Below are 44369 nucleotides of genomic sequence, written 5' to 3'. Positions count from 1 at the left end.
CCAAGGGGGCGCGGCACCCCGGGTGGCGCTTCTGCCGCGCGCCGGCCGGGGGGGTGTGCGTGTTTATGGTTCAAACCCCACACACTCGCTGTCATCGCCCGGCTTGACCGGGCGATCCAGTACTCCGAGACGGTCGTGGTTCTATCGAGAGGCTCCGGCGTATTGGATTCCCCGCCTTCGCGGGGAATGACAGCTGCGGCTCACGCCGTCTTCGCGGCTTTCAGTCCAAGCCGTTGCTCCACGTCGTCGCGCATCAGGAATTTCTGGACCTTTCCGGTCACGGTCATCGGAAACTCGTCGACGAATTCCACGTACCGCGGAATCTTGTTGTGGGCGATCTGGCCGTCGCAGAAGGTGCGCACCTCTTCCTTCGTCAGCGTCTCGCCGGGCCTGACGCGGATCCAGGCGCAGAGCTCCTCGCCGTAGCGGGTATCCGCAACGCCAAAGATCTGCACGTCCTGAATCTTGGGATGGCGGTAGAGAAATTCCTCGATCTCGCGGGGATAGAGGTTCTCGCCGCCGCGGATCACCATGTCCTTGATGCGGCCGACGATGTTGCAATAACCCTGGTCGTCGATGATGGCGATGTCGCCGGTATGCATCCAGCCGTTGGCGTCGAGCACATCCGCGGTCTTCTCCGGCTCCTCCCAGTAGCCCAGCATCACGCTGTAGCCGCGGGTGCAGAGCTCGCCCCGTTCGCCGCGCTTGACGATCTTGCCCTCGAGATCGACGACCTTGACCTCGACATGCGGATGGATTCGCCCGACCGTCGAGACGCGGCGATCGAGCGGGTCGTCGACGGCGCTTTGGAAGCTGACCGGGCTCGTCTCGGTCATGCCATAGGCGATCGTGACCTCGCCCATGTTCATCTCGCTGTTGACGCGCTTCATCACCTCGATCGGGCAGGGTGCACCGGCCATGATGCCGGTGCGCAGCGATGTCAGATCGAAGTTTGAGAATTCGCCGTGGTCGAGTTCGGCGATGAACATGGTCGGCACACCGTACAGCGCGGTGCATTTTTCCTGCTCGATCGTCCGCAGCGTTGCGAGCGGATCAAACCCCTCGCCGGGATAGACCATCGTTGCGCCGAGCGTGACGGAGGCGAGGTTGCCCATCACCATGCCGAAGCAATGATAGAGCGGCACCGGAATGCAGATGCGGTCCTGTTCGGTCAGGCGCATGGCGCGGCCGACGAAATAGCCGTTGTTGAGAATGTTGTGATGGGTCAGCGTCACGCCCTTGGGCGATCCCGTCGTTCCGCTGGTGAACTGGATGTTGACGGCATCGTCGAATTGCAGCGAGGCACTGAGCGCGGCGAGCTGTTCGCGATGCAGGGTACCGCCCATGCCGGCGACCTCGTCGAACGGGATCGTGCCCGGGCAGGCGGGGCCGCCGATCTGGATCACGATGCGCAAGGCCGGCAGCCGCGCCGCGCGCAATTGCCCGGGCTTGGCGCTCGCGAGCTCCGGCAACAGCGTGTTGAGCATGTCCATGTAGTTGCTGGTCTTGAATGCCGTCGCGGTGACGATGGCGCTGCATCCGACCTTGTGAAACGCGAATTCCAGCTCGCTCAGCCGGTAGGCCGGATTGATCGTCACCAGGATGAGGCCGGCCTTGGCGGCGGCAAACTGGGTCAGTGTCCATTCCGGCCGGTTCAGCGACCAGATGCCGATCCGCCCGCCGCGTTCGAGGCCGAGCGCGACAAAGCCGGCGGCGAGCGCGTCGACCCGCTGGGCAAACTCTCCCCATTTCCATCTCACGCCGTGGCTGGGCGAGACCAGCGCCTCACGATCGCTCCAGCGCCGCGCGGCCTGATCGAGGCTGCGCCCGATGGTGTCGCCGAGCAGCGGCGTGTCGGAGGTGCCGCAAACGTAACTGTCGGCTTTGTCTGCCAAGATCGTGTCCTCCAGTCAGGTGCGTGCACGGCCGGGACAACAAGCCCGGCCGTGACGCGTCGTGAGAGTCAGGCGCGCCTCACGCCGCCTTCTGCCCGCTTCCCGCATCGAGCCCGGCATAGACGCCGCGCTCGAAGCCGGCAAAAGCCTCGAGACACTTTGCGTCGGCGAATGGCAGCAGCTGCATCAGGATCACGCCGGTGACGTCGCGCGCCGGGTCGATCCAGTAATAGGTGTTGGCGAGGCCCGCCCAGGCGAGGCTGCCCGCGCTGCGGCCCTCGGCGGTCTTGGCGGTGTTGATCATGAAGCTGAGGCCCCACTTCTTCACCTGCTCCGGATAGAGATCGACGTCATTGGTGTACATCGGCGCCGCCGTGGTCATCTTGCCCATGGCGAGGTCGCCGATGTGGTTCTGCCCCATCGTCGCGATGGTCTCGGCCTTCAGCACCTGATTGCCGTTGCCGCGGCCCTTGTTCAAGATCATCTGGGTAAACCTGATATAGTCGGCCGCGGTCGAATAAAGGCCGCCGCCGCCCATGTGGAATTCCGGCTCCTGCTCGAGCTCGAACGGGATCGCGGCGAGCTGGCCATCCTCGCCGCGCGCATGCATGCCGACCAGACGCTTGCGCATGTCGTCGGTGATCTTGAAAGCGGTATCGCTCATGCCGAGCGGTGCGAACAGATTGTCGCGCAGATAGGCATCGAGGCGCTTGCCGCTGACGGCTTCCACCGCCTTGCCGACGAAATCGATATTGGTGCCGTATTCCCAGCGCGTGCCGGGGTCGGTCATAACCGGCGTCTTCAACGCCGCGTTCTGGCAGGTGGTGATGGCGGGGATGCCGGATTTCTCGAGATGGATCGCGAGATCGCCGTTCCACATGTTGTAGGCAAAGCCGGCGGTGTGGGTCATGAGTTGGCGCAGCGTGATCGGCCCCTTGGCCGGCCGCAGCTTGGCTTCGCCCTTGGCATCGAAACCTTCGAGCACCTGCGGCTTGGCGAGATCGGGCAACACCTCGCCGATCGGCGCATCCAGCGACAGCTTGCCTTGCTCGACGAGCTGCATCGCGCCCGCTGATGTCACCGCCTTCGTCATCGATGCGATCCAGAACACGCTGTCGGCGGTCATCGCATCCGGCTTGGACAGGTCGCGTTTGCCGAACGCGCCCTGATACAGCACCTCGGTACCGCTGGCGGCGATGGCGACGACGCCGGGAATCTCCCTGGCCTCGCTCTTCTGGCGCAGAATCTGGTCGATCTCAGCTTTGCCTTGCATCCGCGTTTCCTCCGGTTTGATTATTGTTGGAAGCGATCGATTGTCCTCCCGCGTGCGCCGCGCGGCAAGCACATCCGCGTACCTGCCGCGGTCGCGATGTCGTGACTTGACGGTCGGCTCCCCTCGCACGACGACAAGGCGGTTGACCTGCAACACTCCGTCACAATCTGTGGTGGATGGCCGCAACCAGCCGTGACCGTGGATGGGTGCTGGCGAGATGTTTCGACTGTTTGAAGCACTTGAAACATTTTGTGAGCTGCGGCGTTCAGCTCTCGGCCGATCGACGGTCAACGTTAAGACTTGATGCAAATTGGCGGCCGCCCACCGGCCGCGAGGGGGGACCTCAGATGATTTCGACCTGGAGCGAATGGAAGCGCTATCCCCGTCCCGGACGGGGCGAGAATCTCGAAGCGCCGATCGCGCCCGGCATCTACGAGGTCCGCATCGCCGGCACCGGCGCACTTTATTCCTTCGGCGCTGTCGACAATCTGGCACAGGCGCTGGCGCTGCTGCCGGTCGGTTCAAAGTCCTGGTTCGGCCGCCGCAACGCGTCCGACGTTCCTGATCTCGAATACCGGACCTGCGCAACCTCCTCGAAGGCCGACGCCAAGGCCGCCGCCGAGCGCATGATCGGGCGGCGCGAGACCTATCTGAGCGGCGCGGCGTAACTCCGCCGCTCCGAGCCTGGCTCCCAGCAGATGTGCGTTGCGGGACGGTGCATTGCGCGCCGCGTCTCCCTATATTCCGGCCGAACCGGAACAGCCCGCAAAAGCCCCGCAGGAGCAACGCCATGACCCCGACCGCCGCCGCACGTGCCCAGCACGCCACGTCCAATCTGCGCGACCGGTTGAAGGACCCGTCGCTGCTGAAGGAGGCCTGCTACATCGACGGCACCTGGGTCGGCTCGCCGGTCTTCGCCGTCAACAATCCCGCAACCGGCATCGAGCTTGCAAAGGTTCCGCAGCTTTCGGCCGATGACGCCACCAGGGCGGTCGAGGCCGCCGAGCGCGCGTTCCCGGGCTGGGCCAAGCACACCGCCAAGCAGCGCTCCAATATTTTGCGCAAATGGTTCGAGCTGATCATCGCCAATCGCGAGGACCTCGCGCTGATCCTCACCTCCGAGCAGGGCAAGCCGCTCGCCGAAGCGCTCGGCGAGGTCGACATCGGCGGCGCCTATGTCGAATTTTTCGCCGAGGAGGCCCGCCGCGTCTATGGCGAGACGATTCCGACGCAGCGGCCGGATGCGCGCTTGCTCGCGATCAAGCAGCCGATCGGCGTCTGCGGCGCGATCACGCCGTGGAATTTCCCGAACTCGATGATCACACGAAAGGTTTCGCCGGCGCTTGCGGCCGGGTGCACCGTGGTGCTGAAGCCCGCCAATGAAACGCCGCTGTCGGCGCTGGCGCTTGCCGCGCTCGCGGAGAGAGCCGGCGTGCCCAAGGGTGTGTTCAACATCGTCACGGGCGATGCAGCGCCGATCGGCAAGGTGTTGTGCGAGCATCCGGCCGTGCGTTTCGTCGGCTTCACCGGCTCGACCGCGGTCGGCAAGATTCTCTACCGGCAGGCCTCCGTCGGCGTGAAGCGGCTCGGCCTCGAGCTCGGCGGCAACGCGCCGTTCGTGGTGTTCGACGACGCCGACATCGATGCGGCGGTCGACGGCGCGATCGTCTCGAAATACCGCAACATGGGCCAGACCTGCGTCTGCGCCAACCGCATCTACGCCCAGGACAAGATCTACGACGAGTTCGTGCAGAAGCTGTCGAAGAAAGTCGCGGCGATGAAGATCGGTGACGGTACCGAGAACGGCGTCACGCAGGGCCCACTGATCAATTTGAAAGCGGTCGACAAGGTCGAGCGCCATATCGCGGACGCCGTCAAGCGCGGCGCCAGGATCGTCACCGGCGGCAAGCGCAGCGAGCTCGGGCGTTCGTTCTTCGAGCCGACGGTGCTTGCCGACGTCGAGCCGGACTCGCTGGTGGCGCAGGAGGAAACCTTCGGCCCGCTCGCACCTGTGATCCGCTTCAAGGACGAGGCCGACGTCATCGCGATGTGCAACGCCTCGCCGTTCGGGCTCGCCTCCTACTTCTACTCCCGCGATCTCGGCCGCGTCTGGCGCGTCGCCGAGGCGCTGGAATCCGGCATGGTCGGCGTCAACACCGGCCTGATCACCACCGAAGTGGCGCCCTTCGGCGGCGTCAAGGAAAGCGGCCTCGGCCGCGAAGGCTCGCATCACGGCATGGAAGAATATGTCGAGATCAAATATGTGATGATGGCGGGGGTTTAGCTGCTGGTCGCCGTGGCCTGAAACGCGGCATCTACGGCGTTCGCCGTCCTCCCGTGAGGGCCTAACGTTCTCTGCAGCAGGGCTCAATGCAACGGCCCCTACGCAGGAGAACGTGATGACCAAACTAAGTGAGCTGGCGATCGAAGCCCATGGTGGGCTTCAGCGCTGGAACCAGTTCGAGCAGGTCGCGGCCGACCTTCAGCAGGGGGGCGTGTTGTGGTCCTTGAAAGGGCAGCCCGAGACGCTTCAGCAGACCACCGTGACGGCTGGTCTGCGCCAGGAATGGGCGTCCCACTCGCCCTTCGGCGCCGAGCGCCGCCGTTCGCGGTTCGAGCCGGGGCGGGTCGCCCTCGAAGCGGCCGACGGCACGGTGCTCGACGAGCTTCGTGACCCGCGCAGCAGCTTTGCAGGTCATACTCTGCAAACGCCGTGGACCGATCTCCAGCTCGCCTATTTCGCCGGCTGCGCCATGTGGACTTACCTCAACACCCCGTTCGTGCTCGCCTGGCCCGGAGTCGAGGCAGAAGAGCTGGAGCCGGTGCGTACGAATGACGGGCTGTGGCGCCGTCTTGCGGTCCGTTTTCCAAATGACATCGCAACGCACAGTGCGGTGCAGACGCTCTATTTCGATGCGGACGGACTCTTGAAGCGGCACGATTACGACGTGGAGATCGCCGGCAATACGCCCGGCGCGCATCTGATCGATGGCTATGTCGAGGTCTCGGGCATCCGGTTTCCGACCAAGCGTCGCATTTATGCACGGCAACCCGACGGCAGCTTCAGCACCGAGCCGCTGGTCGTCTCGATCGATCTGTCCAATATCCGGCTGAGCTGATTTGAGGCACGTCAGAGCATGGCGAGTGGCCCAGCCTCCTTGCGGAAGGTCCGCGGCGCCTCGCCATGCACGCGGACAAAAGCCTGTCGCATGCGCTCACGGGTCGCAAAGCCGGTCTCGCGCGCCACGACCTCGATCGGCAAACGAGTCTGCTCCAGCATCAGCTTCGCGGATTCGAGGCGCAAGGCTTCGACGGCCTTGGCCGGCGTCGTGCCGGTCGCCGAGCGGAAGAGTCGCGTGAATTGCCGCGGGCTGAGACAGGCGGCGCGGGCCAAATCCTCGATCGTGAGGCTCTCGCGCAGGTTTTGCCGGGCGTAGTTCAGGGCCTTCTGGATCCTGTCTTCGCTCGTTCCGACCTCCAGCAAAACCGAATGCTGCGATTGTCCGCCGGGGCGGCTGTGGTACATGACCATGCCTTTGGCCACGGAGCGAGCCCTCTCGGCACCGAGGTCTCGTTCGATCATGCCGACGACCATGTCGGTGCCGGCGCTCATGCCGGCAGACGTCCAGATCTGGCCGTCGGCAATGAAGATCTTGTCGGCGTCCACATTGCAACCCGGGAATCTGGCCTGCATCTCCTGTGCGTAGCGCCAATGCGTGGTCGCTCGCCGCCCGTTCAACAGCCCGGCGTCACCGAGCACGAACGAGCCGAGACAGATCGACGAAACCCGCCGCGCATTCCGGGCCGCTGCGCGAAGCAGCCGGACGAGGCCGGGTGATGAGGTTGGAATGTCGAGGCCCGCCGCGACGATGAGGGTGTCGAAAGCGGCCTGATCGAAAGGCTCCGTCATGACTTGCATCCCAGCAGACGAGGTGACCAGCCCGCCGTCTTCCGAGAACGCACGAACATCGTAGATTTTTTCTCCAGCCTGCTTGTTCGCCACGTCGAAAGCGGCGACGGCGCCGAAACAGACGGCCTGGAAGCTCGGAGACAGAACCAAGCCGATTCTCATGATGACTCCTGGATGCGACGGACCACCTGTTTGTGCGCCTGCTCCCCTCGCCAATTGGATGGCCGAAATGATGGCATCTACGTCCTGTCGATGCCGTAAGCCGGCTGATACGTCTCCACCCTCGAGCGCGGGAAGACGACATACATATGGCGAGCGTCATATATGGAGTGCTCGCCGTCGTGCCAGCAGCCATCCGTGCACTTCAAGAAAAAGGAAAAGGCATGTCCCTTGAAACGGCGCGAACGGAATTGATCGAGGCCGGCGGTATGCGCTTTGCCTTCAGGCGCCTCGACCCGGCAAAGGGTATGCCACTGGTCCTGCTTCAGCATTTCACAGGCAACATGGATTCCTGGGATCCGGCCGTGGTGAACCGGCTCGCGGAAACCAGGCCGGTCATCGTTTTTAACAATGCGGGCGTCGGCACGAGCTCCGGCGCGACGCCGGACAACGTCGAGCAGATGGCGGCGGATGCCGAAACTTTCATCAGGGCGCTCGATCTCGGTGAGGTCGATCTTCTCGGCTTCTCGCTCGGTGGCATGATCGCTCAGGTGCTCGCTGCCCGGGGGACGGGGCTCGTCCGCAAGATGATCGTGGCGGGAGCGGCGCCGCGCGGCGGCGAGGAGCATCTGATGGCCGTCGTCAACGACGCCTTTGCCCGTGGGGCTGCCGATGTCAGGCTGCCGCTGTTCTTTACGCCCTCCGAGGCCAGCCAGCGCGCCGGTAGGGGCTTTATCGCGCGAGCGACTGCGCGCGCACAGGACCGGGATCCCGAAAGCGGAGACAGTGTGAGCGAACCTCAGGCGAAGGCGATCATCACCTGGTGTGCCCGCAAGGACGAGGCGTCCATCCTCCGCGCAATCGCGCAGCCCACCTTGATTGTTCACGGCAGCGACGATTCAATGTTCCCGAGCATCAACGCCTACAACATGTTCAAGGCGATGAGTGATGCGCAGCTCATCCTGTATCCCGACTCCGGACACGGCGCACCTTTCCAATACCCGGATTTGTTCGTAGCACATTGCAGAACGTTTCTGGATGCGAGGGCTACCGCCTGAGCACCGCGATCGTGCGGTTCGCAAAGGTCAGCCGCTCCGCCATGACCGACACGAAATAGGTCAGCAGCTTGTGGCTGAGCGCTGGATCCTCGGTCTTGATGGCGTCGAACTGGTGCGTATTCAGCACGTAGAGCACGCTGTCGACCTCGGCCTGGATGGTCGCGCTGCGCGGTGTCTGTGACACCAGCCCCATCTCGCCGATCGTGGTGTAACGGCCGAGGCTGCGCACGCGTGTGGTGCGGTCGTGATCGGCCGGGATCATGATGCCGACGCGGCCGTCGAGGATGAAATGCATGGAATCGGCGGGGGCGCCGGCCTGCACGATGACCTCGCCGGCTTCGACCTCGATGCGCTGGCAGCGGCGGATCAGCTCGTCGGCGCCGTCTTCGCTGCCGAGCATTCGCGTGAACCAGTCACGCAGGCTGGCTTCTTCCTGCGCCAGCTCCTGATGCTGCGAGATGAGCTCGTTCTCGCACCATTCCAGCGCGCGATCGAGCTTGGGGATGATGGTGACGCCCTCGCCGACGAAGTCGCTGGAGCGCAGCACCTTCTCGGCCGCAGCCGACAGATGCACCAGGATCAGCTCGACTCCGAGATCGCCGGCGCTGCGCTTGATCTGGGCGAAACTATAGGCAGCCGATGAATCCACGCCGGTGACGAGCTTGAAGTCAAACAGCAGATAGCGGCACTCGGGGCGTTCCTGCAGCAGCTGCTTGACGTGCTGGTAGAGCCGGTTGGCGGAGCCGAAGAAGAGATAGCTCTGGAGATTGAGGCCCTGGATCTTGCCCCCGTGGGCAAGCAGCACGTCCTGGTCGTCGCGCGAGCGGTCGAGCGAGGAGCGGTACTCCGAGCCGTCGAAACTGTATTTGATCGACTCGACCCGCGCGGCGCTGAACGCAAACGTCGCGCAGCCGATGATGACGCCGATCAGGATGCCCGGAACGAAACCCCAGGCCACGATGATCGCGATGATGGCGATCAGCGAGAGATATTCGAGCTTCGACAGCCGCTTGCGCGACTCGATGATCCATTTGTGCAACTGGTCGGCGCCGAGATAGAGCAACAGGCCGCCGAGCACGCATTTGGGGATGAAGCCGAGCAGCTCGGGTGCGACGGCAAGCACCAGCAGCGACAGCGCTGCGGCGGTGAGGCCGGACAGTCGCCCGCGGCCGCCGCTGCCGAAATTGAGCATCGAGCGGCTGGTCGAGCTGCAACCGGGGTAGCCGCCCAGCATGCCGGTCAGGATGTTGGCGGCGCCGGTGACGTTCAGCTCACACTCCAGATTGGCTTCGCGACGCGTGGCCACCTCGATGCCGGTGGTGTTGAACAGCGTGCTGGAGGCCGTGACGAAGATGACGGCGACGACATTGCCAAGCAGGTCCGGTATGGCAAACCAGGGATAGCGGGCGAGATCGTCGGTATGCCAGGGCAGCATGAAGACCGCTTGCGGCGGTGGCTGAAAGGTCCAGCCCAATGTGCGCGCCTCATCGAAGGAAACGCCGGTGATCCAGAACGCCAGATGCGCGGTGAGCACGCCGCCGACCAGGATGATCGGCAGTCCGAACGGGCTGCGCGAGCGGTGCCAGGTGAGATACAGCACCAGCGCCATCGCGCAGGCGGCACCGAGCTCCAGCAGGATGGTGCGGTCGGCGAAGTGCGACAGCGTCGTGAACTGCAGCGGATGGTCGGTGATCACCCGGACCGCACCCATGACGATGAGAAGTCCGGTGGCGCCGAGGAAGCCGCCGACCACCGGATAAGGCACGTAACGGATGGCGCGGCCAAGCCGCGTCAGGCCCAGTCCACACAGCACCAATCCTGTCAGCATCGTCGACAGGCCGAGCGTGATCAGGATCGGGGACAGCAACGGCGTCGACAGGTTCGCCGTCTCGATGCGTTCGACCACCGAGGCCGCCAGGATACCCGTCACCGCGGCGGTCGAGCTGTCGGGGGCTGCAATCGCGAAGGGCAGCGAGCTGCCGAGCTCGACGACGGCCGCAAGCACCGCGGAGCTGACGAAAGTGGCCGTGATGCCGTAGGACAGGTAGGGCGACAACGGCCCCGCGAAGATCAGCAGCGCGTAGGACAGTCCGAACGTGACGGTCAGGACGCTGGCGGCGCTCCCGCCCAATATATCGTTCAGCGCGCGCTTGAGGGCCGGATTGAGCCCGGTCGACGGAGTGAAGCCAATCGCTGGATCTGTCACGCCGTGCCACTCGCTGAGTATTCCCCTCCGAGAGGTAGACGACTGGAGACTTAGCGCAACAAGATTCTTGCAAGCCGGATGGAAGAAACCGAAGCGCCCGCCATTCGGTGTCGTCCTGGCGAAAGCCAGGACCCATTATCCCAGGGAGGAGTCGTGGCGCGAGGTGACGGCCACAGTCTTCGCCAAACCGCGCCCGGTGTAATGGGTCCTGGATCGGCGCTCACTTCGTTCGCTGGTCCAGGACGACGCTAAGGCCTGCACTAGATCTTGAGTTCGCTTCCCGTCACGCGGCGATATGCTTCCAGATACCGCTTGCTGGTCGCGTCCACCACGCTTGCGGGCAAAGGCGGCGGCGGGGCGTCGCCGTTCCAGCGGCCGGCGCGGCGCTCGACATCGAGATAGTCGCGCAAGGGCTGCTTGTCGAAGCTCGCCTGCGGCTGGCCGGGTTTGTAGGCATCGACGGCCCAGAAGCGCGAACTATCCGGCGTCATGACTTCGTCGATCAGGATGATGCGGCCGTCCTTGTCGCGGCCGAATTCGAACTTGGTGTCGGCGATGATAATGCCCTGTTCGCGGGCGAGCTCCTCGCCGAGCGTGTAGATCGCGCGCGTCATGCTCTCGAGCGTGTAGGCCGTCTCGTCGCCGACGACCTCGCGCATTTTTGCGATGGTAATGTTCTCGTCATGGCCGGTCTCGGCCTTGGTCGCCGGGCTGAAGATCGAGGGCTCCAGCTTCTCGCTCTCGACCAGGCCCGCCTTCAGCTTCTCGCCGGCCAGCGTTCCGCTTGCTGCATATTCCTTCCAGGCCGAGCCCGAGAGATAACCGCGGATCACGCATTCGATCGGAAACACCGTGGTCCGGCGGCACAGCATGGCGCGGCCGAGAATCTCGGCGCGATGCGGCTTCAAGGCCGGCACGGCGGCGATGATCTCGTCGGTGTCGGCGCTGATCATGTGATGCGGCACCACGCCTTCGAGCTCGTTGAACCAGAAGGCGCTGATTTGCGTCAGTACCGCGCCCTTCATCGGGATGGTCTCGCCCATCACGACATCGAAGGCGCTGATGCGGTCCGTGGTGACGAGCAGCAGGCGGTCGTCGTCGACGGCGTAGATATCGCGCACCTTGCCGCGCCCGATCTTGGGCAGGGGCAGGTCGCTGGAGAGCATGGTGGTCATCGGCAGAACTTTCGGGGCAAGGTCTTGCGACGGGACATCCGGCCGCGCCTGATCGCGCGACCGGAAGCCGGATTAGCCTATTCCGGCAGCGGAATGAACTCATGTTCCTGCGGAACTGCGGCGAAGCGGCCGGTTTTCCAGTCCCGCTTGGCCTGCTCGATCCGCTCCTTGCTGGAGGAGACGAAATTCCACCAGATGTGGCGCGGGCCCTCCAGGGCGTCGCCGCCCAGAAACATCATCCGCGTGGCCTTGAGCGCCTTCACCGTGATGCGGTCGCCCGGGCGGAAGATCAGCAGTCGCGGCCCTTCGTAGCGCTCGTTCGCGATCTCGACCTCGCCGTCGACCACGTAAATGGCGCGCTCCTCATGATCAGGGTCGAGCGGCACGACCGCGCCCGCGGCCGCCGTGACCTCGGTATAGAACCACGGCGACACCATCGAAACAGGTGAGGTGATGCCGAAGGACGAGCCCGCGATCACCTTTGCGGTGAAGTCGCGCTCGGTGACCATCGGCAGGTCACCCGCGCCGTAGTGCTGGAACGACGGGGCGATCTCTTCCGATCCGGCCGGCAGCGCGATCCAGCTTTGCAGGCCCAGCATCTTCTGCCCCGAGGCGCGCTGCACATCCGGCGTGCGCTCGGAATGCGCGATGCCGCGGCCGGCCGTCATCAAATTCATCGCGCCAGGCTGGATCTCCTGGATGTTGCCCTCACTGTCGCGATGCATGATCGCGCCGTCGAACAGATAGGTGACCGTGGCAAGCCCGATATGCGGGTGCGGCCGCACGTCCATGCCCTTGCCGGAGACGAACTGCACCGGCCCGAAATGGTCGAAGAAGATGAAGGGCCCGACCATCTGCCGCTTGCCGTGCGGCAACGCGCGCCGCACCGCGAAGCCGTCGCCGAGATCGCGCGTGCGCGGCACGATGACGAGATCGAGCGCATCGCAGGACATGGGATCGCCGAGCACGGGATCGTTCGAGGGTTGCCAGCTCATGGTAAAACTCCGTCTAAATTGCTTGGGCTCGATACTAGCAGGATTCCGCGCCAGCGTCGCGGCTAAGCCCGCTGTTATGCCCCGCGAAGGCGGGGCATCCAGTACGCGGCGGCCTATCCGTTCAATCATGGCCGTCTCGGAGTACTGGATCGTCCGGTCAAGCCGGACGATGACAGCTGTGGTGCGGATGGTGCTTGAAAACATACGCCTGACGAAGGATGTTCGGCTGATGTCAACCGCGACCCATCGCAACACCCGATGACCCCAGCCGCAGCCGAGCTCGCCTTTCGCGCCGCCGCCGTGGCGCTGCTGCTGGTGTTGGCAGCGTCATTACTCTCGGATTTCCGCAATGTGCTGGCAGCCCGGCTCGGTGCGGCCTTTGCGCTCGGCTCGGCCGCGCATGCTGTGAGCTATTCTGTCGGAACATCATCGCTGGTACCGGCATGGCATGCGCCGCTGATCGCGTTGTCGACCGGCAATATCGTGGTGTTCTGGCTGTTCACGCGCGCGCTGTTCGACGATGAGTTTCGCCTGCGCCGGTGGCACGGATTGACCTGGGCGTTGGTGGCAGCCTTCAGCTTCGTCAGCTGTCTCTGGATCGCACCCGGCGGACATGTCCGGGTCGCCGTCACCGCGGTGAACCTGATCGTGCTCGGCTTCATTGCGCTCGCGATCGTGCAGACGATCGCCTCATGGTCAGCCGATCTGGTCGAGCGCCGCCGCCGCGTCCGTATCTTCATTGTCTGTGCTGCCGCGCTCTATGGCGGATTGAACGCGCTGCTCCAGATCCTCGCCGGCAGCGACGTCGGCGACGTCGCCAATACCGTCAATACCGGCGTGCTTGCCAGCATCGTCACGGCCATCGCCTATGCGATGATGCGCGTCGATGGCGCCGACCTGTTTCCAGCTGCTGCGGAGGCTGCGCCCGCGATCGCGGCGAGCCAGCCTGTCGGCGAGGATGCCGCCGACCAAAAGCTCATCGACGCCCTGATGCGGCTAATGGCGGACGAGCGGATCTATCGGCAGGAGAACATCAGCATCGGCGTGCTGGCGGGCCGGCTGAAAATTCCCGAATACCGGCTGCGCCGGCTGATCAACCAGGGGCTCGGCTACCGCAATTTCAATGTGTTCCTGAACAGCCACCGGATCGAGGAGGCCAAGGCCGCGCTGGCCGATCCCGCCCAGGCCGAGGTCCCGGTCATCACCATCGCGATGGACTCCGGCTTCCAGTCGCTCGGTCCCTTCAACCGCGCCTTCAAGGCCGTGACCGGCGTGACGCCGACGGAATATCGTCGGCTCAAGGTGAATGCTGTCTAACCTTTAGTGCACTGAAACATCTAGGTTATTTTGGAATCGGCGAGCGTCTCGCTGCTTTCGGCTCTGCCGTTTTCCAAATCCGGCGAGCGGGCATCGCGTGAATGCCGCTTCGTCTCCGGCACGCGCCTCAAGCCGGAGCAAGCCCGTGACCCGCCGCCGCAAGATCGTCCTTCTCATCACCACCGTCGCCTTTGCCGGCCTCGCGCTCGGCGCGGTTCGCGCCCATGACCTGCCCAAGGTCGCCACCGGCTTCATCGCCGACGTGCTCTGCTCGGAGACGTTTGTCTCGGGCCTCGATATCAGGCGCAACCTGACCGAGACCGCCGATGCGATGCCGGGCGCCGGTCTGCTCACCTGGGCGATGGACTATCAGGTCGATCGCGCGCGCAAGGACGTCACGGTGACGCTGTTCGGCATCGGTCGCAGCCATGCCGTCTATCGCGAGGGCCTCGGCTGCACACTCGAGCACGGTGCTGAGATCGCCGACGTCAGGCTGCCGCCTGATGACAGGCAGCCGGCGTTGCTGCCCGAGATCGCCGGGCCCGCGGTCGTATCGCCGCAAAGCCCGGAACTGTCAGCCGCGCTCGATCGCGCCTTCGCCGAGCCGCCATCGCCGCCATTCCGCCGCACCCGCGCAATCGTCGTCATGAAGTCGGGCCGCATCATCGCGGAGCGCTATGCGGACGGCATCGGACCGGAGACGCCGCTGCTCGGCTTCTCCATGACCAAGTCCGTGATCTCGGCTCTCACCGGGATCCTCGTGCGCCAGGGCCGACTGAAGCTCGACGGGCCCGCACCGGTCGCCGCCTGGACAAATCCGGACGATCCGCGTCACGCCATCACCGTCGATCAATTGCTGCGCCACACCGCGGGCCTGGCGCTCGGCAGCTCGCTTCAGGCCTCGCTTGGCTCCGCGTTCGAGCCGGTCAATCGCATGAAATTCGTGGAGGCCGACATGGCCGCCTATGCAGCGAGCATGCCGCTTGCGACCGCGCCGGGCACCGTGTGGAATTATCACGATGGCAACACCATCATGCTCGCGCATCTGATCCGCAACGCCGCCGGCGGCAATCCCGCCGATGCGCTTGCCTTCGCGCGCCGCGAATTGTTCGCGCCGCTCGGCATGCGACACGTCACGCTCCAGCTCGACGGCGCCGGCACGATCGAGGGGTCGAGCGAGATGCTCGCATCCGCGCGCGACTGGGCGCGTTTCGGCCAGCTCTATCTCGACGACGGCGTCGCCGGCGGCCGGCGCATCCTGCCCGAGGGCTGGGTGAATTACTCGGCGTCGGCGACGCCCAATGCCTGGGTCGGTATCGGCGCCGGATTCTGGACCAACCAGGGCGACAGCTTTGGCGCGACCTTTCGCGTCGATCACGGCTGGCCGCGCGATGCCTTCTTCGCCAAGGGCACGATCGGGCAGTATACAATCGTGATTCCGTCGGAACGACTCGTGATCGTGCGGCTCGGCCGTTCGCCGAACTCACCGCCAGAAGCGGACGGTGTGTTTGATCTGGTGCGGGATGTGATTGCGGCAACGCGCGCTAAAGGGAAGGTGGCGGGGATGGATTGAGGTGCTTTACCTTCCCAGCTCCGTCGCCTTTGCCACGCGATCGAACCGCTCCAGCGTCATGATCGCGTCCGCGAATTTCTCCGCGCGCGCATTCAGCACCGGGCGTGCCAGCGTCAAGAATTTTTGCTGCATCGCCTGTGCATCCGGGAACGAGGTCGGCTCTCCCGAGGGATCGGCGTAGAGCCGCTCATGCACGCCGTCGTCCGTCGTGATACTCACGCGCGCGCCAAAGGGGTGGGTGCGGCCGATTTCGAGGCGATCGTCCTGCACTACGTCGAACTTGTCGGCGAGTGCGTCGATGGCGGCGTCGCCAAGACGATTGTAGTCGTCCCAGCCAAATGAGCCCTGGTCGAGCGCGAGCGCGCCGGTGAAGAACATCGAGAACTGGCCGCCGACGATCGAGGTCGGGTGGCGCTTGGTCGCGGCGTCGCCGGTGAGCGTGATGCCGTTGCGATGCAGGCCGATTTCGACCCGCTTGACCTGATCGGGCGTCAGATTGTGCTCGCGCCGCATTGCGATCAGCGCGTCGATCGCGGCGTGAGTGTAGCGGCAGCTCGGATACGGTTTGACGCCGATCTTCATGGTCTCGTAGGTCTTGCCGAGCTCGGCGACCGCCTTGTCGGGATGCGCATCGTCGGTGTAGCCGGCGAGCAGGCCATGTTTGCCCTCCACGGATTCCGTCGCCCCGACGAAGTCGTTGCGCGCCAGCGTCGCGGCGATCACGCCATTCATCGCGGCGGCTCCGACCTGGTAGCGCTTGTTCCAGGCGCCATTGACCAGGAATTGCAGCGAGCCCGCGGCCTGGCTGCCGGCGACGCCGAAGGCGGCGATGAGCTGTTGCTCGGACAGGCCGAACAGTTTTCCGGCGGCCGCTGCTGCGCCATAGGTGCCAGCGGTGGCGGTCGGATGGAAGCCGCGCGCATAATGCGAGGTCGGGTCGAGCGCGTTGCCGAGCCGGCAGCAGACCTCATAGCCCGCAACGATCGCGGTCAGCACGTCGCGGCCCGACGCGCCGACCATCTCGCCGATGGCGAAGGCGGCCGGAACGACCGGCGCGCTCGGGTGCAGCGAGGAGTCCGCATGGGTGTCGTCGAAGTCGAGGGAATGGCCGAGCGCGCCGTTGAGCAGCGCCGCGACCGCCGGCGTCCAGGTCTTGCTGTCGCCGAACACGGTGGATTCGCCCCTGGTGTCGAGCGCGAGCGCCTCCAGCATCTTCAGGATCGAGGGGGTCGATTCCGCTTCGCTGCGGGCGCGGATGGCGCTGCCGAGGAAGTCCAGCGTCAGCACCTTTGCGCGATCCAGCACTTCCGCCGGAATATCCCCGTATTTCAGATTGAAGACATAGGCAGCGAGCGTTGCGGTTTCGTGGGCCATCGTGTTTCCTCGTTTTGGCGCGCAAGTTAGGCGGGCTGATTTGGCCTTTCAAGCGGCCATGGGCTGCGGGCATCAGCTATGCTTTTGGCAGGCTCCAAGAGGATCGGGATATTCCACGATGGGACTTCCAAAAGATGTGTTCGACCGGGTCCGGGCGCGGCGAACGCAACTGGGCCTGGCGATCCGGGTCACGGTCGCGGCCACCGCGGCCTACGCGATCGCCACCGCGCTGCATCTGCTGCTGCCGCTCTGGGCGGTGCTGACCTCGCTGATCGTGACCCAGTTGAGCGTCGGGCGCTCGCTGAAGGCGACGCGCGATTACGTGCTCGGCACCATCGGCGGCGCCATCTATGGGGGCGCCATCGCGATCCTGATCCCTTATTCGACCGAGGCCGGCCTGTTGGGGCTGCTGGTGCTGGCGGTCGCGCCACTCGCCTTCGTCGCCGCGATCAACCCGAGCCTCAATGCAGCGACGGTCACCGCCATCATCGTGCTGCTGGTTCCGACGATGCATCATTCCGATCCCATGACATCGGCAATCGATCGGGTCAGCGAGGTCGGGGTCGGCGCAATCACGGGATTGCTGGTCTCGTTCCTGGTGCTGCCCTCGCGCGCGGTGCGCCAGATCCGCGCCAGCGCGGCAAGGCTGCTCGAGCTGATCGCGGACGCCTTCACCGAGCTGCTCGCGGGTCTCACGCGCGGCCGCGACAACGATGCGCTGCACCGGATCCAGGACGGCATCGGCACCGCGATGGTGGGCATGAATGCGATCGGTGCCGAAGCCGAGCGCGAGCGGGCCGCGCGCCTGTCAAGCGGGCCCGACACCGGTCCCTTGCTGCGAACGATCCTACGGCTGCGCCACGACGTCGTGATGATCGGCCGCTCGACCGTGGTGCCGTTGCCGGCCGAGGTGCAGCTGCGGCTCGCCGCGCCGCTGGCGGAGGTCAGTGCGGCGATCGTGCGCTTTCTGCGCTCGGCGGCCGAAGCGTTGCGGGCTGGTGCCGGCGCGCCGCCGATTCATCCCGTGCACGTCGCGCTCCAGCATTACGCCGAGGCGGTTGCCGCCGTTCGCCAGGACGGCCTGATCCGCGGCCAGCCGAGCGACACCGCCGAGCGCTTCTTCGCGATCGGCTTCTCGCTGGAGCAGATGCACCAGAATCTCTGCGATCTCGATCGCGTCGTCGGCGAGTGGTCGGAAGCCTCGTCGGACAAGTCAGCGCGCTTGGCCGAGTGAGCTAGCGCCGCATCAGGCCCTTGCCTTGCATGCGCCAGACCAGCAAATCGATGCGGTCCTGGCCGAAGAACGGCTCGTTGTCGAACACGAAGGTCGGCACGCCCCAATGGCCGGAGGCGGCGTGGTCCTTCTCGTTCTCCGTGATCACCTGCTCGTAGCGATCAGGGTCCGCGGTGATTGCGGCATCCATCGCGGCGAGATCGAAGCCGGCCTTTTCGGCGCCGCGCCAGAGATGATCGCCTTCGTTCCAGCCCGACACCGAGCCGTCCCACAGCACGCGGGCAATTGCATCGGTGAATGTGAGCGAGCGTCCCTCGAGCTGCGCCATGGCACCAAGCCGGGTCAGGCGGTGGATGTAGGGCTGCTCGGCCGCGACGTCGAACGTCACCTTGTCCTGCACGATCGGATCGGGCCTGGGAAAGCGGAACGGAATGCCTTCGTGCTGCGCCACGCGCGTGCTGTCGAGCACCACATAGCGAATGAAGTTCGGGCTGGCCTTCTTGAAAATACCCGGGCACACGGACTGCGAGCGGATAGACCGGCCGCAAATTCACCGCCAGATCGTAGGTTTCGACGAGCTTGAGCGTTTTTGGCAGCGCCAGATAGCTGAACGGGCTGCGAAAGGAGTAGTAGAGGTCGACGGAGAGCGTCATCGGGCCGGCTCCGCGAGCCGCCCCATCATGCTGCGGGCGACGAGCTTGTGGAAGGGCGTGATGAACGCGAGATAGGCGCGGCCCAGCCGATTGTTGGTCCGCACCAGCGTGGTCAGGGTGACGTGGCGCAGCACCGCTTCGCCGGCGACATCGACCACGATGCGGAAGTCGAGATGATAATCATTGAAGCCGGCGACCAGCTGCTCCGGCGTTTCGCTCAGCACCGGAAACAAGCCGATCAGGCCGCCCGGCGCTGGTGCGCCTTCACCCGATGTCTTCAATCCAAAGGGCCTCACGAGGATGTTGCGCAGGCGTGTCAGTGCACCGATCCAGCGCGGTCCGTGCAACACCATCCTGGTGCAGGCCTCGCGGGCATTCACCGGTGCTGTGCCGATCTCCACGCGAAAGGCGTCGATGAATTGCGCACCGGCCAGCAGCGTGCCGGCGTCGACATCGGGGATGACTTCGCGGACGGTCCCGTTCATCCCGCCAGTTTGCGCGTCAGCATCCGGAAGCGCAAGATCAGAAGTCCGGCATAGACGAACGATCCGATCGACAGTCCGATCCAGACACCGACCGCGCCGAAATCAGCGTGAAAAGCGAGCAACCAGGCGATGGGAAAGCCCACGCACCAGTAGCCGATCGCGGCGAATACCAACGTCATTCTGGTGTCATTGATGCCGCGCAGTGCGCCGCCCATGATGGTCTGGATGGCATCGGCGATGAAGAAGGTCGCGCCGACCAGCAGCAGCGTTGCAGTCAGCTCGACGGTCGCCATGCTCGCCTCGCCGCTGCCGAAGAACAGCCGTCCGAGCTCATAGCGGCCGAGAATGATTGCGACGGTGAGGGCCGAGACGAACGCGATCCCGATCACGGCTGCGACGAGACCTGCGCGCCTCACCGCAGCCGGGTCGCCGCGGCCGAAGGCGTGGCCGACCCGCACCGTGGCCGCCATGCCGATGCCGAGCGGGACCATGAACAGCACGGCGGTGACCTGGAGGGCGATCTGATGCGCCGCAAGCGCCGTGGTCGAGATCAACCCCATCAGCAGCGCCGCCGAAGAGAACAGGCCATATTCCAGCAGCAGCGAGAACGAGATCGGGGCGCCGATCGCGATGAGCTTGCGCATCAGGGGCCAGTCGATCCGCCAGAGATTGGCAAGCGGACGATAATCCGCGAACGGCTTGCGCAGTCCCGCAATGGCGAGCGTGGCGCCGAACGTGCCGAGATTGACGATGGTGGTCGCAAGCCCTGCGCCGAACAGACCGAGCTCCGGCAGGCCGAACAGGCCGTGGATCAGGGCGTAGACCAGCGCGGCATTGACGGGGATCGCCGCGAGCGTGATCCATAGCGGGGCCTGCGGCCGGTTCACCGCGCTCATCATGCTGCGCAGCGCGATGAACCCGAGCGCCGGCGCGATGCCCCAGGCCAGCCCATTCAGATAGCGCTGGGCGAGCGCGGCCGAGTGCGGCGCCTGACCGAGTGCGACCAGGATGTGCTCGCCATAGAGCGGCGAGGCCATCATCGGCAGCGAGATCAGCAACGCGACCCACAAGCCGACGCGCAGAGAGCGGCGGATGCGCCTGACATCGCCGGCGCCGAAGGCTTGCGCGACCAGCGGCGACACCGCCGCCATCAATCCGAGCCCGAAGGTGAAGCTGACGAAATAGACCGTGTGCGCCAGCGCTGCTGCTGCGACCGCGCTCTCGCCGAGCCGCCCGATCAGCGCGAGATCGGTCGTGATCATCGCGATCTGCCCGAGCTGTGTCAGCATCATCGGCACGGCCAGCCGCAGCGTCGCGACGAATTCGTCGGCGAGAGGATTTGGCGGCACGCCGGCTTGCGGCTGCGAACGAGGCTGGACGGTGTCGAGCATGGCCGGGTCAATAGCACAGCCGGGCGACGAAAACATGGCTTGGTCTTCTCCCTCTCCCCTTGCGGGAGAGGGTGGCTCGCCGCAGCAGCGGCGAGACGGGTGAGGGGGATCTCTCCGCGTACGGCCCTCAAGACTCGCTGAAGCAACCCCTCATCCGGCGCTATAGCCGATGCGAAGCTTCGGCGTTCTCAAAAACGGCGGCCGAAGGCCGCCTACGCCACCTTCTCCCACAAGGGGAGAAGGAAGAAACTCTCAGCCCTTCCGTTCAGGCACGCGCCTGATCTTCGCGCCGAGCGCGTTGAGGCGCTCGTCGATGCGCTCGTAGCCGCGCTCGATCTGGTCGGCGTTGTTGATCGTGGAGGTGCCCTCGGCGCAGACGGCCGCGAGCAGCATGGCCATGCCGGCGCGAATGTCGGGCGAGATCATCGATGCACCGCGCAGGCGGCTGGGGCCGGCGATGATGGCGCGATGGGGGTCACAGAGCACGATACGCGCGCCCATCGCGATCAGCTTGTCGACGAAGAACATCCGCGATTCGAACATCTTCTCGAACATCAGGATCACGCCCTCGCATTGCGTGGCGGTGACGATCGCGATCGACATCAGATCGGCCGGGAAGGCCGGCCAGGGCTGGTCTTCCAGCTTCGGCACATGGCCGCCAAAATCGTCCTGGATCTTCAGCGTCTGGTTTGAGGGCACGATGAGATCGTCGCCCTCGATGCGGCAGACGATGCCGAGCCGTTCGAATCCCATGCGGATCGAGCGCAGATGCTCGACGCCCGCGCGCACGATGCGAAGCGGCGACCGCGTCACGGCCGCGAGTCCGATCAGCGAGCCGACCTCGATATGGTCGGGCTGGATCCGGTAGGTCGCGCCGCCCAGCGTCGCCGGACCGTGCACGATCATGGTGTTGGTGCCGATGCCCTCGATCCCTGCGCCGAGCGCGACCAGGAAGTTGGCGAGGTCCTGCACATGCGGCTCGGACGCGGCGTTGCGCAAATAGGTGGTGCCTTGGGCGGCGACGGCTGCGACCAGCGCGTTCTCGGTCGCGGTCACGCTGGGCTCGTCCAGGAACACGTCGGCGCCGGTCAGTTTCGAAGCGCGGAATTCGAGCCGGTCGGTCGCGGTGACCTTGGCTCCCAACTGCTCGAGTGCGAGCACATGCGTGTCGAGCCTTCGGCGCCCGATGACGTCGCCGCCGGGCGGCGGCAGCATCACTTCGCCGCAGCGGGCGAGCAGGGGGCCGGCGAGCAGGATCGAGGCGCGGATGCGAACGCACAAGTCCGGATCGAGATCGGCGGCGCGGATGCTCTTGGCGTGAATATGAAGCGTGTTGCGGGCGGTCCATTCCGCCGCCGCGCCGACCGAGCGGATCAGCTCGACCAGCGTCTCGGTGTCGCGGATCCGCGGCACGTTCTCCAGCGTCACCGGATGCTCGGTGAGCAGGGCTGCCGCGATGATCGGCAGGGCCGCATTCTTGTTGCCGGAAGGCTCGATCGAGCCCGAGAGCCGGTGACCGCCCTCGACAATGTACTGGATGGGCGCCACGGGGTCTCTCGCTGTCGTGTTGAGTGGGGGGCGGGTTTTCGAGGCGGAAACTACCGAGAATTGAGCGCGGGAGCAATTCTGCACTTGTCGCGAGGGCGGGGGAGGTTCAGCCGTGTCTCTACGTCATGGCCGGGCTTGTCCCGGCCATCCACGCCTTTGCCAGATGCACGGAGAACGTAGATGCCCGGGACAAGTCCGGGCATGACGACCGTCCAAGCCATCCGATCTCAGATATCGATCGTCGCGCTCAGCGAATGTTCCTGGATGAAGTCGCGGCGCGGCTCGACCACGTCGCCCATCAGCTTGGTGAAGATGTCGTCGGCCTCGTCGACCTCCTTGACCTTCACCTGGAGCAGTGATCGCGCATTGACGTCCAGCGTGGTCTGCCAGAGCTGCTCCGGATTCATCTCGCCCAGCCCTTTGTAGCGCTGCAGCGAGACGCCCTTGCGGCCGGCGTCGGTGACGGCTTCGAACAGATCGACCGGGCCGTAGACCATGTGCTCGGTGTCCTTGCGCCGCAGCTTGCCGGGGCGGGCGTAAACGTCCTGAAGCTTGACCGTGTACTCGTCGAGCTTGCGGGCTTCGACCGAGCCCAGGAACGCGTCATCGATGAGGGCGACGTCCTTGACGCCGCGCACGGTGCGCTCGAACTGGAAACCATGGCCTTCAACGTATTGACCGATCCAGCCGCGCTCGACCTCGTCGGCGAGCGTGTCGAGGCGGGCGGCGATGTATTGGGCTGCCGCGGCGGCTTTCTCCGGATCGCCGTAGATCGCCTTGTTGAGCACGCCGGTGATGGCGGCCTGCTCGATCACCTTGCGATTGTAGCGGGTGTGCAGGCTGCGCAGGACGCCGCGGACCGCGCGGGCGTCATCGACCAGCGAGCGCAGGTCGCGGCCGGTGCGATCGCCGCCGGTGCCGGGAATATAGACGCAATCGTCCAGCCCGGTATCGATCAAATAATCTTCCAGCGCCCGCTCGTCCTTCAGATATTGCTCGGACTTGCCACGGTTGACCTTATAGAGCGGCGGCTGGGCGATATAGAGATAGCCGCCGTCGATGATCTCGCGCATCTGCCGGTAGAAGAAAGTGAGCAGCAGCGTGCGGATGTGGGCGCCGTCGACGTCGGCGTCCGTCATCACGATGATCTTGTGATAGCGCAGCTTCTCGATCGAGAATTCGTCGCTGATGCCGGTGCCGAGCGCGGTGATCAGCGTGCCGATCTGCTCGCTGTGCAGCATCTTGTCGGGACGCACGCGTTCGACATTGAGGATCTTGCCACGCAGCGGCAGTACAGCCTGGAATTCGCGGTTGCGGCCCTGCTTGGCGCTGCCGCCTGCCGAGTCACCCTCGACGATGAAGAGCTCGGATTTCGCCGGGTCCTTCTCCTGGCAGTCGGCGAGCTTGCCGGGCAGCGAAGAGACCGAGAGCGGGCTCTTGCGCGTCAGCTCGCGCGCCTTTCGCGCCGCTTCGCGGGCAGCCGCCGCCTGGATCACCTTGCCGACGATCATCTTGGCTTCGGAAGGGTGCTCCTCGAACCAGGCCTGCAGCGCCTCGTTGAGCACGTTCTCGACCACGGGGCGCACTTCCGAGGACACCAGCTTGTCCTTGGTCTGCGACGAGAATTTGGGGTCCGGCACCTTCACCGACAGCACCGCAGTGAGGCCTTCGCGGCAGTCGTCGCCGGTGAGCGCGATCTTTTCCTTTTTCGCGTTGGCCTCGGCATAGCCGTTGACCTGGCGCGTCAGCGCGCCGCGGAAGCCGGCGAGATGGGTGCCGCCGTCGCGCTGCGGGATGTTGTTGGTGAAGCACAGCACGTTCTCGTGGTAGCTGTCGTTCCACCACAACGCGGCCTCGACACCGATGCCGTTGGATTCCGCGCGCACCATGATCGGCGCCGGCACGATCGCCTTCTTGTTGCGGTCGAGATATTTGACGAATTCCTCGACGCCGCCGGAATAGTGCATCTCCTCGCGCTTCTCGACCGCGTGACGCATGTCGGAGAGGGCGATGTTGACGCCGGAATTGAGGAAGGCGAGCTCGCGCAGCCGGTGCTCCAGCGTGGCGAAATCATACTCGATGTTCTTGAAGGTTTCCGTCGAAGCCTGGAACGTCACCTCAGTGCCGCGCCTGCCGGGCGCGTCGCCGACCACCTTGAGCGGCGCGACCGCATCGCCATGGGCGAATTCGATGTAGTGTTCCTTGTTGTCGCGCCAGATGCGCAAGCCGAGCTTGCTCGACAGCGCGTTGACCACGGAGACGCCGACGCCGTGCAGACCGCCGGAAACCTTGTAGGAATTCTGGTCGAACTTACCGCCGGCATGGAGCTGGGTCATGATGACCTCGGCTGCCGAGATGCCTTCGCCCTTGTGGATGTCGACGGGAATGCCGCGGCCGTCGTCGCGCACGGTGACGGAATTGTCGGCGTTGAGGATCACGTCCACGCGCGTGGCGTGGCCCGCGAGCGCCTCGTCGATCGCGTTATCCACGACCTCGTACACCATGTGATGCAGGCCCGAGCCGTCATCGGTGTCGCCGATATACATGCCGGGACGCTTGCGGACGGCGTCGAGACCCTTGAGCACGCGGATCGATTCCGCCCCGTAATCGCTCGGATTTGAGGGTTCGTTTTCGGCAGGCGTCTGCCGAGCAGGTTCTGTCATGAGAGGCCTTCGAGATGTCGCCCGAATCAGCGGCGCAAAAGGCGCTGATATGCGGGCTATTTGTGCCACGAAAGACGGATTGCGCCTAGCGCAAAGTATCCCCCGGCAAGTCTTTGATTAAATAGAATTTTTTGGCCGATTTTCAAGGCCTTCGAAGCCCGATTCGGCGGCTTGGAAAAAGCGCGATTCGGGAAGCCGTTTCGGGCCGTGGAAGGCGTGGATTTTGCGGGGACGAGGGCGTTCCGAGGCGCCTGGAACGCCCCGGAACGGCCTTGCAGCTCAATACATCTGAAGCGGCAGCACATCTCCGTTTGGCCCCACCAGGAGGCCCCAGGCATCGCCGGCGGCCACTGTGAGAATCTCGGTGCGAGTGGGGCGTCCCGGCAGACGCAGCGCGTACTGGTACTTGCCTGGCGGCAGATCGAGCATCGGGCCTTTCGGCGATTGCGGACCGCCGGCGCCGGCCGCGATCTTTACGGTCTGATTGTTGATCGTCAGCGATGCTTCTTTCGGCCCCATATTGCCGAGCATCAGCCTGGCCTGTCCGGCCTTCGGCATGATGTCGGCCTTGGCCGCGGCCTGCGGATTTCGCTGCATCAGGCTGACCGTGGTCTCGTCTCGGGCGCGGCCAAGCTTCAGCACGGCCGGCCCCTGCGGCGAGGTGAACGCGAGCTCCGCCCGCTCGGCCGTCACGATCGCGCCGTCGGCCTTCTCTTGCCAGCCCCGATTGGTCAGCTCCGCGCGATAGAAGGCGAGGACCTCGCCAAGGTCGGCGGGGATGCTGGCTTCGAGCTCGGTCCGGAACGACTGGTCGCTGCCGGGAAATTTCGTGGAGCTGATGCCGGTCGAGCTGTGCTGCGTCGGCACCGGCAGGGCCGAATCGGGATCGGGCGTGAGCGGCTCCTTCGATTTGGTCTGGACCGCCTTGGCTTGGGTCGATTTGGCCTCGACGGGCTTCGCCGCGGCGACGACCAGACCGGAGCCGTTGGCGCTAACGTTCACCTTCGGTCCCATCTGCATCACGGTCATCGAGATCGACTTGCCGCTCTTTGCGAACTCCATCACCGCCATGTTGGGCTGATTGATGACGGAGGGCTGCTCTTTCCAGCCCGCTGGCTTGAGCGATGCGCGATAGAACGCAGTGAGCGCCTTCACGCTCGAGGTCGAGGAGAACTCGAGCCTGCCCTCGTCGCTCTCGAACTTCACACCCTCGGCGTTTTCAGGCAGCGGCACCGGAATCTTGCTGTCGGCCTGCGCGTTGAGCGGCGCGTCGGACAATGCGGCCGCCTGCACCTTGCGCCTGGCTTCGTCGGCGGTGATGAGCTGCTTGGCCGCACCTAACGCATCCCCAAGGAACTTGTCGTCCGCCTCTTTCTTCGCCTTGGCACGGGCGGCAAGCGCGGAGTCCTTCACCTGCGCGGTCAGGCTGACCATGGTGAAATCATATTTGCGGCCAAGCCGCAGCACGCCGGTTTCCTCCGCCGAAGAGATCTTGATCGCGACCTCGTCACCGGGTGCGAGCTGCGCGCTGCCGTCCTCCTGCCAGCCGCGCGCGGCGAACTCGCGGTGATAGAAGGCGAGCACGGCCGGCAGCTCGGCCATCGCGGCGGCCGACATTTCGCGCTTGTTGTCGCTCGCGCCGCCGAGCCCCCTGGCCGTCTTGGTCGGGCTCGGCCGCGGCAGGCCGGCCAGATCGCTATCGGCTTTGAGCTCGCTCGGCAGCGCGAAGGGGGCGACCCGGATATCGACATTGGTGCGGCCATCGTCGCGGCGCGTCAGCGTCAGCATCACGGGCTTCTGCTGATAGAAGCCGGTCTCCTTGCTATCGGCATGCGCGTAGAACGCGCGCAGGCCGTTGGGAACGGTTTCATTCAGGCTGGTGGTCCAGCGTGCGGCGGTTTCCGGCGTGAGCTTCTGCCAGCCGATCGCAGCCATCTGGCTGCTGTAGAAATCCGACGTTGCATCGAGCGGCGTCGGCGCGATGCAGCCGAGATAGGGCCGGGTCCCGTCGAACACGATGTCACTTGCGCCTTCCGGAAATGGCACGTTCCCGTAGATCCGGTCGGTGGTGTAGTAAACCACGGACTGGTCTGGCCGGCCGAGCGCCTGCGTGAAATGAACGGAAAGGCCCTGTCGTCCCTTCCTGAACTTCAGCAGGCTGCTTTTCTCCTCAAGCGGCATCACATAGGGCACCCATCCGTTGTCGCGCAGGAGCTTTTGGACCGCGGGCAGCGTCACGGCCTGCCGCATCGGTACGCGATATTCGACGCTATAGGGATCGGGGCGCGAAATGTCTTCCACCGCACCTTCGAGCTGGGGCAGCGCGTGGACGTCGACGATGCCCTCGTCGGCGCCGGCCGCGATCGAGCAGCTCGCCATCAGGAAGAGACCGCATGCAAGCAGCTGCCATCGTGCCGGGACTTGCACCCCGCGCGGGATCATCGCCATCGTTACGTCTCCAGGATGCCGCGCGGCGCTTGGGCGCGCGCGATTGCAACGGCTGCGACACCGTCGGCGGGGCCTCAGACCAGAAGTCGCGGCAGGAACCGGGCAGGTTCAAAGATTCGGACGGCTCAATACAGCTGGAGCGGCGACCATGCCTCGCCGTCGCGCCCGACGGTGAGCTCCCAGGCGTCGCCGGCCGCGACGGTGAGGATGTTGCTGTGGGCCGGACGGCCGGGCACGCCCAGTTCGTAGGAATATCTGCCGGGCGCCAGATCCAGCGAGACGGCGTTAGCGCCGGCGGAGCGCTTGATGATCTGCGCGTTGATCCCGAGCACGGCTTCCGTCTCGCCGATGTTGCTGAACACCAGCTTCGCCTGGCCCGGCTCGGGCATGACGTTCGCCCGGGTTGCAGTATCCGAGTTCTTCTGCACGAGATGAACCAAGGTGCTGCTGCCCTTGCGGCCGAGCTCCAGCATCGCCGGACCGAGCGGAGATGCGAACGCGAGCTGGACGTGATCGGCGGAGACGACGGCGCCATCGTGCTGCTCCTGCCACCCGAGCTTTCCGAGCTCCCTGCGGTAGAAGGCTAGGACGTCGCCGAGTTCGGCGGGCACGGTGGCTTCGAGCTTGACCCGAAGCGGCGCTTCGACGCCCCGCATCAGGGTGGTGTGGATTCCTCGAAAGCTGTAGCGGGTCGGTGCGAGCAGCCTGGCATCGGGATCCGGCGTGAGATCGGCGGAAAACAGCGCCGCGAGATGCGGCATCCCGGCGCCGGCGCTTGCAGCGAGCATGCAGATCGCGAGCAGGACGAGGCCGCACGCAAACGCCCGCCATCGTGCCGGAGCTTGCGCCCCGGACCTTGCCGTCCGCATCTCACTCTCCAGGGGTCTCGCGCGGCATGTCATTGCGCGATTGCAAAACGGCTGCGACGCCGTCGGCGCGGCCTCCGGCAACTAGTCGCGGCAGAAATGGGGCCGGTTCAACGGCGGCGACTAGCGCCGGGCCGATACCTGTCCGCTTTCGACGTCAAAGATCTCGCCCCCGGCGCCGATCTCGGCGAAGGCGGCAGGGTCTGCGCCGGTCAACCACACCTGCGCGCCGAGCTTGCGCAGCTCGTCGAACAGCGCCGCGCGCCTGCCGGGATCCAGATGCGCGACGACCTCGTCGAGCAGCAGCAGCGGCACGATGCCGGTCATCTCGGCGACCAGGCTCGCATGCGCCAGCACCAGCCCGATCAGCAACGCCTTCTGCTCGCCGGTCGAGGCATCGCGCGCCGGCATGCTCTTCGGCGCGTAGATCACCTGCAGATCGGTGAGATGCGGACCATCCGTGGTACGGCCGGCGATGGCGTCACGCGGACGGTTGTCGCGCAGGATCTGGCGGTAGCGGTCCTCGACCGACGTCGCGGTCTCCGTCAGCAGCGCGTTCTCCATCCAGCCGTCGAGCGCGATCTGCGCCGAAGGGAAGGCGGAGGCCTGCGCGCGAGCGTTCAGCATGCCGGTCAGACGCGCCGCGGTCTGGCCGCGCGTTGCGGCGACCGCGACCGCAAGCTCCGCGGTCTCACGCTCGATCGCGTCACACCAATGGTCGTCGTAATTGCGCGTCTCGAGCAGTCGGTTGCGCGAACGCAGCGAACGTTCGAGCGCGGAGATGCGGCTGGAATGGTCGCTGTCGATGGCGAGCACCAGGCGGTCGAAGAAGCGCCGCCGCTCGGACGCCGCTCCCATGAACAGCCCGTCCATCGCCGGCGTTAGCCATACCATGCGGATGTGGTCGCCGAACGCCGCCGCCGAATTGACCGGTTCGCGGTCGATGCGGCAGCGCCGGCTCACCGGGCTATCTGCGCGCGGCGGATCGATGCCGGTGCCGAGCGTGGCAAGGCCCAGCGCGCCCTCGACCTGTGCCGACACCGCCCAGGAGCCGTCGCCCTGGTTGTCGGCGACGTCGTCCAGCGTCGCGCGCCGCAGGCCGCGTCCCGGCGACAGGAACGAGATCGCCTCGATGCAATTGGTCTTGCCCGCTCCGTTCGGCCCGACCAGGACCACCATGTCGGCCGCCGTCTCGAGCCCCGCCGCCCGGTAATTACGAAAATGCGTCAGCGTCAGGCGATGAATGCGGGAGGGGGTCATCAGATCTTTGTCGTGGCCGCGATTCTTCCCCTCTCCCCTTGTGGGAGAGGGTGGCGCCGCACAAAGTGAGGCGACGGGTGAGGGGTATCTTACCGCTCGGCGAGCTTTGCAAGGATGTCCTCCAATACAGAAGTGGGTCGCTGGAGCACGTCGTTGTTCCAGTAGCGCGCGATGACAAAGCCTTCGGCGAGAGAGCTGCGTCACGCGCTGCATCGCGTCGTGATTCTCCGTGCTGACCGCCGTCGATCTCGATCACCAGGCGCTTCTCAAAGCAGACGAAGTCGAGAATGTAGGTGTTGAACGGGACCTGCCGGCGAAACTTGAAAGCGGAGAGTTGCCGGTGCCTGAGCAGGCGCCACATTGCCGCTTCCGCATCCGCCGGTTCGTGCCGCATATTCTTCGCGAATTGGCGAAGACGTTTGGAGACTGGCCGATGGGATGGTTCCTGCGGCACGAACCCCTCACCCGACTGAGTATGTATCCGCCCGTGGAGATGCCCTCTCCCACAAGGGGAGAGGGCGCAGCAACGTGCATTGCGCTTGTTTCGGCAGGCGAAGCTGTAGCTTCACCCTCTCCCCTTGTGGGAGAGGGGGGCTTCGCGCAGCGAGGCCGGGTGAGGGGTTGTCTCCGCATAAAAGGTGTCGCGAGAGGAGGACCACGTCCCTCACACCCGCATCGGCATCAGCACGTAGAGCGCGCTCTTGTCGTCGCGGTCTTGCACCAGGGTCGGTGAGCCCGGGTCGGCGAGCCGGAGCGTTGCGACGTCGCCTTCGATCTGGGCGGCGATGTCGAGCAGATAGCGGGAGTTGAAGCCGATATCGAGGGCGTCGGAGGCGTATTCGACTTCGAGCTCTTCGGTCGCGCTGCCGGAATCCGGATTGGTCACCGACAGCACCAGCTTGCCCGGCGACAGCGAGAGTTTCACGGCGCGCCCGCGCTCGCTGGAAATCGTCGAGACGCGATCGACCGCGTTCTCGAAATCCTTCTTGTCGACGACGAGTTCCTTGTCGTTGCCCTGCGGGATCACGCGGCCGTAATCGGGGAAGGTGCCGTCGATCAGCTTCGAGGTCAGCACTACATTGCCGATGGTGAAGCGGATCTTGGCCTGCGACAGCTCGATCGTGACCTCGGCCTCGTTGTCCTCGATCAGGCGCTGCACCTCGCCCACCGTCTTGCGCGGCACGATCACGCCGGGCATGCCCTCGGCGCCCTTGGGCTGCACTAGGTCGAGCTGGGCGAGGCGGTGGCCGTCGGTGGCGACGCCGCGCAGGGTGGCGGCTTTGGCGGAGCCCGCGGCATGCAGATAGATGCCGTTGAGATAATAGCGGGTCTCCTCCGTGGAGATCGCGAACTGGGTGCGATCGATCAGCCGCTTGACGTCCTTGGCGGCGAGGCTGAACGAATGCGACATGTCGCCGGCGGCGAGATCCGGGAAATCGTTTTCCGGCAGGGTCTGCAGCGTGAAGCGGGAGCGCCCGGCACGGATCGCCAGCACGGCGCGGTCGCCGTCGGCTTCGAGCACGATCTGCGAACCGTCCGGCAGCTTGCGCACGATGTCGTAGAACATGTGCGCCGGCACGGTGGTCGAGCCCGCGGTCGCGGTTTCCGCCGCGAGCGTTTCGGTGACCTCGAGGTCGAGGTCGGTCGCCTTCAGCGACAATTTCGCGTTCTCGGCCCTAACAAGCACGTTGCCGAGGATCGGAATCGTGTTGCGGCGTTCGACCACGCGGTGGACGTGGCCCAGCGACTTCAGGAGTTGCGCGCGTTCGACCGTAACCTTCATTGCACTACTCGCCCGATCCCCAAGGAAACACAAATCTGGAAAAGCCGGGCGGCGGGACGCGCGCCACGGCACCGAAGACCCCGGAAAGCCGGATCATCCAGCCGATATGACCAAAGCCGTCAGGGTCGCGCAAGGTGGCGCGGATGGCCCCCGGATTCAAGGGATTGCGGGCAGTTCCCCACGATTTACCTATGTTTCCGCAACGCGCTGAACGCCTCGCCGGCCAGGGACGTCTCTGCGCCCGTCATGGCCGGGCTTGTCCCGGCCATCCACGTCTGGGTTCGCGGTCCTAAGAACGTGGATGCCCGGGACAGGCCCGGGCATGACGACCTCCGATGCAGCTTGGATGTGGTCGCACCCGCGCAGAAGCAAATAGGCGTTTATTCCTGAAGCTGGCGCTTGAGCGATTCGACCTCGTCCGACAGCGCCGTGTCCTTGGAAACCAGGGCCTCGATCTTGCGCACGGCGTGCAGCACCGTGGTGTGGTCGCGCCCACCGAAGCGGCGGCCGATCTCGGGAAGCGATCGCAAGGTCAGCGTCTTGGCGAGATACATCGCCACCTGGCGCGGACGGACCACGTTGGCGGTCCGGCGCGAGGACAGGAGATCGGAGCGGCTGACATTATACTGCCGTGCCACCACGCGCTGGATGTCCTCGATCTTGATCCGCTTCGGTTCCTGCGGCCGGATCAGGTCGCGCACCTCGTGCTCCGCCATCTCCAGCGTCACCGGCCGATTGTTGAGCTTCGAATGCGCGAGCAGGCGGTTGATCGCGCCTTCGAGATCCCGGCCGTTATGGGTGATGGCGCGGGCCAGATAGGTCAGCACCTCCTCCGGCACCTCGAAGGTCGCATGATGAGCGCGGGCGGCTGCGACGCGCGACTTGAGAATACCGTGCCGCAGCTCCTCGCCGAGCGAGGCCATCTCGACCACGAGGCCGCCGGCCAGCCGCGAGCGCACGCGGTCGTCGAGGCTTTCGAGGTCGGACGGCGGACGGTCGGCCGCGATCACGACCTGGCGGCCGGCATCGATCAGCGCGTTCAGCGTGTGGCAGAACTCGGCCTGGGTCGACTTGCCCTGCAGGAACTGGAGATCGTCGATCACGAGCACGTCGATGCCGCGCAACGCTTCCTTGAAGGCGAGCGCCGTCTGCGTCTTCAGCGCGGCGACGAAGCCGTACATGAATTTCTCGGCGGTGAGATAAAGCACCTTGCGCTCGTTGCCGGAATTGCCGGCCCAGGTCACCGCCTGCAAGAGATGCGTCTTGCCGAGGCCGACACCCGCATGGATGTAGAGCGGATTGAACATGACGGGATCGCCGCGACGACCCTCGGCGACCTGACGCGCAGCCGCATGCGCCAGCGTGTTGGAACGGCCGACGACGAAGCTCGCAAACGTCAGGCGCGGATCGAGCGGCGAGCCGCCGAGTGCATCATGATTGGCCGAGACCGGCGCGGTCGCGGTCGAGCGCAGCTCCGGCGCAGGCGAGCGGCGCGTTTCGACCGGCGCGGGCGCTTCCTTCTGCTGCACCACGGGGCGCACGGCCGAGCGCACGGTGAGATCGATGCGATGCACTTCCGGCATCTCGGCCTGCCAGCACGACAGCACGCGCTCGGCATAATGGGCCTGGATCCAGCTCTTCAGGAAGCGGGTTGGCACCGACAGACGCACGCTCTCGTCCTGGACGCCTTCCAGATCCATGCGCGCGAACCAGCTCGTATAGACGTCCTCGCCTACGTTCGAGCGCAGCCGACTCTTCACGCGTGACCAGCGATCCTGTTCCGGGGTTGTCATCATTTGAGAACTTTTCTTGAGAGATAAGGTTGCGTGGTGAGCGCCATGCTGAGTTCCTGCCAGGGATACCTGCTCAGGGATATTTGCGATGGCGGGACCTCAAGCGATTTCACCTGCAGGCATGGCTCGACCGTTCGGCGGAAACGCCGCGTCCGATCAGCAATGTCTAGAGATGGAGGGGTCGCGAGGTCAGCGCGTACTCGGCGCTCCGTTACACGCGGGAGGCTTGATGTCCGACGGATCTAAAACGGCATCGCTGGAAGTCGAAATGCTGGAAGTCGAAATGTGTTTCAATACCGCGTTGAGTTCGTAAGACATGATACCTCCCCGTCCTGCCGTGATTGCTCACGACAAGGTCCTGCGTGTCCAAACGACACCCGCTTCGTAGTCGGATGCCTGCCCGTGTACTCGTCGTCCGCTAGGCTTCGCCATCATGCCTGTCGGGGCAGCTTTCAAGATGTCTCTTAAGCGCGAGAGAAAGATCCCGCTTGGAGACATTCAGACAAAGAGCTACCGTTCCCACATTGCTGTGGGTTTTGATCCGACAATCGCTTGTTGAAGCGTCGCCTACGTGCACACCGCCGCCGATTTGCACGCTCGCCCCGTTTCCGATACCGCGCTGGTCTCAAGATCGTGGGCGCCGCTGACGTCTTAAGGAATACACTATGCGGAAAGACTCGCAACGGAATTGATTCACACTTGAGGCATCAAAAATCTTGATCTGCGTTAACGCCACGCGGCACTTGTGCACAGGCTTCAGAGCAAGTTTTTGGATTCGTGCACAGAATCGAAGATGCCGCGTCCGATGTGACAATTCTCCGCCACCGCCAAAAATTTTTTACAAAAGCGTCACGCGCGCGACGCGCGGGTGAATTTTCCAAATGCTTGGCCTCACTATGTCGATAAGTTGTTAGTGAGCCATCGTTTTTTGAGTCTCGTTTCACAGGGTAACTCCATCGCGTGACGCGATCCGGGGAAACTACGGTGTGCAGAACTCGCAAGCCCGCGAATTCAACTTGCGCCCGCCTCGCAGGGGCTTTTTGCACCGCGGTGCAAGTTTCCGCTGTTGCAAAACCATTCGCAGGTAAAACTACGGACGCGTCATGGTGCAAGCGCCGCAATCCTCCGATCGAAGGTCGTTCGACGCGTGACTGCTTGCGTGAATATGACGGGCAACAAAAAAGCCCGGCGTGAGGCCGGGCTATTTGACGCGTGTGATGTGCGATGTGATCGCCCGATCGAACGACTCGATCGGACGGCGTGCCAGAACGCTCGCGAGTTTACTTGGCGAGCTTGGCGATCTGCGCGGTGAGCCGCGAGACTTTGCGGCTGGCATTGTTCTTGTGAATGATGTTTCGCTGCGCGGCGCGCATCAAGGCGGGCTCGGCATTCGCCAGCGCCGTCACGGCAGCGGCGCGGTCGCCGGTCTTGATCGCTTCTTCGACGTTACGCACGGCACCGCGCATCTGGGTGCGGCGCGACTTGTTGACGGCGGTGCGGCGGGCGATCTTGCGCGTCGCTTTCTTGGCGGAAGTGGTATTGGCCATGGTCTCAATGTCCTTTGCGGGTACCGGTCGCGTCTTGGTCGGGTAGCGCCGGCTTTGCTTGACCGCGTAATCGACGCTCGGAATTAGGGTGTTCGGTTGCTAGGCTGTTCCCGGAACATGAGCGACGGCCTTGCGGCTGCCTCTGAGGCCCAAGGAGCCTCTAAGCCCAAAGAGCCTGCATCTGCTCAAAGAACAGCGGCGGCAGGATTGCGCCCGCCGCCAGTTGGCGCCCTTATAGAGAGGGTCTTCGGCACCGTCAACGCTTTCCCGGGCTGCAAAAGCAGCCCCTCAGAGCCGGGATGAGTGCCGTAACGCCCTGAAGAGGTTGAATTTCTGCCGTCGCCCTTGTAATGGCTGGCGGCGTTCCGAGGGTCGTCCGATCGGACGACTATATAGGGTGAGGCATGATCCGCGGCTTTTTCCGACTGATTGGGCTGTTGCTGCTCGCCGGCGGGTTCATCTTCATGGTCTATGATGGCGCCCGCTGGGTGGCCGACCAGACCCTGCGGTTCACCCGCTTCGGCCAGTTCTGGAACGACATCAATCAGGCCAGCCAGACGGCATTCCGGACCTGGGTTGAGGCCAAGGCGCCCTGGCTGTGGACCTCGGTGATCCGCCTGGTGCTGGATCAGCCGGTTTTCGCCGTCCTCGGCATTCTCGGCATCCTCCTGATGATCCTGTTCCGCCCGCGCAAGCCGTTGATCGGCTATTCCCGGGATTGAGCTTTCGAGCATGCGGCGCTGTAACAGGGCTGCCGCTCCGTGCGTAAAGACCTATATTCCCACCTGATCGCGAGCACGCCGCCTGAGTAATTAGCCCAGGCGATGCACGGCTCGTTCGGAGATCCGTCCATGCTGTTCATGCGCAAGACCACCGCATTGCCGAGTGCCGCGGAAGCGCTGCCGGGCCGTGCGCAAGCCATTCCGACCGCGACCACCCATTTCGTCAACGGCGCGAAGTTGCAGCCGCCTTATCCCGCCGGTCTCGAGCAGGCGGTGTTCGGGCTCGGCTGCTTCTGGGGCGCCGAGCGCAAGTTTTGGGAGCTCGGCGACGGCGTTTACACGACTGCTGTCGGCTATGCCGGCGGCCACACGCCGAACCCGACCTATGAAGAGACCTGCTCGGGCCGCACCGGTCACACCGAAGTGGTGCTGGTCGTGTTCGATCCGAACAAGATGTCGTACGAGAAGCTATTGAAGACGTTCTGGGAGAGCCACAACCCGACGCAGGGCATGCGTCAGGGCAACGACGTCGGCACGCAGTACCGGAGCGCGATCTACACCTATTCAGACGCGCAGAAGAAAGCGGCCGATCAATCGAAGGCGCTCTATCAGAAGGCGCTTGCTGCAAAAGGCCTCGGCACCATCACCACCGAGATCGCACCCGCCGGCGAATTCTACTTTGCCGAGGACTATCATCAGCAATATCTGGCCAAGAATCCCGGCGGCTATTGCGGCCTGGGCGGCACCGGCGTGTCCTGCCCGATCGGCGTCGGTGTGAGCGCGTAAGCTGGTCCCTCGTCATGGCCGGGCTTGTCCCGGCCATCCACGATATTTCGTGCGGCACCAAGAACGTGGATGCCCGGGAAGAGCCCGGGCATGACGGAGTGTTTGGTACCATTGCCGAGCCACCCGCCCCCCCTCAACGCTTTATTAACCATAACCGGTGCATCACTGGATCTGTCTCGTTTCGAGGGATAAGTCCGGTGCCGGTTGCACGCGCGTTTCGATGGTCGATCTCGGCAGCATCCCTGGCAGCGTCCGCCGCGCTGACCCTTGGCGGCTGCATGCAAACCGCTGGTCCCGTCGCCTATGTGCAGCCGCGCGCCGATCTCGATTCGATGGCCTATGGCCAGCCGTACAACGCGCCGCAGCCCGTCGTCGTCGGCAGTGGCGGCGGTGCCATCGCAGCACTCAGCAATTCCTTTGCCTCGCCTGCGCCCATGCCGGTCGGTTATGCCGCGCCGATGGCGGCGCCGGTCCGCTACGATTCCTCCTACCATCTCGACGCCGGCGACAGGCTGCGCGTGGTTGTCTACGGCCAGGAAGGTCTCACCAACAGCTACGCAATCGACGCCGGCGGCTCCATCACCATGCCGCTGATCGGCGGCGTGCCGGCACGCGGCCGCACCCCCGCGGGTCTTGCCGGCGAGATCGCCGCAAGGCTGCGCAACGGCTACATCCGCGAGCCCTCGGTCGCCGTCGAGATCGAGGCCTATCGTCCGTTCTTCATTCTCGGCGAAGTCTCTGCGCCCGGCCAGTATCCTTACGTGCCGAACATGACGGTCGAAAGCGCCGTCGCGATCGCCGGCGGCTTCTCGCCCCGCGCCAAGCGCGACGTGGTCACCGTCACGCACACCGAAGCCGGCGGCGCCATGCGCGCCGTGGTGCCGCTCGGCACCCCCTTGAGCCCCGGCGACACCGTGTTCGTCGGCGAGCGCTGGTTCTAGAGCGTTTTTGAGCGAAGTGGATGCCGGTTCACGTAAAGAAAGCGCGTCAGAAAAGAATCTAGAGCCTCGGTTCTGATGCAATCAGAACCGAAGCTCTAGCTCACCGCCTGAAATCCAGACGCCCGTTCGGAAAACATCCGCCGATCCTGGTGGCGTCGACCACCAGTCCAACCCATGGCCGTGTGATCGCCGGGTTGGTCAGGTTGATATATTTCCCGATTAGGCGACCCGCGCGATCACGCGCCGTATCGATCAGCCCGTGCCGGCGGCCGTGGTCCCAGTCGAAGCGCAGGAAGATGCGCTCGCCTGTGACCCGCACCTCCGCGCGTCCTTCTTTCCAGGCTTGTGGCGTATCGCCGGCAATGGTCGGATCTGCGCCGCCATTCCAGCGGCTGGCCCAGATGCCGTCGAGCGGGTCTGACTGTGCCGCGATAATTGCCCATGCCGCCGCGTTGACGTCAGCCGCATCGCCGGCAAGCGCGGCGGTTGCGGCATAGTCCATGACGTCGCGATCATCAGGCGCGGGCACGTCCATGGTGCCGAACGGATTGCGGATGACGATGTTCGTATTGGCCTGCTGCATCATGATCTCCCGGCGCGAATTGGCTTGATCAGCCAGCTCTATCGCCGGGCAGCAGGATGCAGCCACCCGATTCCTGCTCGTCATCCGGGGCGCGCGAAGCGCGAGCCCGGAATGACAGCGAAGACAGCTGCGCGCGCTACGATTTCAAATGCTTCGCGAAAAATTCCATGCTGCGCGGCCAGGCGATGTCGGCGCTGGCCTTGTCGTAGCTCGTCCGCTCGTCGCAATGGAAGCCGTGCTGCGCGCCCGGATAGACGAAGACCTCCACGTCCGGCCGCTTCGTCTTGATGGTCTCGACGTCGGTCAGGGGAATGCCGGCATCCTTCTCGCCAAAGTGCAGCTGTGTCGGAACTTTTGGTGTCTCGTCGGCATAGCGCACGACGGCGCCGCCGTAATAGCCGATCGCGGCCTTCAGGCCCGACAGCCGCGTCGCCGCGGCGAAGGCGATGCTGCCGCCCAGGCAAAAGCCGATGATGCCGACCGGGCCGACGCTCTTCACCGCATCGATCGCCGCCTGCGTGTCGCGCAGCATCGCGTCCCAGTCCGGACTGGCGACGAACTTGCGCGCTTCCGCGATCTCGTCGGGCGAGTAGCCGGACTGGAAGCCCGGCGAGGTCCGGTCGAAGATCGACGGCGCGATCGCGACATAGCCTTCCCCGGCGAGGCGATCGCAGACCGAGCGGATGTGATGGTTGACCCCAAAAATCTCCTGGATCACCACCACCGCGCCCTTCGCCGTGCCGGCGGGGTCAGCGCGATAGGCACTGAGCTGGAAATTGTCGGAGGCCGTCAGCTTGATGTCCTGTCCCACGCGGGTTGTCCTTTTGGTTAGTCTTCGATTGCGGGTTCCGCTCGTTCCACAAACTCGTCATGCCCGGGCGTAGCCGTCCGAAGGACGGCGTCGCTTCCGCTCGCCTATGTCCCGGGCATCCACGTTCTTGGTGCGGTAGGAAAGATCGTGGATGGCCGGGACAAGCCCGGCCATGACGATGTGGCAGCTCCAACGCATGATGGCGCAGAGACGATTGCTCTGCGTCATGAAAAGCCACTCTCACTCCCACATCCAGTTCTCGCCATAATCCTCCTTCCAGCCCGCCAGCCGTCCGTGGCGGAATTGCAGGAACAGGCGGTGACGGGTGGGGATCAGTCTGCTGCCGCCGATGTTGCGAAGGGCGAGATAGATCTCGTTGCCGGGGCGTCCCCGCACATATTGCAGCGGTTGCCCCAGCGCCCGCGCAGTCTGGTCGGCATCCATGCCGAAAGCGAGCGGCGTGTTGTTCGACAAGGTCGCGACGAAGGGCAGGCGGGGCAATGTCCCGCCGAATTGCTCGGCTTGCGCGGATGCTGACAGCAACACCGCGCCCGCAGCCAATATAGCTCGCTTCATCGCCACTGTTCCTGTCCGACCTATTCCGGCAAGTTCTTCAGGAAAGGCAGCACCGCGTCAACAAAAGCCTGTGGCTGGTCGATGTTGACGGCGTGTCCGGCGGCGGGGATCACGGCCTTTTGTGCGCCGGGAATTTTCGCAGCCATGTAGTCCGAGGCAGCTAGGAACGGCGTGTCGTCGGCGCCGACTACGATCAGGCTGGGCACCTTGATCTCCGGCAGCAGCTCGATCACCTTGGCATCGCGCTGGGTCAGCATGCCGCGTGCGGCGAGCGCCAATCCCCTGGCATCGCGATGGCTCGCGGTGGCGCGCTCGCGCGTCGCCGCCTTCAGTACGTCGAGCCCTTCGCGGTCGAACTTGTCGGCAGTGGCGAGCGCGCGCGCATTCCAGGCCTCGCGTGCATCGTCCTTCTTGAAGCCGGGGCCGGTGTCGATGATCAGCAGCGCGCGGACGCGCTTTGGATGCGCGCGAGCGAACGCAAGCGACATGTAGCCGCCGAGCGAGAGCCCGCCAATGATGGCGCGCTCCGTGCCGACCACATCGAGGATCGCGGCGATGTCGCCGACGGTGAGTGCTTCGCTGTAAGCGGCGGGATCGTCGGGATAGTCGGACTGGCCGTGACCGCGCATGTCCCACAAGATCAGCTTGTGATCCCGGGCAAGTGCCTCGACCTGCCCATGCCACATTGCCGAAGTCGATGAGTAGCCGTGGGTGAGCAGCAGCGGCGGGCCCTCGCCATGAACCTCGTAATGGATTCCGACGCCGTCCCGATCGATCTTAGGCATTGCATCCACCTTATTATCTTGTCTTCCCCCATCCTAACGCGCCGGGTTACTCGGAGGAAACTGCCTGAATGCGATGGCCTGCCTGCTTGGCGTGCACTCTGTTGCGTTCAGCCGCTGCATCACCGCTGTTCTCGCAACGCACAAGATGCGCGCGCCTCGTTTGTTTCGATCGATTCCAAATTGCATTTGCCTCCGCGCCTGAACGCGATCATTCTTGCGATCAAGGCTGGCGCCGGCCCGGTGGGCGTCCGCTACTCAAGTTGCCGCCGTAAGCGGCTTCATGCACCGGCAGGGGAAGACGCCTATGCCAACTCTCACCATCAACGGGCGGAGTCTGTCCGTGGATGCGGCGAACGACACGCCGCTCCTCTGGGCGATCCGCGAGCAATTGCAGATGACCGGCACCAAATTCGGCTGCGGTGCCGGCCTGTGCGGGGCCTGCACCGTGCACGTCAACGGTGAAGCCGTGCGTTCGTGCCAGACCATGGTCGGCGATGTCGCCGGCAAGAAGATCACCACCATCGAAGGCCTCGCCGCCAAGGGCGACCATCCCTTGCAGAAGGCATGGATCGCCGAACAGGTGCCGCAATGCGGCTACTGTCAGTCCGGTCAGATCATGCAGGCGGCCTCGCTGCTGGCGAAGAATCCCAACCCGACCAAGGAAGAGGTCGTGGCGCATATGGACGGCAATCTTTGCCGTTGCATGACCTATTCGCGGATCCAGAAGGCAATCATGCGCGCCGCAACCGAGATGCGCACCGCATCCGCCTCCGGCAACGAGCGGAGGCCCACATGAACAAGCACGTGAACAACGTTGCGCCCGAGGCGACCGATCTCAGCCGCCGCTCCTTCCTGGTCGGCACAGCGGCCACCGGCCTCGTGCTCGGCTATGCCGGCGTGCCCGGCATCGGTGAGGCGCTTGCGGCGCCTTCGAACTTCGAGCCGAGCGTTTGGTACGCGATCGCGCCCGATGGTCTCGTCACCGTCACCTGCGGCAAGGCCGACATGGGCCAGCACATCGCCTCCACCATGGCGCAGATCGTGGCCGAAGAGCTGGGCGCGAAGTGGAGCGACATGCGCGTACAGCTTGCCTCCAACGATCCGAAGTTCAACGATCCCGTGTTGGGCGCTCAGATCACCGGCGGCAGCTGGTCGACCATGATGAACTTCGAGGCCATGAGCCGCGCCGGCGCTGCCGGGCGGATGGCGTTGACAGAAGGCGCGGCCGCCGCGATGGGCGTGCCGGCGTCGGAGCTCGTGGTGCGCGATTCCATGATCTCGCACCCGAAGTCGAAGAAGGCGATGTCCTTCGCCGATGTCGTCAAGAGCGGCAAGGCGACAAAAACCTTCACGCCGGACGAGCTGAAGGCGATCAAGCTGAAGACGCCGGATCAATACACCATGATCGGCGTGTCGGTGCCGCAGCTCGACATTCCCTCCAAGACCAACGGCACGGCCAAATACGGCATCGACGTGATGCTGCCAGGCATGGCCTATGGCGCGGTCGTGACGCCGCCCGTGCGCTTCGGCGCCACGGTGAAATCGGTCGACGACAGTGCCGCCAAGAAAGTGCCGGGCTTCATCAAGGCCGTCACCCTCGACGACAAGACCGGAACGACCTCGGGCTGGGTCGTCGCGGTCGCCGGCACCTATGCCAACGCCAAGAAGGCGGCGCAGGCGCTCAAGATCGCCTATGACGGCGGTCCAAACGCGAAGGTGTCGACCCAGTCGCTGCTCGACGAGGCCATGCGGCTTCAGAAGCAGGAGGATTCCGGCCAGTTCTTCGTCAAGGACGGCGATCCCGCGGCGGCGTTCGGCACGGCGGCCAAGGTGCTGGAGGCGGAGTACACCACCAGCATCAATATCCATGCGCCGATGGAGCCGATGAACGCCACTGCGGAGTTCAAGGGCGAGATCCTGCACATCTATTCCGGCAACCAGTTCGCAACGCGCTCCGGCGCGATCGCGGCGGGTGCGGCCGGGATCGATCCGAAGTTCGTGGTCATGCATCAGATGTGGCTCGGCGGCGGCTTTGGCCGCAGGCTCGATGCCGACATGATGATTCCGGCGGTGCAGGCGGCGAAGGCCATCGGCAAGCCGGTAAAGGTGATCTACACGCGCGAGAACGACATGACGATGGATTTCTCGCGTCCGCTCACCTATCAAAAAGTAAAGGCGGGCGTGGACGGCGACGGTAAGCTCGTCGCGCTCAGCCACGACGTGGTTTCGGCGTGGCCAACGGCGCGCTGGGGAATCCCTGATTTCCTGACGCCGTCGGTGGACAAGAAGGGTCCGCTCGACTCCTTCACGGTGAACGGGGCCGACTTCTTCTACACCGTGCCCAACCATCATGTGCGCGCGATCAAGAACGAGATGGCGCACAACGCCACGCCGTCCGGCCAGCTCCGCTCGGTCGCGCCGGGTTGGACCTTCTGGGCGGTCGAGAGCATGATCGACGAGATCGCGGCGGCGGCGGGCAAGGACCCCGCGCAGTTCCGCATCTCGCTGCTCGACGGCGCCGGAAAGAACGACGGCGGCGCGCAGCGGCTGCGCAACACGCTGCTCGCCGCGATGGGCCTTGCCGGCTACGGCAGCAGGAAGCTGCCGAAAGGTGAGGGCATGGGCGTGGCCTGCGTCTCCTCGCAGGAACGCGCGACCGCGAGCTGGACGGCCTGCGTCGCCCATGTCGCCGTTGCGCCCTCGGGCGAGGTGACCGTGAAGAAGCTCACGGTGGCCACCGACGTCGGCACGCAGGTGCATCCCGACAACATCCGCGCCCAGGTCGAGGGTGCGGCGCTGTGGGGCCTGTCGCTGGCGATGTACGAAAAGGCGACGCTGAAGGACGGTGGCATCGAACAGACCAACTTCGACAGCTACACGCCCTTGCGCATGAGCCAGGTGCCGGAGGTCGCGATCGCCGTGATCGCCAATGGCGAAAAGGCCACTGGTGTCGGCGAACCCGCGGTGACGGTGATCGCACCCGCGATCGGCAATGCCATCTTCAACGCCTCGGGCGCCCGCGTCCGGGGCCTGCCGATCACGGCCGAAGCCGTGAAGGGCGCGATGAAGGCGTAAGGCTGGTTGCGATTGTTGACCTGACCTGATCCGCCGGGGGGCAGCCCCCGGCGGATTCGTCGTTAAAAAAGCCCTGTGTTTGCAAGCACATCTCTAACTGTGCATGGGGTTGTTTTCGAGGTTTTTGATTGGAACCGCCCGGGACGCGAATTCCGTAAAATTGTCCCAGATTCCGCAGGGTTCCATTGAGCACGCCTCTTAAGGGCCGGAGAACCTGATCCGGCTTAGGCTTTTGCCCGAAACACGCCCGTGCTCTTGGGGAAACCATGAACGCCTCAGCCAAACCCGCCGCGAAACGCCGGCTTCTGCTCGCCTCCGACCGGAGCGACGAGAGCACCGAGCTCGCCAGCATCCTCAAGGCGGTCGGCGACGTTGCAACGGTGACGACGCAGGAGCTCCCCGAGCAGCCCTCGCGCGATCTCTCCGGCCTCGTGGTCGACATCAATCTGCGGTCGCCCGACAGCGTGCAGCGGGTGCGCAACAAGCTGCGCGGCGACGCCTATCGCGCCATGCCTCGTCTGTTCGTGCTTGCGGACGCTCTGCATCACGGCACCATGCAGGCCTGGGCGCTGGGCGCCACCGACACCATCTCGCGGCCGCTTCAGCCCGAGGACATCCTGCAGCGCATCCGTGCGGCCTTCCCCGACACCGCCGTCTATGACGCCACCGATCGCGGCAAGACGCTCAATCGCGGCGTCGAGGCCGCGCATGCGGTGCTGAAGAAGATGTTCGAGAAGCTGCCGCTCGGCGTGCCCTTGACCTTCGACGACGTCATCGCCGCCGAGAGCAAGATCCTGAAGGCGATCAAGCACTCCTCGCTGCGCGAGTGGCTCACCACGGTTGGCTGCCACCATGTCGGCAGCTACCGGCATTGCCTGTTCGTGACCGGATTTGCGGTCTCCTTCGCCCAGCACCTCGGCATGCGCGAGGACGACCAGCGCCGGCTGACCCGTGCCGCGCTGCTGCACGATGTCGGCAAGGCCTTCGTTCCCTCCGCGCTGCTCGACAAGCCCGGCAAGCTCACCGACGAGGAGATGGCTGAAGTCCGCCAGCATCCGCGCCGCGGCTATGACGCGCTCGCGGCTCAAGGCGGCTTCCCGCCGGAGATGCTGGACGTCGTGCTGCATCACCACGAATTCCTCGACGGCTCCGGCTATCCCAACAATCTCTCGTCGAACCAGATCAGCGATATCGTGCGGGTCACAACCATCGTCGACATCTACGCGGCACTCGTGGAGAAGCGCGCCTATCGCATGCCTTTCACCCACTCGCGCGCGTTTGCGATGATGGAAGGCATGGGCGGCAAGCTGGACCAGCAGCTGTTGCAAGCGTTCCGCCCGGTGGCGCTGGGGTCGTTCTGAACTCCGGTGTGGGGGGGGGGGGGGGGGCCGCGGCGGGGGGGGGGTGGGGGGGGGGGGGGCCCCCCCCCAAACAAAACACCCCCACCCGCCCCCCCCACCCCCCGCCCCGCGCCGGGGGGGGGG

General features: G+C 64.9%; 35 protein-coding genes and 2 pseudogenes. 13 read left to right on the top strand and 24 right to left on the bottom strand.

What is annotated here, in order from left to right; genetic code table 11:
- Nucleotides 1-200: 200 nt before the first annotated feature.
- Nucleotides 201-1895, bottom strand: coding sequence for an AMP-binding protein (locus tag AC0L23_RS08735; protein WP_085349868.1), 1695 nt, complete (start codon nt 1893-1895; stop codon nt 201-203).
- A 79-nt stretch (nt 1896-1974) separates the two neighbouring features.
- The gene (locus tag AC0L23_RS08730) at nt 1975-3168 is read right to left on the bottom strand and encodes a serine hydrolase domain-containing protein (protein ID WP_085385547.1); all 1194 of its coding nucleotides are present in this window, start codon (nt 3166-3168) and stop codon (nt 1975-1977) included.
- A 347-nt stretch (nt 3169-3515) separates the two neighbouring features.
- On the opposite strand from AC0L23_RS08730, the gene AC0L23_RS08725 reads away from it, so the two are divergent.
- From AC0L23_RS08725 to AC0L23_RS08715, 3 genes are all read left to right on the top strand, one after another.
- On the top strand, nt 3516-3836 hold the full coding sequence (locus AC0L23_RS08725; RefSeq protein ID WP_007603877.1) for a hypothetical protein: 321 nt from the start codon (nt 3516-3518) through the stop codon (nt 3834-3836).
- 122 nt (nt 3837-3958) lie between these two features.
- Nucleotides 3959-5452 carry an NAD-dependent succinate-semialdehyde dehydrogenase gene (locus AC0L23_RS08720; protein ID WP_018455820.1) on the top strand — a complete coding sequence of 498 codons (1494 nt, stop codon included), beginning with the start codon at nt 3959-3961 and terminating at the stop codon, nt 5450-5452.
- A 115-nt stretch (nt 5453-5567) separates the two neighbouring features.
- Nucleotides 5568-6287 carry a hypothetical protein gene (locus AC0L23_RS08715; protein WP_085349866.1) on the top strand — a complete coding sequence of 240 codons (720 nt, stop codon included), beginning with the start codon at nt 5568-5570 and terminating at the stop codon, nt 6285-6287.
- Between the two features lie 11 nt (nt 6288-6298).
- On the opposite strand, the gene AC0L23_RS08710 is transcribed toward AC0L23_RS08715, so the two are convergent.
- Nucleotides 6299-7240, bottom strand: a complete 942-nt coding sequence (locus tag AC0L23_RS08710) for a GlxA family transcriptional regulator (RefSeq protein ID WP_018455822.1) — start codon at nt 7238-7240, stop codon at nt 6299-6301.
- 221 nt (nt 7241-7461) lie between these two features.
- Between AC0L23_RS08710 and AC0L23_RS08705 the strand changes: the two genes are divergently transcribed.
- Nucleotides 7462-8295 (top strand): alpha/beta fold hydrolase, encoded by an 834-nt coding sequence (locus AC0L23_RS08705; RefSeq protein WP_085349865.1) that lies wholly within the window; start codon nt 7462-7464, stop codon nt 8293-8295.
- On the opposite strand, the gene AC0L23_RS08700 is transcribed toward AC0L23_RS08705, so the two are convergent.
- The 3 genes from AC0L23_RS08700 to AC0L23_RS08690 all read right to left on the bottom strand — a co-directional run bounded on the left by AC0L23_RS08700 (nt 8285) and on the right by AC0L23_RS08690 (nt 12671).
- Nucleotides 8285-10501, bottom strand: coding sequence for an SLC26A/SulP transporter family protein (locus AC0L23_RS08700; protein WP_085362001.1), 2217 nt, complete (start codon nt 10499-10501; stop codon nt 8285-8287). The genes AC0L23_RS08705 and AC0L23_RS08700 overlap by 11 nt on opposite strands.
- 260 nt (nt 10502-10761) lie before the next feature.
- Nucleotides 10762-11676, bottom strand: a complete 915-nt coding sequence (locus AC0L23_RS08695; RefSeq protein ID WP_018455824.1) for a phosphoribosylaminoimidazolesuccinocarboxamide synthase — start codon at nt 11674-11676, stop codon at nt 10762-10764.
- Between the two features lie 77 nt (nt 11677-11753).
- Nucleotides 11754-12671 carry a pirin family protein gene (locus AC0L23_RS08690; protein ID WP_085362000.1) on the bottom strand — a complete coding sequence of 306 codons (918 nt, stop codon included), beginning with the start codon at nt 12669-12671 and terminating at the stop codon, nt 11754-11756.
- A 258-nt stretch (nt 12672-12929) separates the two neighbouring features.
- Here AC0L23_RS08690 and AC0L23_RS08685 point away from each other — a divergent pair, with 258 nt between their 5' ends.
- The gene (locus AC0L23_RS08685; RefSeq protein WP_085361999.1) at nt 12930-13988 is read left to right on the top strand and encodes an AraC family transcriptional regulator; all 1059 of its coding nucleotides are present in this window, start codon (nt 12930-12932) and stop codon (nt 13986-13988) included.
- Nucleotides 13989-14133: 145 nt separating this feature from the next.
- Nucleotides 14134-15561, top strand: coding sequence for a serine hydrolase domain-containing protein (locus AC0L23_RS08680; protein ID WP_085361998.1), 1428 nt, complete (start codon nt 14134-14136; stop codon nt 15559-15561).
- A gap of 6 nt (nt 15562-15567) precedes the next feature.
- Here the strand turns inward: AC0L23_RS08680 and AC0L23_RS08675 are convergent, their stop codons facing one another.
- Nucleotides 15568-16935, bottom strand: coding sequence for an MmgE/PrpD family protein (locus tag AC0L23_RS08675; protein WP_018455828.1), 1368 nt, complete (start codon nt 16933-16935; stop codon nt 15568-15570).
- A 118-nt stretch (nt 16936-17053) separates the two neighbouring features.
- Here AC0L23_RS08675 and AC0L23_RS08670 point away from each other — a divergent pair, with 118 nt between their 5' ends.
- On the top strand, nt 17054-18169 hold the full coding sequence (locus tag AC0L23_RS08670; protein ID WP_085361997.1) for an FUSC family protein: 1116 nt from the start codon (nt 17054-17056) through the stop codon (nt 18167-18169).
- Between the two features lies 1 nt (nt 18170).
- Here the strand turns inward: AC0L23_RS08670 and AC0L23_RS08665 are convergent.
- From AC0L23_RS08665 to rpsT, 12 genes and pseudogenes are all read right to left on the bottom strand, one after another.
- Nucleotides 18171-18822 (bottom strand): annotated as a pseudogene (locus AC0L23_RS08665) (2-hydroxychromene-2-carboxylate isomerase).
- Entirely contained in the window at nt 18819-19307 is a 489-nt protein-coding gene (locus AC0L23_RS08660; protein ID WP_085361996.1) for a DUF2867 domain-containing protein, read from the bottom strand. Before AC0L23_RS08660 ends, AC0L23_RS08665 begins: the two are co-directional and overlap by 4 nt.
- Nucleotides 19304-20698 carry an MATE family efflux transporter gene (locus AC0L23_RS08655; RefSeq protein ID WP_085361995.1) on the bottom strand — a complete coding sequence of 465 codons (1395 nt, stop codon included), beginning with the start codon at nt 20696-20698 and terminating at the stop codon, nt 19304-19306. Before AC0L23_RS08655 ends, AC0L23_RS08660 begins: the two co-directional genes overlap by 4 nt.
- Nucleotides 20699-20950: 252 nt before the next feature.
- Nucleotides 20951-22246 (bottom strand): UDP-N-acetylglucosamine 1-carboxyvinyltransferase, encoded by a 1296-nt coding sequence (gene murA, locus AC0L23_RS08650; protein WP_018455833.1) that lies wholly within the window; start codon nt 22244-22246, stop codon nt 20951-20953.
- Nucleotides 22247-22473: 227 nt separating this feature from the next.
- Nucleotides 22474-24909 carry a DNA topoisomerase (ATP-hydrolyzing) subunit B gene (gene gyrB, locus AC0L23_RS08645; protein WP_018455834.1) on the bottom strand — a complete coding sequence of 812 codons (2436 nt, stop codon included), beginning with the start codon at nt 24907-24909 and terminating at the stop codon, nt 22474-22476.
- 279 nt (nt 24910-25188) lie between these two features.
- Entirely contained in the window at nt 25189-27357 is a 2169-nt protein-coding gene (locus AC0L23_RS08640) for a hypothetical protein (protein WP_085385546.1), read from the bottom strand.
- Nucleotides 27358-27482: 125 nt separating this feature from the next.
- The gene (locus AC0L23_RS08635) at nt 27483-28226 is read right to left on the bottom strand and encodes a hypothetical protein (RefSeq protein WP_085385545.1); all 744 of its coding nucleotides are present in this window, start codon (nt 28224-28226) and stop codon (nt 27483-27485) included.
- Nucleotides 28227-28346: 120 nt separating this feature from the next.
- Nucleotides 28347-29483 carry a DNA replication/repair protein RecF gene (recF, locus tag AC0L23_RS08630; RefSeq protein WP_085361994.1) on the bottom strand — a complete coding sequence of 379 codons (1137 nt, stop codon included), beginning with the start codon at nt 29481-29483 and terminating at the stop codon, nt 28347-28349.
- Between the two features lie 89 nt (nt 29484-29572).
- Nucleotides 29573-29937 (bottom strand): annotated as a pseudogene (locus AC0L23_RS08625) (endonuclease domain-containing protein).
- A 210-nt stretch (nt 29938-30147) separates the two neighbouring features.
- A complete protein-coding gene (gene dnaN / locus AC0L23_RS08620; protein WP_007598262.1) occupies nt 30148-31266 on the bottom strand; it encodes a DNA polymerase III subunit beta in 1119 nt (372 codons plus the stop codon).
- Between the two features lie 380 nt (nt 31267-31646).
- Complete coding sequence (gene dnaA / locus AC0L23_RS08615) at nt 31647-33059, bottom strand: chromosomal replication initiator protein DnaA (RefSeq protein ID WP_026233035.1); 1413 nt, start codon at nt 33057-33059, stop codon at nt 31647-31649.
- Nucleotides 33060-34339: 1280 nt separating this feature from the next.
- Nucleotides 34340-34606: a 30S ribosomal protein S20 gene (rpsT, locus tag AC0L23_RS08610; RefSeq protein ID WP_007598259.1), complete on the bottom strand. Its 267-nt coding sequence runs from the start codon at nt 34604-34606 to the stop codon at nt 34340-34342.
- Nucleotides 34607-35010: 404 nt separating this feature from the next.
- Between rpsT and AC0L23_RS08605 the strand changes: the two genes are divergently transcribed.
- The 3 genes from AC0L23_RS08605 to AC0L23_RS08595 all read left to right on the top strand — a co-directional run bounded on the left by AC0L23_RS08605 (nt 35011) and on the right by AC0L23_RS08595 (nt 37055).
- A complete protein-coding gene (locus AC0L23_RS08605; protein ID WP_007616084.1) occupies nt 35011-35328 on the top strand; it encodes a hypothetical protein in 318 nt (105 codons plus the stop codon).
- A 129-nt stretch (nt 35329-35457) separates the two neighbouring features.
- Nucleotides 35458-36114 (top strand): peptide-methionine (S)-S-oxide reductase MsrA, encoded by a 657-nt coding sequence (msrA, locus tag AC0L23_RS08600; RefSeq protein ID WP_085349729.1) that lies wholly within the window; start codon nt 35458-35460, stop codon nt 36112-36114.
- 197 nt (nt 36115-36311) lie between these two features.
- Nucleotides 36312-37055: a polysaccharide biosynthesis/export family protein gene (locus AC0L23_RS08595; protein WP_027514652.1), complete on the top strand. Its 744-nt coding sequence runs from the start codon at nt 36312-36314 to the stop codon at nt 37053-37055.
- Between the two features lie 100 nt (nt 37056-37155).
- Here the strand turns inward: AC0L23_RS08595 and AC0L23_RS08590 are convergent, their stop codons facing one another.
- From AC0L23_RS08590 to AC0L23_RS08570, 5 genes are all read right to left on the bottom strand, one after another.
- Nucleotides 37156-37638: a hypothetical protein gene (locus tag AC0L23_RS08590; protein ID WP_473356813.1), complete on the bottom strand. Its 483-nt coding sequence runs from the start codon at nt 37636-37638 to the stop codon at nt 37156-37158.
- 136 nt (nt 37639-37774) lie between these two features.
- On the bottom strand, nt 37775-38449 hold the full coding sequence (locus tag AC0L23_RS08585; protein WP_085349730.1) for a dienelactone hydrolase family protein: 675 nt from the start codon (nt 38447-38449) through the stop codon (nt 37775-37777).
- 57 nt (nt 38450-38506) lie between these two features.
- Nucleotides 38507-38677 (bottom strand): hypothetical protein, encoded by a 171-nt coding sequence (locus AC0L23_RS08580; RefSeq protein WP_158091539.1) that lies wholly within the window; start codon nt 38675-38677, stop codon nt 38507-38509.
- 12 nt (nt 38678-38689) lie between these two features.
- Entirely contained in the window at nt 38690-39025 is a 336-nt protein-coding gene (locus AC0L23_RS08575; protein WP_085349731.1) for a hypothetical protein, read from the bottom strand.
- Nucleotides 39026-39045: 20 nt separating this feature from the next.
- On the bottom strand, nt 39046-39810 hold the full coding sequence (locus tag AC0L23_RS08570) for an alpha/beta fold hydrolase (RefSeq protein WP_085361993.1): 765 nt from the start codon (nt 39808-39810) through the stop codon (nt 39046-39048).
- Between the two features lie 304 nt (nt 39811-40114).
- Here AC0L23_RS08570 and AC0L23_RS08565 point away from each other — a divergent pair, with 304 nt between their 5' ends.
- The 3 genes from AC0L23_RS08565 to AC0L23_RS08555 all read left to right on the top strand — a co-directional run bounded on the left by AC0L23_RS08565 (nt 40115) and on the right by AC0L23_RS08555 (nt 44246).
- Entirely contained in the window at nt 40115-40606 is a 492-nt protein-coding gene (locus AC0L23_RS08565; RefSeq protein ID WP_007616069.1) for a (2Fe-2S)-binding protein, read from the top strand.
- Nucleotides 40603-42885 (top strand): xanthine dehydrogenase family protein molybdopterin-binding subunit, encoded by a 2283-nt coding sequence (locus AC0L23_RS08560; RefSeq protein WP_085361992.1) that lies wholly within the window; start codon nt 40603-40605, stop codon nt 42883-42885. The genes AC0L23_RS08565 and AC0L23_RS08560 overlap by 4 nt, the downstream gene beginning before the upstream one ends.
- A 266-nt stretch (nt 42886-43151) precedes the next feature.
- Nucleotides 43152-44246, top strand: a complete 1095-nt coding sequence (locus AC0L23_RS08555; protein WP_085349734.1) for an HD-GYP domain-containing protein — start codon at nt 43152-43154, stop codon at nt 44244-44246.
- Nucleotides 44247-44369: the final 123 nt, after the last annotated feature.

The sequence above is a fragment of the Bradyrhizobium sp. MI1.4 genome (genome assembly GCF_055811315.1).
This window is presented reverse-complemented; position numbering and strand designations above follow the sequence as displayed.

Coding starts and splice junctions, on each gene's coding strand:
- AC0L23_RS08730 (WP_085385547.1), bottom strand. CDS start 3,168: ATGCAAGGCAAAGCTGAGATCGACCAGATTCTGCGCCAGAAGAGCGAG.
- AC0L23_RS08725 (WP_007603877.1), top strand. CDS start 3,516: ATGATTTCGACCTGGAGCGAATGGAAGCGCTATCCCCGTCCCGGACGG.
- AC0L23_RS08720 (WP_018455820.1), top strand. CDS start 3,959: ATGACCCCGACCGCCGCCGCACGTGCCCAGCACGCCACGTCCAATCTG.
- AC0L23_RS08715 (WP_085349866.1), top strand. CDS start 5,568: ATGACCAAACTAAGTGAGCTGGCGATCGAAGCCCATGGTGGGCTTCAG.
- AC0L23_RS08710 (WP_018455822.1), bottom strand. CDS start 7,240: ATGAGAATCGGCTTGGTTCTGTCTCCGAGCTTCCAGGCCGTCTGTTTC.
- AC0L23_RS08705 (WP_085349865.1), top strand. CDS start 7,462: ATGTCCCTTGAAACGGCGCGAACGGAATTGATCGAGGCCGGCGGTATG.
- AC0L23_RS08695 (WP_018455824.1), bottom strand. CDS start 11,676: ATGACCACCATGCTCTCCAGCGACCTGCCCCTGCCCAAGATCGGGCGC.
- AC0L23_RS08690 (WP_085362000.1), bottom strand. CDS start 12,671: ATGAGCTGGCAACCCTCGAACGATCCCGTGCTCGGCGATCCCATGTCC.
- AC0L23_RS08685 (WP_085361999.1), top strand. CDS start 12,930: ATGACCCCAGCCGCAGCCGAGCTCGCCTTTCGCGCCGCCGCCGTGGCG.
- AC0L23_RS08675 (WP_018455828.1), bottom strand. CDS start 16,935: ATGGCCCACGAAACCGCAACGCTCGCTGCCTATGTCTTCAATCTGAAA.
- AC0L23_RS08670 (WP_085361997.1), top strand. CDS start 17,054: ATGGGACTTCCAAAAGATGTGTTCGACCGGGTCCGGGCGCGGCGAACG.
- AC0L23_RS08660 (WP_085361996.1), bottom strand. CDS start 19,307: ATGAACGGGACCGTCCGCGAAGTCATCCCCGATGTCGACGCCGGCACG.
- AC0L23_RS08655 (WP_085361995.1), bottom strand. CDS start 20,698: ATGCTCGACACCGTCCAGCCTCGTTCGCAGCCGCAAGCCGGCGTGCCG.
- gyrB (WP_018455834.1), bottom strand. CDS start 24,909: ATGACAGAACCTGCTCGGCAGACGCCTGCCGAAAACGAACCCTCAAAT.
- AC0L23_RS08640 (WP_085385546.1), bottom strand. CDS start 27,357: ATGGCGATGATCCCGCGCGGGGTGCAAGTCCCGGCACGATGGCAGCTG.
- AC0L23_RS08635 (WP_085385545.1), bottom strand. CDS start 28,226: ATGCGGACGGCAAGGTCCGGGGCGCAAGCTCCGGCACGATGGCGGGCG.
- recF (WP_085361994.1), bottom strand. CDS start 29,483: ATGACCCCCTCCCGCATTCATCGCCTGACGCTGACGCATTTTCGTAAT.
- dnaN (WP_007598262.1), bottom strand. CDS start 31,266: ATGAAGGTTACGGTCGAACGCGCGCAACTCCTGAAGTCGCTGGGCCAC.
- dnaA (WP_026233035.1), bottom strand. CDS start 33,059: ATGACAACCCCGGAACAGGATCGCTGGTCACGCGTGAAGAGTCGGCTG.
- rpsT (WP_007598259.1), bottom strand. CDS start 34,606: ATGGCCAATACCACTTCCGCCAAGAAAGCGACGCGCAAGATCGCCCGC.
- AC0L23_RS08605 (WP_007616084.1), top strand. CDS start 35,011: ATGATCCGCGGCTTTTTCCGACTGATTGGGCTGTTGCTGCTCGCCGGC.
- msrA (WP_085349729.1), top strand. CDS start 35,458: ATGCTGTTCATGCGCAAGACCACCGCATTGCCGAGTGCCGCGGAAGCG.
- AC0L23_RS08590 (WP_473356813.1), bottom strand. CDS start 37,638: ATGCAGCAGGCCAATACGAACATCGTCATCCGCAATCCGTTCGGCACC.
- AC0L23_RS08580 (WP_158091539.1), bottom strand. CDS start 38,677: ATGACGCAGAGCAATCGTCTCTGCGCCATCATGCGTTGGAGCTGCCAC.
- AC0L23_RS08575 (WP_085349731.1), bottom strand. CDS start 39,025: ATGAAGCGAGCTATATTGGCTGCGGGCGCGGTGTTGCTGTCAGCATCC.
- AC0L23_RS08570 (WP_085361993.1), bottom strand. CDS start 39,810: ATGCCTAAGATCGATCGGGACGGCGTCGGAATCCATTACGAGGTTCAT.
- AC0L23_RS08565 (WP_007616069.1), top strand. CDS start 40,115: ATGCCAACTCTCACCATCAACGGGCGGAGTCTGTCCGTGGATGCGGCG.
- AC0L23_RS08560 (WP_085361992.1), top strand. CDS start 40,603: ATGAACAAGCACGTGAACAACGTTGCGCCCGAGGCGACCGATCTCAGC.
- AC0L23_RS08555 (WP_085349734.1), top strand. CDS start 43,152: ATGAACGCCTCAGCCAAACCCGCCGCGAAACGCCGGCTTCTGCTCGCC.